Consider the following 57017-nt stretch of genomic DNA (forward strand, 5'->3'; position numbering starts at 1 on the left):
ATCTTGGCCGCGGCAACGCTCTTGGCGGCGCCGAGCGAATCTGGCGAAACAAGCATTCCAATTGACAATGAAGCTCCGCCGATGAGGACGGAACGCCGTGTAAAGGAACAGGTCATGATCGTTTCTCCGTGTGCTTTGACGTCGCTTTGGTGAGATAGCCGGTCACCGAGCGCTTCTTGTCGAGCCATTTGCGCGAGGCCTCGAGTACCTGCTCCGCCCGTACGGCGCGGATGCTGTCCGACCAGCCTCGGACGTCGTCGATGCTCAATCCGGTCGTCAGTCCGCCGCCATACCAGGTCGCGAGCTCTTCCAAGTTGTCGTGGGCATAGATTGCTTGCGCGATCAGCTGTGTCTTGACCCGCTCGAAATCCTCTGCCTGCGGGGAATTGTGCGCAATATCGGCGACCGTCTCGTCAATGGCGCAGTCGAGCTGCCCGAGCTCGACGCCCGGTTTCGGCGTGGCAGAAATCTCGAATTGCGAGAGATCGATCGCAGTAGCGCTGTAGCGCGTCCAGGCGCTGATCGCGAGCCGCCTGTCGATTACCAGCGCGCGATAGAGATATGAGTTGATGCCACCACCCATCAATTTGCAGAGCACCTCAAGCGCTGGACTCTCCCCGGCGGTCGCGGTGCGAGCCGAGGGTACGAGATAGAGACGGCGCAAGGCTGGCTGCTCGACGCGGGGATCTGCCAACGTCACGGTGCGCGGCGCGGCCGGCGTTGGCTCCTGCGGTCGCAGGCGTTCCGCAGGAATCGATGGCTGCGGGGGAATGCCGCCAAAATTCCTTTCCACCATCGGGCGGACCTCGCTGACCTTGACGTCACCCGCGATGATCAGGATGGCGTTGTTCGGCGCGTAGAAACGCTTGTAGAAAGCGAGCGCGTCTTCGCGGTCGAGATTTTCGATCTCCTGCCGCCAGCCGATCACAGGGTGACCGTAGGGATGGTTGAGGTAGAGCGCCGCCATCATCTGCTCGACAAGCCGCGCATCCGGCCTGTTGGCGACGCGCATATTATATTCCTCCAGCACGACGTCGCGCTCTGACAATACGTCCCGGTCCTTGAGAATAAGACCGGTCATGCGGTCGGCTTCAAATTCCATCATCTTGCCGAGCTGTTCGCGCGGCACGTGCTGGAAATAACTGGTATAGTCCCTTCCCGTGAAGGCGTTCTGATTGCCGCCGACGCGCAGCACGGTCTGGGAGAATTCGTCCGCCTGATGTTTGGTTGTGCCCTTGAACATCAGGTGTTCAAGGAAATGCGCTAGCCCCGATTTGCCCGCCGGCTCATCGGCGGAGCCAACCTTATACCAGATCATCTGAGTCACAACGGGTGCGCGATGATCCGGAATCATCACCACTTGCAGGCCGTTTGGAAGCATGAGGGTAGCCGGTCGATCCGATCTGGCCTTGTCCTCAGCAAAGATGCTCTCCTCCGCAGAAGAGTATAGGTTACGATTGGTGCTATCAGCCGTCCTGTGCTCGACCGCCGGGGAGGTGGGTGTCACTGAATCGATAGCGCCAGTAGCGATGCTCGACGCCATGGCGTTGACGGTACTCCGGTTCTTCATGGCCTTGCCTTCGCTCCATAGAGATCCATGTTTTGTGGCAGATAGACCGACAAAACAGGAGGCTGTACACGGTTTGGCAAGGAGCAAAGGTCGGGCCAAATGCCCGATGTGCGGCACGGGCCGCACGGCGCGCCAACCGGACGCAAGACCGATCCGGCGCGCGTGTTCTGGTCAAAGGTCAACGGCCGGCAGGTCGTGAACACGACATTGCGCAAGAAAGCACACGACAATCTGGCGCAAACCGTAGAATGGCAGCGGGGATAGACAAATTGAACCGCGATATGACTCCGGATCAAATCCCTGTCGCCTGTTACTGTCTCGTTCTACGCCGGGAGTGGCTTGGCGATGTTTCTCATGGTGGCGAGGCGAGAGTTGGCGAGAAGCTCCTTGGAGTACGCTGTGCCGAAGTAGTCGAGGACGAAGGTGCCAGAATAGCGTAGATTATCGCACGCGCGGATGAGGCTATCGAGTATTGCGCCGACTTGCCCAATGCGGTCGCGATAGCGCGCGCGAATGACATTAACAGCGTTCATCGAATGAACCGCCTCGTCGGCAATTATCTCTCGCAGCCAATGATGAAACGTGTTGTTCCCAAGAGCGTCGTAAAACGGCTTTTCTGCCGCGTAGGCGCGGCAAGTGCACATTTCGTCAAACGCAATCATAACTAACAAGGAGAATTCGTCCTTCAGGTAGTCGGTAATCGGACCAAAATCACGCGATCGAGCGCCCAACCTCTCGCGAAGATGCTTTTCGGATCCGTTCGCGACAAGTTCAATGATCCGGATGAAGCCATTGGTGTGGCGCTCTTCATCAATCGCCCAGGCGCTGAGAAATGCTGCAGCTTCATCGGTCGCGATGAGATTTCTGGCGGCAAGTTCTTGTTTCAAATGCCGGGCGTCATATTCCGTGTATAAATCAGGCCACAATTTATCCCAACGTGCGCGTATGGCTGATGGTTCGGCGCTGAACATCGCAGGTGTAAGAGCGCTGAACAATTCGCTTGGATTCCAGTCCCGTCGAACCGGCGTGATCATCCCTGTCCCCTAGCCGCGAGCGCTTAAGCGAACGTTTTTGTCTTTCCGAACCCTGGCAAATATTAGCTGCATACGAAACGGTCGTCGCCTCTCAGTTTTGGTGGGGCAAGTCCGGGTCGTACTGTTCTCGGCCCATCCAAGGTTGCGGTCAATGGCCAGCGAAAGTTCATCGCGGTGAGAAGCAAGCCAAGAAGAAGTGGAATACGCGCGTTTACCAGCCGACTGGTTTCGTCGTACTGATCGACACGCATAGCATCGTCAGTCTACCATCGGCCGGTTGCTCGGACTGCACGACGCCTTTGCCGTCACTATATGCTGGCGCGGAGTTCGAGCGATGGGACATGCACCAAGCAACGGTCTGTGCGAGAATGCGCGCTGAGCAGGCTCGGAGCATTGAAGCGTTGGCAATGCTCCCCGATCCACCTTCGTCGCTGTTTAGTACGAACTGCCATTGCCCTTATTCCTGTCGCACTCTGCCCTGTCCGGTGTGATACTTATTATGTCCAGAGTCCGACGCTGCGGATCAGGGCTGCGGGAGCGCTGTATCAAGTACATGTTTTTCCTGTTCGTGGACGGCAAGCCCTCACGATCGTTTGTGGCACGTCGCTTGCTCGGTCGAGAAGTGACAATAGTGGCCTCACAATCATGAGATGGTGTGTGGGCGCGTCAATTAGTGATCATGGGAGACATGCGGGAGCGCTGCTCAGGCGTCGTCTCGTCCATATACAACCATACAGGAGATGGCGATGACGAAAGAAACCGGGATCAACGATGACATCGGCATTGCAGCCGGCGCATTTCAGGACTTCACGAAGCGAGCCATCGGAGCGCAAAGCGAGTTTGTGAAAAAGTACTCAGAGGCCTATTGGCACTGGCAGGAGCGCATTCAAATCGAAGCGACGCAGTTGACAGAGTTCTTCAAGCGTGTCTCCTCGACGTCTTCAGCGCCCGACCAGATCGGCATTCTTCAGGGGTGGATGAAAGGCGCCAAGCAGCGGTTCACGGAGGATGTTGTCTATTCTATCGAAGCCGCGAAAGCTCTCACGAATGTCGGACTGCAGGCTTAATTTGGTCTCTGCCGGCGCAAGGTGGCGGTGTCATATGCAAGGTAAGTAACGGATGAATTGCAATGTTACTACACGTGGCGATACAATTATCGATCGCATCTCTAATTACTTTTGAGGTTTTGCGGCGGCGTATAGTGCGGCCGATTAAGGGGAGCCTAGTTATCGGCAAGCCGGCCACTCAAGCGTCAAGCTTTTGCACGCTATTGTTCGCTGCGCGCCAAGGCGTCATCCATCCGCGGTTGTGACCCGGCATCCTCGGTCTCCGTCTTACTTTCTAGCGCAAGCGACAGTTTGAGATTGTTGTGCAACATCGCATTTGAGGGTTCTCTTTCGAGAGCTTTGCGGTATAGCCCTTGCGCCTCTTGATGGCGGCCCTTCTGATCGAGGACAACGCCCTTGGCGTTCAGTGTGCGCAGATCGCCGGGAGCCGCCAAGAGGACATTATCGAGAACCTCAAGGGCTTGATCGGGCGATTTGCGGGCCAGCAGGACCCGCGCAAGAGAGATCGCCGCATCGACATTGTTTGGTTGTTGCTTCAACGTATCGCGCAGAGTTTGCTCATCAGCATCCCGACCGAGGCTGTATGGAATTCGTTCGCGCACGCCAGGATCGATCGCCTTGGCGTCAGCTAGGTCTGACGAGGGCGTCTGCCGCGATGAAAGGGCCGACCTATCCGGGTTAGCGCAGCCTGCGAGCAGAACGATAGCGAGCGAGCTTGAGCACAAGGCTGAGCGAAGGAAGCATGCGCGTCGCCAGAGGCTTATCTCATAGGAATTCATAGGCTATCTCACGACGAGCTGCTGTGCTCTGTTAACTTGCGGCTGGAAGCAGCCCGCCACGCTCCGAGGAAGGAACCCTTTCCTTGGTAGCCGGAAGTTTCACGGACCCAATCGGCTGGACTGTGAACTCCGAGGCGAGATCCTGATAAGACAGAACGGGCAGATCGAGCCCGTTGCGGGTGAGAAAGCCGCGTACGAAGCGCCGGATATCCATCGAGCCGAGAATGACGGGCTGGCTTTGGCTTTGTGCGATGGTCGAATGGATCTGACGGAATTGTGAAAGCAGCTTCTCGCTCTGCCAATCGTCCAGAACGAGATATGGTCCGACAGCGGTTTCGCGCACCGAAACGCGCACTATCTCTTCAGTCTCACGCTCGATGATAAAGGCGGCCACAACGCGGTGGGCATTGGCATAGCGAAAGCAGATCTGCCGCTTCAGCGCGGCACGAACATATTCAGTGAGCAGGACGGCGTTCTGCTCGCGTTCACTCCATTCTGCAAGGGCCTCCAGGAGGAGGCGAGTGTTGCGAATGGGTATCCCCTCGTCGAGCAGACGGCGCAGGACCTCTGCGATCCGAGGAATGGTCGCCGTACGAAGCACTTCCTTCACCAGATCGGCGTACTCCTGCTCCATTCGGGCAAGCAGTTGACGTGTCTCTTGAATGCCTACCAGGCGCTGTGCGTAGCGTGTCAATGTGGAATGGAGACGTAAAGCAAGAATTTCGACCGGACGGTGGTGTCCGATCCCGGCGGCTTTGAGCGCAGCTGCATGGCGTTCTTCGATCCATACGCGAGCCGTCTCCGGATCTTGCCGAAATGGGATGCCGCTTAGTTCAATGTTCGCAATATCATCGTTGAGAACGAGTTGCGTCGGATCGATCACATCCCGTTCAACCGGCACGCTATCGACATCTATCCTGAACTGCGACTTGGACAGGTTCTGGTCAATCCGGGCCGGGATACGCGGAACCGTGATTCCAAGGTCTGCCGATACCGACGTGGAAACGCGCGCGATGCTTTGTTCCAACTCGTCTTTGTCGATTGAATGTGTCAGGTTCGGCGCAAGGAATAACGCAATCGGAAGTGCTTCCGCATGAGCGGCTTGCTTCTGTGCCTGTGCCTGTGCTGGAGCCGGTGCCGAAGCAGTGACGTTTGCGCCTGTCTTCGCGGCAGGCTCGTCGCCTTTCGCGCCGACCTTGACATAGCTTGCGGCAGCGAAGAGCACGGCCAAGATGACGAACGGGGGCAAGGGGAAGCCAGGAACGAATCCCATTAACAATAAGACGCAGGCCGCCAGCCGAAGCGCTTGTGTGCTCGCCGTAAGTTGGCTGACAATATCGGCCCCAAGCTTGAGCTTGGAAGGCCCGTTGACCCGTGTGACGATGGTCGCGGCCGTAATCGACAGCAACAGTGCGGGAATCTGTGAAATGAGCGCATCACCTATCGTCAGCAGCGTATAGTGATGCATCGCGGCATCGAGCGACATATCCTTGGAGAGCAGGCCGATGCTGATTCCGCCCAGCATATTGATGCAGATGACGATCAACCCGGCGATCGCGTCGCCTTTCACGAATTTCATGGCGCCATCCATTGCACCATGAAGTTGGCTTTCTTGCTCAAGTGCCGCGCGCCGGCGACGTGCTTCGTGTTGATCGATATGGTTGTTGCGCAGCTCCGCATCGATCGCCATCTGCTTGCCCGGAAGTGCATCGAGCGTGAATCGCGCTGACACCTCTGCGACGCGCTCGGCGCCTTTGGCAAGGACCATGAACTGCACCATGGTCACGATCAGGAATATGACGATTCCGACAGCGATATTCCCCGAAATGACGAAGTCGCCAAAGGTGTGGATGATGCTGCCGGCGTCGCCCTCCGCAAGAATCAGGCGTGTTGTTGCGATGGTCAGCGCCAGACGAAAAACCGTCGAAATCAGAATGACGCCCGGCAGCGACGAAAAATCAAGCGGCGTGCTGAGATAGAGGGCAACCATCAGCAGCAATATGGCAAAGCCGAGGTTGAAGCCGATAAGCATGTCAATCACGATGATCGGGATCGGCATGATCATCATGCCGATCGCCAGAAGCAGCATCAGTGCGACCATGATATCCGGATGGGCCGGTGCGCGGGCGACGAGATTTCGTAGGTGACTGGCCATGCAAAGCCTTATTGTTTGACCGGAGCCGGGTTGCCCCGCAAGGAAACATAGCGCTTGAAGGTGGCCTGCGCCTCGGCCATGCGGCCAGCCTGACGCAGAGCATGGCTGCGCAGCAGCAGCAATGGCAGACGCGACGATGGCTGATCATCAAGCATGTCCAGCCTGTCCAATACCGATAGCGCTTCCTCGCCGAGGCGCTCCGAGATGAGGGCATAGGCGAGGATGCGAAGCAGCTCGACGTCTTGAGAATGTTCGTGAACGACGAGCCGCAAGAGCGCCAGACTGTGTGCGCTCTGCCCGCACGCAAGGTGGACATAGGAAAGCGTGCAGAGCAAATCGCGCTCGGGCCCAGAGATCGGAACTGCCCGATCGGCTTTGGAAACATTCGACGACCGGGTAGGTGTGAAGTGCTGCACTTCGTGCGGATCTGGCATTGCTAGCCTTGGATCAAGCTGTTGTGATTCTGCCGGAGCAGGATTAAACGCCGCAGCTCCAGCCGCAGAAGCGCAGCCCCTTCGCCTGCCACCGAGCCCTCTGGCGCGGCTGACAGCGCATCGGCCAGACGCTCGAGGAGAAGGCCGTGTTGCTCCGGACGTACTACATGCGAATGACGCAGGCGGGGCGTGACGAAGGAGAGCAGGCTATGCGCGAGATTGGGGCCCTTCAGGCAGGCAAGTTCCGAACTCGTTTCGATCTTACCTGCGTGCTCGGTGGCATCGGTGGGATTGATCCGCGAGATTGGATCGATTGACTTGAGTTCGAGCGCGTTATCGATCGTGCTGGCAGCCAACCGCTCCTGCGCTTCGCGCTGTTGGACAACTGACGTGTGACCCTTGCCGTTTCCATGGACCTTGTCGATGCCGACGCTCCTGGCCTGAGGTGTGGCCGGGGCGATAACAGGTGCATGATGCTCGTTGTTAATTCCCTGAAAGGCGATGCCAGGCTCTACGGACCGCTGCGGCAGCCTAGTCATGAAACGTTCCTTCGTTGGCCGCGGGCTAAAACTCTAATAAGACAAAGCAGCAAGCTGGCCATTGCGTGTCAGCAGCACACGTCCGTCCTCGATCTCCTTTACGGTCCATCCATTGCTCAGGAGTGCACCCGCGAAGTACTTTTGACCAGCAATGACCAGATAAGGGGCGCTTCCGCGCCAAACTGCCTGGACGGCAATTGCGGGGGGCGCCTTCTCCTCCTTGATGGCGACCGCACTGACGAGCGTATAAGCACCATTGCTTTGGACATCGAACCGCTGCTGGACTTCCCGCCATTTAGCGAGCGAGGCAGGCGTAATAGTGCCATCGGCGGTCACAACGCCCGGCCCGGAACTGACTTTGATGCCGAGCAGGCCCGCCGCGTCAACTTCCCCTTGCAGCCGTTGAGCCGCTGCGTCGGTGGCCGGAACATCAGGGGTCGCGAGCGCGATTTTGGGGGCAATGTCCGTGGAGGAGGACGAGGTGCTCAGCGCTGCGGCGCTGTCGAACTGGACAAATCTCGTTGAAAGGGTGCCAACTGCGGCAGAGCTGATGAGGACCAAGGCAAGCGGGATAATCGGTACATGCCAGCGCCCGGTAGAGCCGGCTTGCTGAGTGCCTTCGGTCGAGCAGCGAATGGACATCGCGCCCATATGGATGACGGCAGGAAGAGGGACAACAACGGTCTCATTTGGCGAAATAGGGCCGCGACCCTCGATCGCGACGTCCGCGGCAAGGGCCTCGATCTCGATCGAGCTGATATGCCAGCTGACGCGAAGATGGTGCGGTTCGAGGCCTTGCTCGATGAAGACCAAATCAGCATCGAGGCTGCTGCCAATCAAGCAGGAGCCGCTCCCCGCTTTGCCGGTCAACCCGGAATAACACCCCGACAACACTTCGAATAGCGGGGAAGCTGGTTCATTCACGATCGTCTCCTGAATGAAGAACGAGACCGTACGGCAAAGCCGTACGGTCTGTTGCGACTTCACAGATCATGCGGCCGGCAAAAGCGGGAGGATATAATTTCGTCCCGCTTCATCCGTTACTGCACCCGCTCGTCGGCCACTTTCTTGACGGTCGAGAGTTCTGTCGAGACGACGCGAAGTTCTACATCCCTTTCAGCAGCCTTCGTGCTGCTGGCAGTCAGGGCGGCGAGCTGCCTGTTGAATGCCGCTTCTCCCGCAGCTTCAGCTGCGGCGGAACCCGCGGCTGCAGTAGCAGTACCAGCTGCGCCACCCGCCGTCGAGGAATGAGAAGCACCAACCTTATCAGCCATATTGTCTCTCCTGTTTATTTGAAGATTGCCGCGCCTTGCGGCTCCGATTTTCCTGACGCCGCAACATGCGAGGTCAGGAATCCTCCTCTGTCTCGGCCATGGCGTCGTCGAAACGACCCATTGCACTACTTACAAACTGCATAGCGACGGCGCCGAGAGCGACGTTGAACGCTTGCTGCATAGCAGCGGCTTGCGAGTCAGCGTCTGGACCAGACGCGCCGCCATTTAAGGGAGCGCCTGCACCATGCGATTGGCCATGATCATCGTGCTCGCCAGGCGCCCGAGATCCTTTTTTGCCGCCGCCAGTCGCGTGGAGGTCGGAATCAAGGTGCCCAGCGGCGCTAGAGCTGGAAATGCGCATCGGGTTCTCCTACTTCAAAACTTCGTTCGTGCGGAGGGAGCGGTCGCCGTCACGGCTACTATGGAAGCATTAGCTTTCGACAAGCTGACGAGCCTCAGAAATTCTGTGAGCCGATCTCTTTGATGTTGCCTCTGGACAGGCCGCCTCATATTTCGGCAGTGTGTCGGCGTAAGCTGCAGGTCACAGGGTTGGTACAAGACCTCGCCTATGTGGCACTTGATCAGGCAAGCCGTTGTTCATCAAAGCGCAGCGTTGACAAGCGGAATGTAAGCGCCGGACGGATAAAACGGGCTTAAGCTTTGACGTGGCCCATCTCGGGACTCGCCCGGCTTTGGACCCCTCGCAGCTCGTTCGGCAGTTTAGGTACCTCGAACCACGCAGCGATTTGTCTAGATCCTGTCCCGGGCTGCTGCGCCAGGATAAAGTTGCTCATGCGAGTCAGCGATGAAGAGCGATCTTCCATTCCCGCTCGGAGCAGGCCCATAAAAATGGATCACTTTCGTGGACAGCGATCAGGAGGCGCTGGAGACAAGGACCTTGAGCGTCACCTCCATTAATGTGCTCTCGATCCGACGACGTAAACCGGTCAGGCACGCCACTCCACCGGTTCCGTCGCGGCGTGAAGGCATCAACAAGTTTACCGTCCGCGATGGGTGGCGCAATCGGCCCGGCGAAATCTTCGCGGTGGCGCACGCGATGTGAGAACGCCCGTCGGGTGCTCGAGTGCAGCCGACAAATGCGCCGGTTTAGCTAGCGACAAGCACGCTCGTCGGTGTAAGCATCGAATATGCTTGCGCGACCTGCGCGGCGGGGACGACCCTACCGCGCAGGCCGCGCAAGCTGGCCTTTCGTTAGCGCCGCTACGACTAGGCGTAGGCACCTGCAGCTTGCGTGCGCTCGGATTCAATCCGTGCCTTGAGGTTATTCAGATAGTCCTCCGCGTAGGACTGGGCCATCGACACCGGCAGATTGATGCCGGCCGTCGCCGCTTCTTGAATTGCCTGCTTCACCAAGCCTTCTCGAATCGCTATCTTGACCTCGGGGCCGGCGATGCAGCCCACGGCCTGCGCCGCAAGACTCAGCCCGGCTTCCTCCAGCGCCTTCTTCATGTTGCCGCCGCTGATCGCGGTGTGCAGAAGATTTGCAGCTTGCGCTTCGGCCTCGATCACCATTGAAGCAAGATCGGCCAGTTCGCCCAGCCCTGGAATGAAGCCGAGTACACCAACGGCCGTCGCTGTCCAGTCGAGTACCTTCGAGCCTACCTTGAGCACGTCATTAATTGCGTGCATGAGGGCGCCACCGTTCTTCTTGGGAGACTTGATGTCGGGCTGATCTGCCGCGCCAATCATCATGTCTGCGGTAGCCTCCTGTTCGGCCGGCGTTTGAGCGGCATGCGTTTTCAATTGCGGAGCGGCGCGGTTCGCACCAGACATGTTGTTGAAGAACTGGTTGAAATCGTTTCTGCTGATGTTTCCGGAATCGACCGTATGGCCGCCGCCGAAGTCGAAAAACTTGTGGTGGGTTTTGTAACCAGTAATCGCGTTGTTCATCAATCCGAACAGCACAGGATCCGAGAGCAGCTGGGAAGCCGCGCTTCGCACCTCAGGGGAAAGGCTCTTGTCGTCCACCATACTCACGAGCTTTTCCCGGGTCAGATCGCCATTTCCAAAGAAAGCGTCCTGGTTCTTGTTGATCGTGTTTAGTGTGCTCAGCTCGGGTCGAGTGAGACTCATCGATGACGAAGCGACCTGCAGGAAGTCCTCCTTGTGGACCTTATCTATCGAGCCGCCGTACAACTGCTTCCATTGATCCGGGTGGTCGAGAAAATATTGAGCCGCGGCGAGGACCTGTGGGGGGCATTTGCCAATGTCGGCGTTGCCGTCCACGATGCGCCTGAAATCCGCAAGGCTCAAGTTCTTGGGCAGGTTATCGGAATAGCGGTAGAGTTCGCGCAAGGCATCGGTCAGTGTCATGACCGATGGCTCACCGTTCCCGGTACCGTCGGATGGCATGTAGTTCTGCTCGTAGATCCGCGCCCGCTGCTCCTGGAACGCGGCAACTTGAGGGTGATGGTCGGAAAAGCCGCTGAGATCGCCCGCTTTGATCTTGCCGCCACAGCGGCCGTCGCCTTGCGAACCGATCGCATAGAAGAGCTCCGGGTCCTGTTGCAGTGCCTCGATCGCCGCCTTTAGATCCGGCGGTGTCGAGGGATCGTTGGCCAAATCTCCCAGAGACTTCCAATCAAGCGGGCATTTGTCCTTGTGGCGGTTCAGCACAGAGACAATCTGCAGTTCCGCATTAGTCAGCGTGCCACCGTTCCAGGTGATCCTTGAGCTTTGTACGGGCGCTTCCGCAATGATTGGGCTGCCGGCAGCACAGGACGGCTGTGGGTCATCCTGATATGCATCCAATGCTGCCCTTATCTCTGGTGGCAGGATACTCCGCGCCTCCTGCGTGAGTTCCTCAGTCAGTTGCTTGGTTGATTCTGTGGAGGCCGTCACTTGCGATGCTGAATGATCGTTGGTCGTGTCTTTCGAGGAGAGGCTGGCCAGCATCGCCTGAAAGCTGGAAAAGTCCTGCGCCGACGAGGGAGGGGCGGGCATTCCGGAGAAAGCCACAGTTGAGTTGGCGGTTGGCGATAGGTCGACTGACATTACACGTCCTCCGATGTAAGTGTGCACCACAAGACGGTCACCGGCGCGGCCCGAGATCGCGACGAACAGGGAGTGTTGATCGGCAGAGTTCAACAGGTCCTACCACTTGCATCCTGTTGCTCAGTGCGCCTTCAGCGCTCAGTTTCGCGACTATCCATGGGAACGCCGCCGTCTAAATATTCGCCCGTATGGTAAAACGGACAACCTTTCGAGAAGCTGACGGCGCTCAGACGATTTCAGGGTGATTGATGAAGTAGTCTTGCCCGCAAGGGACCTGGACGTATTTCAATGCCGGTGCCAGCTTCGCTTAGTTGCGTTCGCCTGGCCTGGTGCCATGTCAGCGAGTTAAAGCTTTACGTCTGCCTATCGGGAGCATTCGTTGATTTGGTCCAACAATCTCGCAAGAGCTCCGGAACACCTTAAGGTGGGCGCTGATTTCGCAGTAGCCACCCCCGCGCCTGCGCCAGAAAAAGTGCTCGCTCTTCTGAGCTGCTGGCTCTTCTGAGCTGCGCATCCAGCATGGTCGGCTCAGATACCGGTCGTCGACCAAGTCCTCGAAAAACTCCATCGTCAGACGCGTTGAGCGGACCCAACTTGCACTGACAAACATCAAAGCTCGGACGCCCGGCCTAAGTCCTTTTGTTCGTCCTTGGCCGCTGCGCTCTTCGACCCTGCATCGAATCCACGTCGCGGGCTCAATACGAGATAACAGTTGGGTCACGCGGTTACGAAGGGCGGACGCAAACTAGCCGCAAGAGCAGGTTTAACGACTTGGGAGACGAATAAGTTTTCTCCTCGCGGTTCGGCCATGTGCGGCACACCCGCGATGGCGAAAGTTGTTGTCCGCGGGTGCCTGCCTGACATCACATTGCAGTTTCTCAGCATGTCGATCTAAGGAATGTGGCGGCTTGGCGAGTGAAGACCAGTGGTGGCGGCACGTCCGCCGTCGAATGATGGCTCGGCGCGTGACGGCGCGGCTCCAAGCTTCGGCCAAATCCGATGCTAGTTAGTTAGATTCGTCCGCTTCATGCGGTCCCGTCAGTTTCTGCTCAAAGCTCCTTGGATTGACCGCGCATGTCTGCTTATTGCCGGTTGAGGCCCGTGTTACTCCTCACAGCGGGAACGTCTCTCATCCTTAAACGTCGAATTTCATCCGTATGACGAGTCTTTTAGAGCAGTTCAAAGGTTCGCATCAAAAAAAATCGCAAGCTGCGATGTAGGATGCCGCTACCTCCTAGCTCGGACAGCTGTTGCTCGAAGCCTGTGGCGTCGTTGCGATACGCGACGGCTTTGCCGTCTCTGAATGCATCAAAGCTGATCGGATTCAAGATCAGTAGTCGGCTTTGCGCCTTGTGCGCGTCGGATACGTAAAGCACCCGCCCATCGTAGTACCATTGAAAATTATAGAGCTTGATCAAGCGGTCGAGAAATTCTCGCGGTGGGAGTTCCGGTAGCCGCCCGCGAATCCGCCCCTTCACCCCAGTACTTACATTGACCCGGATATTCCGATTGTGACCGAATTCCTGTAGTGCGGTCGCGAGGTCCTGATCCAGAACATGTAACTGTAAGGCGTCGATGGCAGCGTCAGCGGCGCGCCGAGCGTCCTGGCGACGTCAGGCAGGTGAAAACAGGAACACATAGCACTTTCTTCAAGATGCAGCCTCCGAGATCGGATGAGTATACCTGCTATTTTCACGACAGGATCGACACCAAAATTCGTCCCAAGTTGGAGGCCGATGCTTCTTCCTAAATGGAAACCTGCCGCGGTCATCGGGTAACGAACGCTCGTCAGCTTTCGGTCAGCTCGCTTCTCTAAGGTGCTGGCCGATTCGCGCTCACGAATGCTGCCAATCTTATCACGCGACAGAAACGGTTCTTCTCATGTTGCCTGCCGTTGCCTCGACCCGCTCTCAACTCGGCCGAATGTATCTCCAGCGGCTGTTCATCGGTGCGGGACCAGTTTCATGAAAATCTTACGCAGGCGGATGCTCTTGTCCGCTTGCCGCTTCTGCTGTCGCATCGGCGGGTGTAAGACCGACCTGTATACCAAAGTGCGGGCGAGTACGAAGGCACTGTCGTCGACTCGCTTGCAAATGAGATGGGAGGAACTGTGTTGCGGATGGATTTTTCGCGTATTAATCGGTCTAAAGCTATATTCCATAATATTTATGCTTCTGATGATCCGAGGGCATATTTCTCGATCCTCGGAGACCTAGATTATATGATTCCGGACGTGGCTGAGCCGGTTGTGCGCCAAATCCTGGCAGCGAAAGCTTCGGCAACCGGCCTTAAGCCCGTCGTGCTCGACGTTGGATGTTCATACGGCATCAACGCAGCAGTGCATCGCTTTCCGCTGACCTTCGGGGGCTTGCGTCACCGCTACGCCCGGCGTGAGATGAGGGCGATCAGTTCTGAAACACTGGTGAGTCTCGATCGCAATTTTTATGCAGCCTGGCCTGATGTCGGGTTGGCGCGCTTTATCGGCCTCGACGTGTCGGTACAGGCGATCAGCTATGCAAAGAGTGTTGGCCTCTTGGAGCAGGGCATCGTCGCTGACCTTGAAAAGGAGGCGCTATCGACGGATAGCGCGCGCATTCTCCGCTCCGTGGATGTTATCATGTCAACCGGATGCATCGGCTACGTTACCGAGAAGACGTTCAGCGAGATTCTCGATGCGACAGAGAAGCAACCATGGATCATCTCCTTTGTGCTACGAATGTTCCCATTTGAATCGTTGGCCGAAGCGTTTGCAAAGCGTGGTCTTGTGACAGAACGTCTTACCGGCGCGACGTTTATCCAGCGTCGCTTTCGCGATGCTGAAGAGTTTGAAAGTTGTTTGGCCAGCTTGGCGGCCCTTGGCGTGGATGCGACCGGCCTCGAATCAGAAGGGCTGTTGCATGCGGATCTGATCTTGTCTCGCCCAGAGGCGGATGCGCGGGCCACGCCTCTGGAAGACGTTGTCACCGTCGCCAGCGGCAGGGGACGGCCGATTGGACCCCGTTACGTTCATGTTGAAAGCAACGAGGGCTTGCACGTTGCGCTGGAGCCCTGACAGTTAAGGACCACTGTGCAGCGCGCGAGTCTCTTCGGCGCTGGATCAAGACGTCGAAAAACAAGGCCATTCTGGTCGAAGGCGCGCCAGGGCCAATGTTGTTCGCCGACGATGGATAACGATTCGTCCAGATGCCATTTGTCGCGGCGAGCGCTGCGATTCAGATCGGAGAGCGCCTTGCCGAATTCCCTCTCAGCTGACGCGCGGTTTCATAGATCGCATCAATGCGACACGTGGGTCAGAATTTCCTCGACTATGCGCAAGCTTAACGGAAACTGGAAAGGCAGCCCAAGGCATCTCTGCAGCAAGAAGTGACAGCGGCGATAGAGTGGTCCGGGCGGTCGGTATGTTTTTGCCTTCTAAATCTTGATCTCTCCAATTGACGAATCCCGGCGCGTAGACCTATCTATAGTCAGTCACGGTCTTCCGTTCCCCACACCTTGTAGGGTGGAAGCTAAGAGGGAACCCGGTGCGCCAAAACGGCAACTCCGGGGCTGCCCCCGCAACTGTAAGCGGCGAGCGGTTGTCATCATGGTCACTGGCGCGACACAGCGCCGGGAAGGCCGATGGCCGCAGTGACCCGCGAGCCAGGAGACCTGCCGCGACCGAATGAAAGTCCTCGGGCGGGGTGCCCCGGTGGGTCGCTTGCAGCCGGGGACATTTGCCCGGATTCCTCGCAAGTCGTCCGCGCCGGCCCGCGCCCAACATCGCGGGGTTGCCGATGTCGCCGTCTTACAATTTCGATCAGCAGGGTCATCTCATTGAGCCGCCGCATGTGCAGCCGCGCCCAGCGCAGGCAAGGCCTACCCCGCCTGAGTCGGGTCTTGTCTTGCCATCGCCGGCTCCGCTGCCGCGCCCCCTTGCTCCATCGCCAAGGCGGGCCGATCTCAAGCTCGATCGGACGCGCGACGACCTGTTGACGCCGTTCGGCAAGCTGACGGTGACCGACCGTTACCTGCTCGCCGGCGAATTGCTCCAGGACATGTTCGCGCGGGTGTCTTGCGCCTTCGCGGATGATGTTGCGCATGCCCAACGTCTCTATGATGCGATGTCTCGGCTGTGGTTCATGCCGGCCACACCGGTGCTGTCCAACGGCGGCACCACGCGCGGTCTGCCGATCTCATGCTTCCTTAACTCGGTGTCGGACTCGCTCGAAGGCATCGTCGGCACCTGGAACGAGAATGTCTGGCTTGCCTCTAACGGCGGCGGCATCGGCACCTACTGGGGCAACGTTCGCTCGATCGGCGAGAAGGTGAAGGGCGGCGTTACCTCGGGTATCATCCCGTTCATCCACGTCATGGACGGCCTGACATTGGCGATCAGCCAGGGCTCGTTGCGGCGCGGCTCTGCGGCGGTCTATCTCGATATCCACCATCCCGAGATCGAGGAGTTCCTCGAGATTCGCAAGGCGTCCGGCGACTTCAACCGCAAGAGTCTCAACCTGCACCACGGGATCAACGTTACCGACGCGTTCATGCGTGCCGTGGGCGCCGGCACCGCGTTCGCTCTGCGCAGCCCGAGGACCAACGATGTCATCCGCGAGATCGACGCCCGCCAACTGTGGCAACGCATCCTGGAGAACCGGCTGCAGACCGGCGAGCCTTACTTGTTGTTTATTGACACCGTGAACCGGTCGCTCCCCAAGCACCAGCGCGAGCTCGGCCTCAAGGTCTCTACCTCCAACCTGTGCAGCGAAATTACCCTGCCGACCGGCATCGATCATCGCGGCGAGGAGCGCACCGCGGTGTGCTGCCTGTCGTCGCTCAACCTCGAGACCTGGGATCAGTGGAATGAGAAGCCAGGCTTCATCGAGGACGTCATGCGCTTCCTCGACAACGTGCTGACCCACTTCATCACGGTGGCGCCGGACGGCATGAAGCGTGCCCGCTACGCCGCCTTGCGTGAGCGCTCCGTCGGCCTCGGCGTCATGGGCTTCCATTCGTTCCTGCAGGCCAAGGGCATTCCGATGGAAAGTGTCGTGGCCAAGTCGTTCAATCTGAACATGTTCCGGAAAATCCGTCGCGATGCCGACGCGGCATCCGTGACGCTCGCGCGCGAGCGTGGGCCGTGCCCGGATGCACTGGAACGCGGTGTGATGGCGCGCTTCAGCCATAAGATCGCGATCGCGCCAACCGCCTCGATCAGCATCATCTGCGGCGGGACTAGCGCTTGCGTCGAGCCGATCCCGGCCAACATCTACACCCATAAGACCTTGTCCGGTGCCATCTCGGTGCGTAATCCGCATCTCGCCAAGCTGCTGGCCGCCAAGGGCGCAGATACTTCGGCGACCTGGCAGTCGATCATCGCGCACGAGGGTTCAGTCGCCCATCTCGACACCCTGTCGGAACACGAAAAAGCGGTCTTTCGCACCGCCTTCGAAATCGACCAGCGCTGGATCGTCGAGCTTGCCGCCGACCGCGCCGCGTTCATTTGCCAGAGCCAGTCGATTAACCTCTATCTGCCGGCCGACGTCGATAAGTGGGACCTTCACATGCTGCATTGGACGGCATGGAAGCGCGGGGTGAAGAGCCTCTACTACTGCCGTTCAAAATCGATCTCGCGCGCGGCGTTCGCCGGCAACATCGCTGACGGCGACAACGCGGCGCCGCCGCAGCCGCAGCGGCACACTGACTATGAGGAGTGCCTCGCATGTCAGTGATCGATCTCTCATCCGTCGATCCGCGCACACTGATCGGCAAACGGTGCGTCGGCCTCCTCGACTCGACCGGCAGCTATGACGTCGATCGCTACGCCTGGGCTTACGAGTTCTGGAAGCGCCAGCAGCAGACCCATTGGATGGGCGAGGAGGTGCCGCTTGGTGCCGACCTCAAGGATTGGGCATCGGACCGCGTTACCGACAGTGAGCGCGCGCTGCTCACTCAGATCTTCCGTTTCTTCACCCAATCGGACATCGAAGTCGGCGATAACTATCTTAAGCGCTACATCCCGATCTTCCAGCCGCTCACCGTCCAGATGATGATGGCGGCCTTCACTAATATGGAGACGGTCCACATCGACGCCTATGCGCTGCTGCTCAAAACGCTCGGCATGCCCAAGACCGAGTTCGAGGCATTTCGCGGCTATTCCGAGATGCGTGCCAAGGCGGACTACATGCACGAGTTCGGCGTCGACACAGTAGCCGATGTCGCCAGGACCTTGGCGATGTTCGGCGCCTTCACCGAAGGCATGGCGTTGTTCGCGAGCTTCGCGATGCTGCTCAATTTCCCCCGCCACAACAAGATGAACGGCATGGGACAGATCGTAAGCTGGTCGGTTCGCGACGAGAGCCTGCATTGTGAGGGCATTATCAAGCTGTTTCACGAATGGAACCGAGAAACCGGCGCGGTGACGCGCTCCGTCCGTGACGATATCGTCGACGTCGCCAAAACCATGGTGAAGCTGGAGGAGAATTTCGTCGACCTCGCCTTCGGCCTCGGCAAGATCGAGGGCATGAGGCCTGAGCAGATCCACACTTACGTCCGCTATGTCGCCGACTGGCGACTGACCCAGTTGCGGATTGCCCCGGTCTTCGGCTTCTTCGAAGCCAAGGAGGGCGGGTTCACCCAGCTCAAGGCGCATCCGCTGCCTTGGCTCGTCGAGATTCTCAATGGCGTCGAGCACGCTAATTTCTTCGAGCAGCGCGCCACCGAGTACTCCAAGGCGGCGAGCCGCGGCAGCTGGGACGGCGAAGACGGGGTGTGGGCAGCTTTCGGCCGGACGTAGCCAGACGGAACGGCGCTTTGGAGCGCCCCCGCATTTTCGGACGTTTGCGAAAGTCGGCTCTGCCGCTGCTTGCGGGGCCGCAGCGGACCTCAAGTGACATGATCTATGCCGCTCGAAATCATGGTCGCGGGCCTTTGGGATGGACGTGCCAAAGTGGAGGTGTTGAGCACACCTAAGGTGTCCGCCAGTATCGAAGTTCATCAAAAACGCTCCGGCTGGGATGAGCAGAGGCAGCGCGGTATCGGGCAACCGATCGAAGAAAACTGCGCCCGTTGATGTGCCGATGCGCAAATGAACTCAATCCCGGTTTCACGAGGCGCGCGACGTAACCGATGTCCACGCGGTTTGCGCTAAGGCCGCCTGCAATGCGGCTTAAGAAGAATTGGTTGCACGCTAGCCGTCCTTTTGGGAAGGGCGGACGGAAACTGTTTTACGCACCTTAGCCAAAGGGACGCGGAAAAACCTGACTTGAATGCTGCGGGCCGGCGGCTGTGTACGTGACAATCACGCGTGATGGTCAAGGTGGCCGACTCCGCGGCGTCGGTTCATGTAAAGTGCAGGGCGGAGAAGGCAAAAGTGAGAAGAGGGCGCACTGGTGATCGTTTGTCTCTCGCCGTGCATCTATCTTGACGTGACCAGGTCTCTGCACTGATCGATTGGGCCTTAAAGTGGGAGCTTGGCAATTTTTCGCCGGCCGGGGGCCGTCACCGACTGCCGTTGCCGTCCGCAATTTCAATCTGTCGGCGCCAGAGACATGGCCCTGCCGAGGCGCGAGCCATGGTTGCTAGTGGGGAGGCCGATCTTCCCCAGAGTCCGCAGGCCAATCTTCAGCCGGCTTCGGGCCAAGGGATCGAGTCCAGCGATGGCGTGAGACGAATGAAGCCCTCTGCTCTGCGTTCGGCTGTGTGGGCACCCCGAGAAGAGTGAAAACCTTTGTGGCGGTCCTTGCTCGGTCTCACTCCGCTGCACTCCAGCATATCGATCTGAGCGCCTGTGGCTGTTTGGCCAATGAAAACCCAGTAATCCTTGGCGAGACGTCCGTCCAACATATGGAACTCGGACAGTTCTGGTGGTGCGGCTTCGGAAGGACCTGGCTGAGACGGTCCGGCTGCAAGGGTCGAGCGTGGGGTCCGGCCTGCAATGGCCCTGCAAGCGATAGCCCGGCGTGCGACGGCTAGGCATGCCACGGTCCAGCGAAGGGCCGGCATCCTCATCCTGGCATATCAGATCCTGATCGACACCAGGATGAGCCTCGACCGCCTGCTGGAGAGATACTGCAGGGGACGCGCCGCGTCAGGACAGCATCGTGCGCAAGTCTGCGCCAAGCAGAGATGAATTGAAAATGCGAAGCAGCTTGTGGCGGAGGTCAATGCCTTCTCCATTGGCTCATTGCGAATCCTCTTGACGCTCGTCAGCTTCTCGAAAGCTAACTCTCTTAGCATGAGAGAGCGGATGTCTAGAGGGCGATGCCGCCTATCCATCTTAATGGAGATGCACATCGAACACCCGATGCTCTGCCGGCGGCTCGGAGGGTGCACTCCACACGAGCCTTCGAAACAGTTCTCTGGAGGTCGCAATGCAAATGGCCTTCGTCGAACTATGGCTCGAGCCAAACTTTCAAAGGAGGAGCAGGATGGATTTCAACTCAATCAGCCCAACGAACACAAGCCCGCAGCCCGATTCACCATCAGCGCCCGCGGGTCCAGCGGGCTTTGAGCACCAGCTGCGCGAGGTCGAAGATAGTGCTCTGCCACCTGCTGCGGGATCTCCCGTGCAGCAGGGCAAAGCCTACTCGCCATATCTGGACGCCCGGCATCCCTATTCGCAATATTTGGAGTCGGGGCATCCCTATTCATCACTGTTGGATCGGGAGGATGATCTATATGCGCCGGCTGCGCCCTCCCCCGGGCCATTGGTGGCCGCCAGAGAAAGCTCTCCACAGCCAGGCTCGCAGCAGCCGATTGCTCAAGCCATCGCGGAACTCCCAGAGTTTGATCCTGATCTAATTTGGCAGAATGTGGAAGCCGGGCCATCGCAGGCTGGACCGTCTCAGGCTGGACCGTCTCAGGCCGGACCTTCGCAAGCCGGGCCATCCTCGTCCGCCGGGGCTGCGCTGTCGGAGCTCACATATTTCATTCCCGAGAACGAGCGTTTCATAGCCGACCACTGGGTCTTCTGTCCCCATACGGCCTCGGATGCCCAGATCAACATACTAAGGAGGGCCGGCCTCTTGCCTAGCAATAACTCCCGGACCACAACTTTCACCATGCTGGGTATGCCCCACACAGCCGAATTTCGACAAGAGGGGTTCGTTCGTATCAAACCGTCGATGGACGCGGGCCTCTGATCTGGACAATTACACGGCGAGCGCCCACCGGGTAAGCATTCCATAGCAGCCCGCGGAGCGCGGACATACTCCGCCGCCAGCAGACCTTCGCGACGTCGCCAACGGCAGGAGCACCTGGCAACGTCCTTTCTGGCGGGCTGTCGACTATCTTGGCCATCTTGGCCTCCCGCCAAGATGAATATACTAATCATTAGTTACGCGTCCTTTCAGAAAATTGGTCAGGCATTGGCGGCTCAACGAAATACCAAGAGTCCACACGGCCTGGCATGCGCGCCACTGAGCCGCTGCTGAAAGCCGATCGCGTCCGTAGGCGGTTCTGGTGAGTCGGGCTCTCGGCTCGTATTCATGCCTGCGGCTCCGACGCAGTTGGTTCGGAAGCTCGTGTCGAACTTTAAGCCCTCGAGCCCCCGTCAAAACTGGCGCTTACCAACTTCCGCTCGCGCCTAGCGTGGCTGGTTGCCCACGTCCGTTGCGGTCGGGAGCAGGCGCCGCCGTCCAGACATCCGCACGCTCATGCTGGGCGCATTAGCGTTCGAAAAGCTGACGATCGGACGGATTTGAGCCAATACAGATCGGATCGACTTCGGCTGAAGGTGTCTCGCATCGGTTAGTCACTTCTGGCCCGTGCCGGCCTCCCGCACGGTGCCGTCCTGATGCGGCGCGGCGGGCGAATAATGCCTTTCCGGGCGTCCGTCCCGAATAACCACGCTCGAGGAGCCGCGAAACAACATCAAAACCGAATCCCGCGGCGGCCCTTCGGCGGCGGCAGGATTGCGCCGCGCCTGCGCCTCCGCCACAAGGCCCTTCAACGTCTGGTCCACCAGCGCGATGAAGCGTGGCGGGCCCGAAGCCAGGACGAGGCCATCGCCGGGGGCCGGTTTCACGATATAGCGTTCATCGGAGATGTTGAGCGCATCGAGCGCGGTCTTGAACGCATCGAAGCTGATCGGGCTCAACACCATCAGTCGGCTTTGCGCCTCGTGGGCCGCGGATATGTAAAGAACGAGGCCGTCGTAATACCATTGAAGATTGTAAAGGTTGGTCAAACGCTCGAGGAATTCGCGCGGTGGCAGGTCCGGCATTCGTCCGCGAATCCGGCCCTTCACTTCAGTGCTGACATTGACCCTGATATTGAGATTGTTGCCAAACTCCTGCAGCGCGGCAGAAAGGTCCTGGTCCAGAACCGTGTAGCTATAAGGGGCCGACGGCAGCGAGAGGGGGGCGCCAAGCGCGCTGACCATTCCAAGACAGATGAAACCTCCGGCGTAAAGAATTCTCTTCAATACCATCGTGGATCGGACAAACATTCCTGAAGGCCTTCTGAGAATTAAACTTGGAATTTCGGTCCAGCCTGGACGCCAAACGTGATCTTTAGATGACGCAAGGCGGCGCATCCTCGTCAGGTTTTCGTCAGCTCACCGTACTACGATCTTGATCCGTTCAGTGTCAGACAACGCCTGGTTTCATCAACGAGCGCAATGACTCCTTATATGATGTTAGGCGCAACGCCGATCTCACCCAATTCAGCCGACTGTCTTGCCAATGCCTGCTCGCCGGCAGCCGCCGGCGAGCAGGCGCACTTTGAGCAGTCTCTTGCGCAAGCGGCCTCCGACCAGAGTGCCACCTCATCGGTCGCAGATAGAGCCGCAGTCGTTCCGCCGGTATCGGAAGTGCAGCGCACGAACACGCTAGCGAATCCGCCGGGCGATCGCATCCTTCAAGCGCTTTCTACCATGTACCACAGTCATGTCGGTGCTCCGGCGGTCGGTAGTGTGTCGTCTGCGCCGAGCGTCATCCAGCCCGGACCTGCCGCGCAGCCGCTATTGCAGCCGCTCGACATCGGCGCGCATGCGACAGTTAAACCGGTAGCGGCAGATTTCGATTCGATGGTGGCGAATCTGCGGGATGTCTACCGGGACGTCGTTCAGGTGTCCCTTGTCTCTAAGAGCACCAGCGCCGTGAGTTCGTCGCTGAACAAGCTGCTTTCGGCGGGCTGAATGAAGCTGATGCCTGGTGTGATGTGCAGTGCGGGTAGCGGCAGCCGTCAATCGTGGCGACGGCTTCGCGTTTGCCTTGCTCTGCCCCTTCTTGTTCCGTTGCTCGGCTGCAAAGCTGATCTCTACAGTAAGATTCAGGAGCGTGAAGCCAATGAGATGCTAGCGCTTCTTCTTGGCAAGGGTGTCGATGCAGCTCGTGTTGTCGCCAAGGATGGGACCAGCACGATCCAGGTCGAGGAAAGGCAGCTCGCCTATTCGATTGACTTGCTGAATGTTGAGGGGCTGCCGCGCCAATCTTTCAAGAATCTTGGCGAGGTGTTCAAGGGATCGGGCCTCGTTGCTTCCCCGATCGAGGAGCGGGCCCGTTACGTTTATGCCCTCAGCGAAGAATTGTCGCGCACCATTAGCGATATCGATGGCGTCCTTTCCGCCCGGGTCCACGTGGTCCTTCCTAAAAACGATCTGTTGCGGCAAGATGCGACCCCCTCCTCAGCGTCGGTTTTCATCCGGCATGGCTCCAACGCAAAGCTCTCGGCGCTGTTGCCTCAGATCAAGATGCTCGTAGCCAACAGCATCGAAGGGCTGTCCTACGACAAGGTGGCTGTGGTCTTCGTGCCGGTTGAGCGAACTCCGCTTGAGCAGCCAGCGTCGCCGGCAGCCGCTTCAGCTCAACCCGCAAAATCTGCTTCAACGCCGTGGCTTGCGCTTGGAGTTGGAGGCGCAGGCGCCGTATTCGTCATTGCATTTTATGTGTTGCTCGGTGCGCGTCTTCGTCAGTTCGGGCAATCATCGCGCAAACTGACCATGTTCAGCAGGCGTTCGAATGTGCCCGCCGTTCAGGCTGCTGGTAAAAAGATCATGTCTGATGCGACATAGCCAGGATGCTCATGTCGGTATCAATGTCTCCCATCGAACCCAATCGTTCGTTCACGCTGGCTTCCGATCGATTGCGTGAGCTTGTTGCCTCGATCCATCCGAGCCGTTCTGCTGCCTGTCTTGATCCGCTACTGTCGCCGGCCACGTTGCTCCGACTACAGCAGAGTTTTAGGCTGCAGCCAAGACTGGCCGCACTGCTGGTCGGCCACGAAGTCGATGTGGGCGGAGCTGGCTGGAGCGAGGATCCTTTGCTCGGGCATGATCCGCGGCGGGCGGCCATGTTCGCCGGCAGTATCTGGCATGCACGCTCCGTCCTGAAGCTGGTTTCAAAGCACGATCTGTCAATTTTGGTCGAAATGATCGGTGCTGAAGCGCATGCTTTCGCCATCCGGCATTTATCCAGTGCGGTCGCAACAACGCCTATTGCCGATCCGGAACGCCTGTCGCGACAGATCGAACACGATGGGCATGCCTGTCTTGGCGCCTGGCTCGACAAGGCTCCAGCGATCGACCGTATCCGCGTGCTTCTACGCCTGCCCGTTGGGACCGCCGCGGACAATCCGGCGGCTGAGCACCGTTGTGCCGCAGGCCCGCTGCTCTCCTTGGTTATGACCCATTTGCGGGCGGAGGCTACCACGATATGACAGTCGACGTCCCAGCATTGCCTGTGACCCCGCAGTTCCGCCCGCTTGAACCCCTGATCCCGGCAGCCGAGCTCAAGATCTGGCATGACGCCGTAGACGCTCGGGCTGCTGCCGAACGGCACCTGCAGCGTGTTCGCAGCTGGGGACGCAAAGCTTATGAGCGGGAACGGGGGCGCGGCCATGCCGAGGGCGTCAAGGCGGGCGCAGAGGAAATGACGCAACTGATTGCGCAGGCTGCGTGTGAATTCGCGCAGCGAAAAGCCGTTCTGGAGCAGCAGTTGCCCGAACTGGTCATTGAGATCGTGCGCGATTTGCTTGGCTCCTTTGATCCGGGAGAGATGCTGGTACGCAGTATTCGTCACGCGATCGAGCAAAAGTACAAGAACACGGAAGTTTGCCTTCACGTATCGCCCTTAAAGGCCGATCTGCTTGCCAGCGAATTCGCAGCCTACAACGGACAGGATGGCCGGCCCAAGGTCAGGATCGAGCTGGATCCGGCGCTCGCGGCGGACCAATGCGTTTTGTGGAGCGAGTTTGGCAATGTCGACCTCGGACTTGCCGCGCAGCTCCGCGCGCTTCGTTTGGGGTTTGGCTTGCCTTCGCACGAAGGTGAGCCATGACCACGCAACGACCGACGCATAATGCTGCGGCTGAAGAAGGGGCAGTCCACGCCGCACTGTCATCCTTGAGATCTTCCGCTAAGCATATCGACACGCGTGCCGTCCGCGGTCGGGTCACGCGGGCGATCGGTACACTGCTCCATGCCGTCCTGCCGGAGGCCAGGGTTGGGGAACTATGCCTCTTGCAGGATCCCCGCAGCGGATGGTCGCTCGAGGCCGAGGTGATCGGTTTGTTGCCGGACGGGGTGTTACTTACGCCGATCGGTGACATGGTCGGCTTGTCCAACCGTGCGGAAGTCGTCACGACCGGGCGAATGCAGGAAGTGCCGGTCGGCCCCGATTTGCTCGGCCGCGTGATCGACAGTTTCGGTCGTCCGCTCGATGGTAAGGGCCCCATAAAGGCTGGCGAAGCGCGTCCGCTGCGTGGTAAGGCGCCTAACCCGATGAAACGGCGCGGTATCGAACAGTCTTTTCCGCTCGGCGTTCGTGTCCTGGATGGGCTCCTGACATGTGGAGAAGGCCAGCGGATCGGAATCTATGGAGACGCCGGTTGCGGCAAGTCGACACTGATGTCGCAGATCGTCAAGGGTGCAGCCGCCGACGTCACGATTGTCTCGTTGATCGGTGAACGCGGCCGAGAGGTGCGTGAATTCATCGAGCGCCATCTTGGCGAAGCGCTCCGCCGCTCGGTTGTCGTTGTGGAGACCTCCGACCGTTCGGCCATGGAGCGGGCGCAGTGCGCCCATATGGCGACGGCGCTGGCCGAATATTTTCGTGATCAGGGGCTGCGCGTCGTTCTGATGATGGATTCCTTGACACGCTTTAGCCGCGCGATGCGCGAAATCGGCCTTGCCGCAGGAGAGCCTCCGACCCGGCGCGGATTTCCGCCCTCCGTCTTTGCGCTGCTGCCGGGCTTGTTGGAGCGGGCCGGCATGGGCGAGCATGGCTCCATCACGGCCTTCTATACCGTGCTTGTCGAAGGTGACGGCATGGGCGACCCAATCGCCGAAGAATCACGCGGCATTCTTGACGGGCACATCATTCTCTCGCGCGCGTTAGCCTCGCGAGAGCATTTTCCGGCAATCGATGTGCTGTCGAGCCGAAGCCGCGTCATGGATGCCATCGTGTCTGTTCAGCATCGCAAGGCCGCTTCCTTGTTCCGTGATCTGCTCTCGCGCTACGCTGAGGCCGAGTTCTTGATCAAGGTCGGCGAATACAAGCAAGGCTCCGATCCGCTGACCGACCGGGCGATCGCCTCGATCGAGGAGTTGCGCACGTTCCTGCGTCAGGGCCAGGACGAAGCATGCAATTTTGAGGAGACGGTGGCATGGATGTCGCGTCTGACCGCATGAACTGTGTTCATGCCTCGAAATTGCGGCTGGTGAAGGACATGCGGGAGCGGAGTGCCCTTCGTGAGCTGTCTAACATGGAAGCCAAGCGCCGCATCGCAGATGAAGCTGTCGCACAGGCTTGCGAGCAGCTTGCAAATGCCGAAAGACACCGCGCAAGTATTGAAGCCGAGCTCTATCGGCAGATGTTATCGGACGATGCGATATCCGTCAGCGAACTCGAGCGCCGCCATCATCTTATCATCGGCCGACTCACAGAGGACATCGCGGCAGCCCAGCAGGTTCTTGACGAGGCGCGCTCCGCTCAAGATCAGGCCGAGACTGCAGTCCTTGAGGCGCGGACGCTTTGGGCCAAACGTTCGGCGGCGTGCCACAAATGGCAAGAGATCGAGCGTGACGTTGAGCGAAGCACCAATGCTCGTGTTGAAGCCGCGACGGAAATCGAAGCCGATGATGAGGTGTTGCTTCGCTACCGCAGAGGCGCGTCCGTCCAAAGGGGAGACGAGCCGAGCTGATGGCCGATACTTCTACATTAGCGCCAGCATGCCGTGAGGGACAGGCGTCGCCTGCGACCCAGAGGTCGGACAGATCGGTGCCATTCAGAGCGCAGCTGACCCTCTCGCATGCTGTAGTCTCGTGGCTCAATGACATCGCGGTTTTCCGCGGACCTCTGCAAAGCCGTCTCGGCGACAAGTCGCTATCGCTGCGTATAAATCGGCTTGTCTGGCAGGTCGCGCCGGCTGAGACATCGATGCTTGATTGCGTCTTTGACGCGGGCGGCGAAATGCTCGTCCTGTCCTTGCCCGTCCCGCTTGCTGAAGCGCTGGTTGCGACCGTACAGAACGGCCTGAGCTTACCTTCCGAGCCGACGCGTTCGCTAGTCCTTGAACTGGCGCTAGAGCCGTTGCTCGCTCCACTGGAGCGACTGATGCAGCGGCATTTGCAGCTTCTCCGCACCGATGAAGCGGCGAAATCAGGCCCATACCTGGAATTCGACGTCGCCTATGGTCAGCTCGCGAGCAAGGCTCGCCTGCTTTTATTCTCGCCTCTTGACGCTCTGGTTCCACCAGCGTTCAGCGTCCTGGGCGAACTGCTTGGCCGATTGCCGCGACAGACGCCCAAGGTTCGTTCTGAACTGCCTGTCATTGTCGCAGGCCAGGTTGGCTCGCTCCGCATCACGATCGGCCTTGTTCGTCAGGCACAGCAGGGCGATGCGCTGCTGCCGGACGCTATTCCGCTTGCTCGAGGCCAGGTCATCCTCACTGCGAGCGCATTGTGGGCTCCTGCCGAGATCGCCGGCGAAAGGCTGGTCCTGCGGGGGCCATTCCGCTCGCAATCCCACCCCCTGAAAAGTGGACACATGACGACACAACCCCAACCGCAACAGCTCCCCTCCGAGGCCGATATCGACAGTCTCGAGATCACGCTCGTATTCGAATGTGGCCGCTGGCCGATGTCGATTGGAACCTTGCGGAGCATCAACGAAGGCCATGTGTTCGAACTCGGCCGGTCGCTTGACGGCCCCGTTGATATTCTTGCCAACGGGCAGCGCATCGGCCGCGGCGATATCGTGCGGATCGGCGAGGAACTTGCCGTCAGGTTACGCGGCAGGTTGGCGGTCAATGACTGAGATTCAACCCAGCATCCTGGCGCTTCTTGCGATCACGGTCGGCCTCGGCCTGCTCGCCTTCGCAGTCGTTACCACGACCGCTTTCATAAAGGTCTCCGTTGTGCTTTTCCTGGTGCGCAACGCGCTCGGAACCCAATCGATACCGCCCAACATTGTCCTGTATGGGGCGGCACTGATCCTGACGGTCTTCATCAGCGCGCCGGTGTTTGAGCAGACCTACAACCGCCTGACGGATCCGCAACTCCGTTACCAAACGTTCGATGACTGGGTGACGGCCGCCAAGGAGGGGCAGGAGCCGCTGCGCGCCCATCTGAAGAAGTTCACCACTGAAGAGCAGCGCCGGTTCTTCCTATCGTCGACCGAACATGTCTGGTCGGAGGAGATGCGCGGCAGTGCCACGGCTGATGATTTTGTGATTCTTGTGCCGTCGTTCCTGATCTCGGAGCTCAAGCGCGGCTTCGAAATCGGCTTTCTTCTCTATCTTCCCTTTATCACCATCGATCTGATTGTCACGACGATTTTGATGGCCATGGGGATGTCGATGGTATCGCCGACAGTAATATCTGTTCCCTTCAAGCTCTTTCTGTTCGTCACCATCGACGGCTGGTCACGTCTCATGCACGGGCTGGTACTAAGCTACACGACGCCCGGAGGTTGACAATGAACGAAGCCAGCATCCTCATGCACCTGAGCCAATCGCTCGTGCTTTTCATGATCTGGGTTCTGCCGCCGCTCCTCGCAGCTCTGATTTCGGGATTGATCATTGGCCTCATCCAGGCGGCAACCCAGCTCCAGGATCAAACCTTGCCCCTAACGGTGAAGCTTCTGGTCGTCGTCGCCGTACTCGCCGGCTTCTCTCCTGTGCTCAGTGCACCGCTCATTGAGCAGGCCGAGCGCATTTTCAGCGAGTTTCCTGCACTCACCGCAAGATACTAGCGGGACCTGGATGGCTGGCCTGTCACCCACCGATGCGCACGCGCTCGTCCAGAGCGGCATCGAAGTTGTCGCGGCAACCGGTCTAAGCGCGGCCCGCGCCTTAGGCATCATGCTTGTGCTCCCCGTCTTTACGCGGCCGCGTATCAGCGGCCTGATTCGCGGCAGCCTGACGATTGCGATCGGACTACCGTGTCTGGCGCAGATCAAGCTAGGCCTCCAAGCGCTGGACCCGAACACGCGTCTGATCAGCGTCACCATGCTCGGCCTGAAGGAGGTGTTCGTCGGCTTTATGCTCGGCGTTCTGCTCAGCATTCCCCTATGGAGTATCCAGGCAGTCGGCGACATCATCGATACCCAGCGAGGAATCTCGAGCCAGGTTGCGGCGGAAGATCCTGCAACGCACAGCCAGGCGTCGGGAACCGGGCTTTTTCTCGGTGTCACCGCGGTCACAATCTTCGTTCTGGTCGGCGGCCTCCGGACCACGGTGAGCAGCCTTTATGGCAGCTATCTGATCTGGCCCGTGTATCAGTTCCTGCCTGCGGTCACGGCACAAGGGGCAATGGAATGCCTCAGCCTTCTCGATCATATCATGCTGACGACGCTATTGGTCGCCGGGCCGGTGCTGGCCCTGCTGCTGTTGATCGACGTGTCGGTCATGATGCTCGGCCGCTTTGCATCGCAGCTCAAGCTGAACGATCTTTCGCCTACGATCAAGAATGTCGCCTTCGGCGTCATCATGGTCAGCTACACCGTCTATCTCCTCGAATATGCGGGAGCTGAAATCCTGACGTCGAACAACGTGCTCGAGCATTTCAAGAAGCTCTTGAAATGAGCGGCACGAGCGAGGAGAAAAAGCTTCCTCCGACGCCCAAGAAGCTGCGCGATGCACGCAAGAAAGGGCAGAGCGCGCGCAGTTCGGATTTGGTGAGCGGGGTCAGCGCCTGCGCCGGTCTTTCCTGTCTATGGTGGAGAGCGGGAGCGATCGAAGACAAGTGGCATGAAACGGTCCGGCTGATCGACAAACTGCAGGAGCAGCCTTTCACGAGCGCCGTTCCGCAGGCGCTCCGCGGCCTATTGGAACTCTCGATTGCAGCGGTCGGGCCTTTACTCGCGGCTGCCGTGGCAGCTGCCCTTCTGGCAAATGTTCTGGCCAATGGCGGCTTCATGATTGCTTTGGAGCCACTCAAACCGAAGCTTGAGAAACTGGATCCCATCAAGGGCTTGACGCGGATCGCATCGAAACGATCGGCCATCGAGCTTGGCAAGACCTTGGTTAAGGCGGTGCTCCTCGGGACGTGCTTTTTCTTCACCGTGACCGCTAGCTGGAAAGCGCTGGTGTACTTGCCGGTCTGTGGCATGGGCTGTCTCGGACTAGTCTTCACCGAGGTCAAGCTGCTGGCCGGGATTGCTGGCGGGGCGTTTCTCGTCGGCGGATTGACTGATCTTCTGATCCAGCGCTGGTTGTTCCTGCAGGAGATGCGCATGACCGAAACCGAGGCCAAGCGCGAGAACAAGGAACAGCAAGGCAACCCGCAGGTGAAGCGTGAACACCGGCGTCTGCGCCAGGAGTCCGCGAACGAGGCTCCGCTTGGCGTCCATCGCGCCAACCTGATCCTAAGGGGATCCACAACCCTGGTTGGGTTGAGGTATGTTCGCGGCGAAACCGGTGTGCCTGTCCTGGTCTGCCGTGGCGAGGGCGAAACTGCTTCCAAACTGCTTGGCGAGGCGCGCGCGCTGGTCCTCAAGATTGTGGATGACGACGTCCTGGCGCGACAGCTGCTCGGCACAGCAAAGCTCGGCAACCCGGTTCCTTCGCAATATTTCGAGGCGGTCGCAAAAGCGCTTCACGCTGGCGGGCTGGTCTAGAGTGCTTGCGGGCGAAGCGGGTCCCGATTCGCGTGAAGAAACGCGCCAGACCGAAAATTTAGAGCCCCGTTCCGCAATCAATCGGGACGGAAAAAACGCTGGATCATCTTGACGGTGGCGCTAGGTGGCAGCCCCTCATCGAGGGGGCTGTACGTCACTCGTCGCCGCCGCGGGGGCTTCCGTTGCCCTGTTGCTCGCTCCATCTTCCCCTTTGCTCTTGTTGGGCGGGGCAAAGCTGCCGTGGCTGGCAACAGGAATGGCGGCGCGATCGCCACTACTTATTATGACAGATCGATTGTCCAGCAAGTCGAGCGGATCGTTGACCATGACTGCCAGATTGTTTCTGGTCGAGCAGCCAAGGGTCGGATCGAATGAATTATCGTTTACTGCAGGCCCGACGATGGAAAGCGATGGACAGATAGGAGGATGGGCTTCAAAGGTGATGGCCTCGATCCGCACCCCGAACCGGGCGGGCAGATCGAGCGGGGAGGCAGCAAGGCGGATGTTATAGGGGGCAATGCCCATGGCACGGGCCTCGTGGGCCACTTGTGCAATGAGCCGGGGAGAGCCGGTGACATCGACATGGAGTGCATCCCGCCGGCCGCCACTGGCACTCGCAATGAAGCTCCGCAGCCGATGCCTTTCGGAGCCACGAAGGCTCTGCAGGAACAAGACGCTGCTCTTCTGCTCCACCTGGATCGCTTGCTCAGCCGGCTCGGAACGGACCGAAGCGCTATTTGCGCATCCACCTAATGTTGCCGCCATAACGATCAAATGGCACAGACGTCGCAAGGTCATTTGACGATCCTCATTCGATGATAAAGCCGGCGCTGCCGGTCAATCCTGGTGCGCTGGTGCGGGGCGCATCGCGGTCTTTTGGCGGTCGCGCCAGCGTATTCGTCAAAATGCGGCCCGCGTCCGACGGCGGTGCGATGCGATCGTTCGGCGCACTCATCCGGCTCGGGTTCGATCCGGGCCGCACGATGTAAGGCGTGACAATAATGACAAGCTCGGTTTCGCGCTTTTGAAACGATGAGGAGCGAAACAGCGCGCCGAGGATCGGCACGTCGCCGAGCCAGGGAAATTCGCCGATGTCGTTGTTGAAGTTGCGCCTGATCAGGCCGCCGATTGCAAAGCTCTGACCGCTGGCGAGCTCGACCACGGTGCTGGCCCGCCGCGTCGAGAGGGCAGGGACTTCCATGCCATTGATCTTGACTTGGCCCTCGCTCGACAGCTCGCTGACTTCGGGCTTCACACGGACATTGATCTGATTATTGTTGAGAACCGTCGGAACGAATTCGAGGCTCACGCCGAACTGGCGGAATTGGACCGAAACCTGCCGATTATCCTGCATCACAGGAATGGGGAATTCGCCGCCGGCCAGGAAGCTTGCGGACTCGCCGGACATCGCCGTCAGATTCGGCTCAGCCAGGATCGAGGCGAGGTGTTCGCTGGCGAGCGCGTCGAGAACAGCGCTGAGATTGGTATTGCCGGCGCTGAACCCGATACCGATCGTGCCGCCGCCGCCGGCGGCGCCAGACCCGCCATCTTTGCCGCTGATCAGAAAAGCGCCGTTCGGGCTGGATGCGGTGAAATGGATATTGAGATCCTTGACGGCGCTGCGGGAGACTTCTGCGACCCGTACGCTGAGATTCACCTGCAACGACCCGGCGACCTGGATCTTGTTGACGACCAGTGACCCGGCCCCAAGAAACTGCTCGGTAACTTTCTTGGCGGTCTCGACGACTTCGGCATTGGGCGCCGTACCGCTTAGGATAGCGCCGCGTGGGGTATAGCTCACGTGGATCGGATAGTCGCCAACCTCGGCTCGAAGCGTTGCTCGCAGGTCCTCGATCGGCTGTGTAACGACCACGCGCAGCTCGGCGAGAGCCTCGCCGTTTTCGTTCAGGGCAAAGAGGCTGGTCCGTCCGGATTTCTTGCCAAACACGAAGATCGTCGTGTTCGACGGTGCCTGATAATCCGCAATCGTCGGGTCAGCAACAAAGATGCTGGTCGCCGCAGCGGTCAGATGAACTGTCTTGCCCTGTGAAGAAGTCAGGTTCAGCGTGCCGGAGGTGCCGCCCGGCGCCGCGCGTGGCGGTTCTCCTTTGCCATCCCGCTTGATCTCGGCTGCCGCAGCAGATGAAAACAGCATAGCAAATCCGCACAGGACGTAGCAGAGGCGAGATAAACCGGCAGAGCGCGACGCGCTGGCGACCATCGACGGCTCATCGGTGCCGGCAGCATTGTAAATGACCTTCAAGGGATTGTTGCTTTCGAGTTCGATTTAATCAGGCAGCCGAGGCTGCCTCAATGAGTTCAAGGGTGTAACCGACGCCGCGCGCGGTCTTGATCCTGAGCGTCGCACCCGACTGGCTCAAATGCGTGCGCAGGCGATAGATCCCGACTTCCAGCGCATTGGTCGAGACCTCATCGTCGAACGCGTACAGGCTGTCCTCCAGTGATGCGCGCGGCACGGTGCGGCCGGCACGGTTGAGCAAATGTTCAAGAATGCACACTTCGCGGCGGGCAATCTTCAGTATCCGACCACCGACCGCGACTTGCCTCGCAATGGGGTCGAAGTGCAGATTGCCGAATGTCACGAGCGGCGCCGTCATTTGCGTCGACCGCCGCAGAATGGCCCGCATGCGTGCGATGAGTTCCTCGGTCGATACGGGTTTGGGGAGGAAATCGTCCGCGCCCGCATTGAAGATCGCAATCCGCCGGCCGAGATCGTTGAGACTGCTCATCATAATGGCCGGCATCGAGCGTCCCTCGCGCCGCAGCTGCTTCAGCCAATCCAAGCCGTCTCCATCGGGCAGAACCAATTCGAGCAAAAGAATGTGATAGTTGGCGCAATCCAGCGCGGCCGCCGCCTCATCCAGCGTGCGTGTCACGTCAACTGCGAACCCGCAATAGGGGAGCGCTTCCTTCACAGCACGGGCAAAGTCCGCATGATGATCAACCAGGAGAATTCGCATTTCATCGCCTCTCGTCCATACACGCCAAGACCTTAAGCGCGTCACGGTTGACCAAGAGGTTCGACGAAACTGACAGACGTCCGCCTTGGCGTGAGCGCCAAAGTGCGGCAGCGACGAAGCGGAGCGTGGTGGCGGGCGATCAATCCCGGTGACATACTTATCATGAGATTGAAAAATGCGATGACCCGACGGTGACTGCATACGTCGCCGGCGATGCCGAGCGGGCCCTTTATGCCGGGAAGAGATGCAAAATCATTCACGAGGCCGCAAGCGGTTGCAGCAGATTGGCGGATCTGAGCATTGATCGCAGAGATGTCTGCACGCACTGAGTAGCCGTCTTCGATCGTGATGGCGTTAGAGCGCGCAATCGAAGCCAATACCCAGGAGCGAGCCGATGGATTTGTGGCTGAACAGCCTGGCGAAACCGACATTGTTGGAACTCCCCACCACTTCCACCTTGCCCCGGCCCCGCGGTCAATCTTGCTATGCTGTCGAGCCTGTGGCGTCGCCAAGTCCCGATGAGGCAAGGTGTTCCGCGTGAATGACAATTTCAGGCCACGCATCTGGACGATGCCTCCGGCGCAGCGATGTACGACGAACAGATCGATGTGCCTTCCGACTACTGAGAAAACCGCTCCCTAGCCGGTGATAGACATGCAGGGCGCCAACGATCCCGATGTTTTGCCGCGTCCAATGCTGCGCCCCATCGACAAGTCGTGAATGAGGGGCAGATAGGGGCGCTGCTTGTCGGGGTTAGGACGCCTCTGATCGAGGTCATTGCGCCAGCTGCATCTCATCTTGGATGAGCGGCGGCGGAATGATCGAAGCTCGAGTTTTTGGTTGCGTGGTGCACGGACAGTGCGAGGTAAACAGAGCCTGCTTTCGGCCCGAATGCTAGATCCTGATCCGGCTGCAACAGGGGTCGCACTGATTCCTTCGCGCTGCACGTAAGCGGTGTTGAGAACACGCCGTCGACAGGAGTGATCGATCCGTGTGACCGAGCGAAGTGGTGTGGCGTTGAGTTTGAGAGACGTTCGCAATTCTTGCTACCTGTCGGGAAGTGTTCGCGCGAGCGCGGTTGTGTGTCGCGAGGTTGTCGGAAATCCTACAATCTGACGTTGGGTGAGATTCAAGTGTCTTTAACAATTGGTTACAACGTACCCTCAAACTTGTGCGCGTCTTGAGGCGACAGCGAGGCAGTCTGGACACGGTCACAGCTTTGAGGATCTCTGTCGGTCTTACTTTCTCCAACGTCGTGAGCATCTCGTCTCTCCAAATTCTATGACGCGCAGTCTGACCTGCAACGATGGCATGAGGCAGCCATACTTGCTGCGCGTTAAGGGCGAAGCCGTTGCGCGCGTAAGCGTGCGATTGCCGGATCGCCTCACACGTGGCGATTGGCAGGCTGACTTTGGCTGGCCGCAAGAAGCGTTGATCTGGCGCGTGATCTTCTGGATGCAGACGCGCGATTGCCGAAGTGGAATTGACCGGCAAGGGATTGGACAGAGAATCGATTGTCACACCACATTCCTGAATGCTGCCTCCAAAGATCGCAACCGACTATGGGGGCTTCATGCAGGATCGGCAAAATCAATTGTTTTGATGGAACGCATTCAAAAGGCGGATAGGCGTAGAGCGGCTGCGCGGCTTGCCGTGTTTGATGCGGCGTTTACTGCGCTTGACGGTCTTCAAAACGCGCGTCCCGTATTTCGCCGAAGGCGTTCTCCGGCTCACGACACGGGTTCGGTCTCGGGCACGAACGCGGCGACCGGATCGATGTCAGGCAATAGCCGAAGCCCGCCCGAATGAGTGACGTCAAAGATCAATTTGGAAGGGCAGGTCGAAATGGGCACCACGCGTCGGACCTCAAGTCATCTAGCTGCTGCTCAAAGCTTGCTTGATGCTAGGACCTGTGTGCCGGCGCGTCGGTGTGTGCGCTCAGCTCGTCTGGCTGCCGGTCCACGCGGTGCGGCTGCTTCAGGACGCCGTGAGCCTCAAAGGGAGTATCTGCGGGATTCCGTGGATCAACATTCATTCTTCTTCCATCTCCCCTCGAGTGCCGGCCGTTGGCATGGAGTTTTGCAGGTGCAGCTTTCGAGAAGCTGACGGACCAGGAAGGAAGCCAGTATCCGTTTGAGGGGTGCCGGATGAATTCAGTTCAGTGAGGTGAGCGGTCAGCCAGACAGAAGCCACGCAAAGCGATATATTTGAAGTCGACACTGCTTTGTGCCATCTGGCGTTCCTGTTTTCGACGAGGGCGAGATCGGGTGTCTTGACTGAGCTTGTTCGCCCAGCCACCCATTGTCGGCCATCCCCGCGGGCAGAGAGTCCTACCAGGTCTCAACGTGGACAAGCTGGCAGATGCGGTTGGTCGAAGTCTTCTTTCGGAAATCGCCCGCTTAGGCGCATTTGGGGCCGCTCGGTCATATCGGCCTCCGTTGGATTGGCGCGACCGGTTGCCGTTTGTAGTTCTAGGCGGCCGGCGGTCGATCGAATCGTTCCAGCGATGTCGTACGAGCTCAGGCCACTTTAGTAAACCTGACCTACGAGGTTGTGACGTCGGAATGGCCGTCACAACCACTTGTGCTTGGTCGCGACAGGTTGTTTTTGTCGCAGGGCGCGGCGTGCTTGATGTCTGGAATCCGCCAAACGGCTTGCGAGGACGACGTCTTGCAGCGTGCGATCTTTGGTACTTATCGAGGGAGATGAGCATATGAAGTGTACTGGCAAAGGGCTGACGATCCTGTTGTCCCTGCTTTCGGCCGCAAGCATGAGCACGATGGCGAGAGCCGACGAGCCTTCGCCAAAATACACGGAGGTGCTCAATGCCCTGCAGACCGGAAAGAACGTGAAGCTCATCCTGGACATGAGCCGCTGTGCCAACGCGGAGGGTAGCAAGCCTGCGTCGGCGACGCAGGCCGGTCTGGTCATCAATGCCTTCAGGGTGACGCCCCAGAACGGCATCAGCTTCGCCAATGCGCACCAAACGGTGGACAGCGCGGGACATGCCGTCACCGAGTACATCCGCCATAGCCTCAGCCGCGAAGGCAAGCTCACGGTGCGGGCCTCGAAGCTTGTCGTCGGGACCACCGAACTTGTGCACCAGGGCGAATTCATCTGCGACCTGCCTGATGGCGCGAAGTTCATCTGGTAAGAAGAGCACGGCGCAGGACCCCACTTCGAAGCTGTTTCCTTAACCGCGTGGATGCTTCACCGAGCATGGCACGATAATATAGATCGTGAAGACGGCCGGATTGTCTCTGACCGTCTTTCGTCTGGGCGTCCGAGTTGCACGAAGGTGCGCCAGTTCGCTCAAAGGCGCCATATGAGGGCTGACGATCCTCATCGGATCTTTGTGATCGGAGGATCGCCAGTGCCGGCTATGCTGGTATGATCAGGAGCCAAGGGCCCTCATCAAACCAAAAACCGGGTCGCCAAAGTACGTTCGCATCCTTGTCCGCGACCCTAGTGAGACATTCTTTCCAATCCGAATGGTCCACCGGCCGGTGATGATTCACGTTTGATCGTCGGCCAAGCCATGGTCTTGTAGCGCGTTCGCATCTTGTATCCCGATGGTTCTCGGGTCTGCTCGGCTGAAAGTGCCGTCGCTGCCGAATGCGACGACAACGTGATAGATACATCGCCGACGAGCCCCTTGTTTAGCCAAATAGCGGCCGATGGAAGAGAAGAACGCGGCCTCCAGGTAGGCTTTCGGCTGTGTACGGTTTGGCGCCAGCGCCGAAGGGGCGTCCTCGCGCCATTCGAAAGGTGCGGGTGCATCAAACCCTGGCGCAGGACCGACGTCGATACCCGGGGAAGCCCTCCCCACCGCACGCGTCGCTTCGCCCAGCAAAGCGGGCCGAGGGTGGTGAATGAGTTGAACGTCGTTGGGTCCTCCCGGTCCCAACATGGCCGTGTAGCGTTCGCCGCCGATCTCGTAGTTCATGACCGGATATTCCGCAACAGGCAAGAAGTCCCACTTGCCCAACGTGGATAGCATCATGTCAGGAGCCAGCTGGGTGCGATGCGAGAAGTCCTTGGGAACGGCAAACGACACATCGAACGTATCGCCGACAGCGGGAGACCGCAGATGGATGAGCTGAACATCATTGGGCCCTCGCGGTCCCAACACGCCCGTATAGCCTTCACCGCGAATATCGTAGGTCTTTACCCACTGTGCTGCATCGGGCAACAGACCCCATCGACCCAGCTTGGAGCGCATCATATCCGGCGCAGGCTGGGTGCCGTGGGAGAAGTCCTCGGGAACGGCCAAAGAAGCATCAAAGCTGTCGCTGGCTGGAAAGGACGTCCGCTCAAGTGGTCTGGGCCGCAGCGCCTTGGTCCATCATCCGTCCAAAATAGTTTTCAGGGACGAAATTCGGCCGCGGGCTGGGTCGCCAGGTCACGGCATCGAAAAGCTCTTCCTGGAGGAAACTTTGCACGGGCGATGAAGTCGCCGAGTGCATTCGTTGCCAACCGGTCACGGCATCGAAAAGTTCTTCCTGAGTGAAACTTGGCGCGGGCGATGAAGTCGCTGAACGCATTTGCTGCGAAAGCAATGGTGCATCGAAGCCAGGAGCTGAAAGCTCGCTGCTCTGCTCCGCGGTATCGAAAAGCTCATCCTGGGCCACACTATGTATCGGAGAATGAGGGGCTAAACTTGGCTCGTGCCAAACCTGCAGAGTATTGAAACCATCAGCCGGTAGTGAGGCGTCGCGATCCGCAGCGCTCCCCAAGCGCTGTTCATCGACCGGCCGCATGGGCAAAGGAGAGGGCGGTTGAATGACCTGCCGCGAACTGCCTCCTTCTGCGCCCAAATTACCCCGCCCGACGATCGCGCGATAGTCGCGGAGAGCGTTCAAGGCGGCGATGAGCGTCTTGTCATTTCGAAACAAACGGACTGCGTGGCCGAGCAGTTTGTCATCGCTGAGCTTGGCAATGGACGACGGGCGGAGCGCTACCGCCAACTTCCGCAGCCCGCTCGCATAGCCCCCGGCCTTTTTCTCGCCGATCTGTCGACCAAAACGTGCCTCGGCAGCCTCCCTGATGAGACGCTCATCTTCCCTGGAAGGACGATAATGTGTTCTGAGGGGGAGAGCGTCTGCGTCAGGCTCGCGGTACCGACTGACCATTGACAATGCGGGGCGATCACCTTGTCGTTCGGCAGCAGCTTTCTAGCGTGTCCGAGCAACGCATTGTCATCGAGGCCAGAAATTGATTTGCCATCCTGCTTCAGCGCTTCAGCCAATTTGCGAAGCCGACGATCATAAATACTGACGGTGGTAGGCCTCGGCGGTAAATCTCGCTTGAGAGCAGCGCCGGATGCCGCCTGGATGAGGCGATCGTCCTCCTCGGTGACATCATAAAGCTCTCTATGGGAATATATGGGGTCGGCCCCTGGCGCGTCCAGCAGGTGCTGCTCGAACTCCGCTTGCGGCTGTTGCGGTTGTTCCGCGGCCGCATTGGATGCAGCCGAATCATGATCAGCTTGGTTGATAGTGCTCAATCGGTCCATGATCTCGTCCGCCAGCATAGCTCTGTGGTTCCTCGCTACTGATGTTAACTTTCCAAAACCTGACGTGACTTCCCGTCAGGTAGAGTGAACGAGGTCCGGAAAGTGTCTGCTCCGAGGCGCTGCAGCGCGGATCGCAGACACAAAGAGGGGATTGTGATAAAAGTGGGCGCGGGTTGAGGAGTTGAGCTGCAACAAGGGTATGCCGCTCCATTGATGATCGCCTCCTTATCTCGATTCAGGCGATCGGCGCTATGATGGCGAAGGCCGGTATGGCGTCGGCGAGTTTTCGATCGTCGGAGGCAAGCGCAGGGTGAAATATCGCTTTTTCTTAAATCAGCTAGATAGCCATTGGGGCGGCATCAAATCGTGAATTGTGCGAAATCTTGTCTATTCCTGACGAGCTCTCGTCGAAGTTTCCAGGTCGCAACTTCTGATTTCCGGTCAACCTGCCGTGAGAATAGCTGCGAGAATAGCCGCAACACGAAGCCATTCGTACGCCAACTTGGTCATACGTGTTCGGAGTCCGACACCGCCGGAGACAATCGTCGGGGCGGCAGAACATCAGAGCTGCCGGCAGTCGTTCTCCAAGGAAAATCAGAAGCCGAGCGCTTTGAATTCCGATGGCACGGCCGTTGCTTATTGAGAGGCAATGACAGTCGGCGAAGGCGCAAAGCGCATTCAGACACGTTGGGACAAACCTGCCCGAAACTCTTTAAACCGGTAGGCCCTGTACAGTGCAACAGCAGGCGCACTTGCTCAATAGGGCGTTCCATCGATTGGATGGCAGGACGATGAGGCAAAGCGCGCGCCAGGGAACTGGAGATTTGAATGACTGCCCCCAAAGCCATATCGGCGCGGCGCCAAACGACCGATGTAGACGCTATGATCGCGGATCTGCGGTCATGCGAACACCCGCACGACGTGGAAGTGTGCGGTATGCTCTTGCACATTCTCCCCGGCGTTCTGTCGCCACGCCTAAGTCACGCTCCCGACGCCTTGATATCGAAGTGGCACATCCAATCTGGAGCAACAGTATTGGATTTGGGATGCGGATCAGGCGTCCTGGGGCTGGCGGCACTTCGCGCTGGGGCAGAACACCTGGTGGCTCTCGATATCAATCCGCAAGCCGTTCTCACCACAAAGTTAAACATCGAGCGGTTAGGTCATTCCAAGCAGGCAGAAGCGCGCCTCAGTGACATCTATTCTGCGCTGCAGCCTGAAGAAAAGTTCGACCGTATTTTGTTTGCCGCCCCGTACTGGAACCGAAAAGCAAGGGACGATTTGGAGCGCTCCTGCTTTGACGAAGATCACAGCGCCATGGCCTCAGCTCTCGGCGGAGCGCATAATTGGCTCAACGCCAACGGCCTGATGTATGTCGTCTTTTCTGATCAGGGAGATATTGGGCGCGTCTTGAACTTGATCGATAATAGTAACCTGCGTGTTAGAAATATGCATATTTTCCGACCATCGATTCATGGCGGGCATATCCGGATCATCTGGGAGCTCACGATTCGATGAAGCCTCTTCGGCTCCTGGATCCCGCCAAGCGCTGCTGCTGGTCAAACTGCTAAAGTACCGGTTCACGACTCGTTCGGATCGGTAGTTCGATAGCGAAGACCGCCGGCCGAGTTTGATGCGTTGCAGAACGAGTTCGTCGGATGCAAGGCAATCGCAAGTCGCACGGCTTATGGGAGCTCACGGCGCCGGCGCCGCCGTATACCGGTCCTCTCGTGGGTGATTTGCAAGCCGATGTCGTTGTGATTGGCGGTGGATATACTGGACTCTCTGCGGCTATCCGCCTCGCGGAGGGCGGCGTGCGCGTCATTCTGCTGGAGGCATCCGAAATTGGATTCGGTGGTTCCGGGCGCAACGTCGGGCTCGTCAATGCGGGTATGTGGGTCATGCCCGACACGCTCTCAGACACGCTCGGCTCCCCGTTTGGAGAGCGGCTCATCGAATTACTGGGTGGAGGACCGCAGGAGGTTTTTGCACTGATCGAGAGATATGGGATCGACTGTGAAGTTGAGCGCGCGGGGACCCTGCATTGCGCGGTCGGCCGCAGGGGCTTGGAGGAAATCCAGATTCGTGCCGAACAGTGGCAGAAACGCGGCGCTCCGGTCGCGGTGCTTGATGCGAAGGAGACGCGCAGAAAGATTGGCGGTGGCAACTATACCGGCGCGCTGCTCGATACGCGCGCCGGTACAATACAGCCACTGGCCTATGCGCGCGGCCTGGCGCGCGTTGCGCTTGCGGCGGGCGCGAGGATATTCGCGCAGACTGAAGTCCTCACAGTCCACGAAATGGGGTTGCGCTGGAGGGTCGGCACGGCAATGGGATCTGTGTGTGCTGAGTGGGTAATCGTCGCTACCGACGCCTACGGCAAAAGACCTTGGTTGCGGATTCAGCGAGAGCAGATCCGTCTACCTTACTTCAATTTGGCAACGCGGCCCTTACCAGATCGTCTCAGGACCTCAATCTTGCCCGAACGACAAGGGGCATGGGACACCCACGAGGTCCTTTCCTCGTTTCGCTTCGATCAGTCCGGCCGTCTGGTGTTCGGCAGCGTTGGCGCTCTAGAGGGTATCGGCACCTTGGTTCACCGAGCCTGGGCGGTCAGGTCGCTACGTAGGCTGTTTCCGCAGCTCGGCGACGTCGAGTTCGAAGCCGGCTGGTTCGGGATGATCGGGATGACTTCCGACCACCTGCCGCGCTTTCACAAGCTCGACCGTAACCTCGTGTCCTTCGGCGGTTACAACGGGCGCGGGATTGCACCTGGGACCGTCCTCGGCCGGGTGTTGGCGTCCTACGTTCTCGGCCGCCTTGCGGAAGAGGACCTACCACTTCCAGCTGCGCCGGTTGAATATCGGCGGTTTCGTGCCGCCCGTGAGGCCCTCTACAGCGCAGGCTCTCAACTGGTTCACCTCACTGAGGCGCGGCTCTGATCCGCCTCGTGTCAATCGCATATCCGATCCGGCGGTTTCCATCGGTTTGGCCGTTCCCGGCACGTGGCGAGCGAATTGGCATCGGTCGCGTTCTTCAGAGAGAATCTTGACATCCACACTCGTGCAGGCCGGCCGTCACGTCTGTTGGTCGGCATCCATATAACATCCCGACGTCTGCGGGTGAGCAAACTCGCACATCCTGCAGAGCAGAAAACCATCCATTCCGTTCATGCGATCGGCGATTTCGTGAAAAATTGGGCTTTCGAAGAGATATGCGTATTCGTCGCGCAAAAGATTGCCCAGGACATGACGCCGCTCAAAATCCATCCCGCACAGAGTAACGTCGCCGTTTGGTAGAAGGACATTCCGATGTTGTTGTTTGCCAATACACGTCAAGGGTCCGACGACGGGCTGTCGCGGTTTGATGATATTCGACTCTAGACGTCCTCGGCTGTTACTCAGCGGACGCAAGCGCTGCAGCGCTTTTGCGGGAATGGTGTCGGCGAGGTCCGGATGGACTTTGCCCAGGACAACGAATCGAATCGAGGGAATGTTCGCCTCGACGAGTCGGCGCATGACATTGAGATAGGACTTTCCGACGAGCCGGCTGTTCATATAAGTGCCGTCATCAGGAACGTGGACGATGAAAGCCCTGAACTGCAGCATTTGCAAGCGCCGAATGTCACTCCCGTTCATTCCGACGAGAGTCGTGAAAATTCGGATCTGATGCCCACGTGCGTAAGCATGCTCAACCATCCTGGTGCATTTCGGATGGAGCCAAGGCTCCGAGTAGCCGGCAAAACTGATCTCGGTAGTCCTCGGCACGCGTGCAAGACACCGCTCGAAATCCTGAAGACCTAGGTACTTCGCTTGAGACACGGGTCTTTGCCGATCAGCGAACTTGTCTTGGTGGCAATAAGTACACCGGACGATGCATCCTGCGGTCGTCGTTATCTCCAATACCCGGCGACCAGGATTGGCAGCGCGTAAGTTTTGTAACACCATGGGATATGCCGTCATCTGTCTGGTCCTTTCAGGCGCCGGAGCAAGAAATTGCGAGAGGGAGCGCAGCGTTCGATGAGCAGCCGCTTGCTTTGCTCCTCACGGATTGCAAATACAGGATATGCAGGTTGGCGAAATGACCTAGACCAAGCTCCTATCTCGTCGCTAACAATGCTCCGAGCTCGGCCACGCCTACCGAAGCTTGGATAGGCCTGGTGTGCCAACTCGGCTCTCTATGCGTTGACCGTCGCGTAGCACCGCTGGCTATTACTTACATCTTCGTTCCGAGTCAGCGCCACGCCAGATGCTGGGCTCGGTGTTCTCGCTAGAATGGTCTGCGGAGATGCTTCCGCAGCCGTAGCGATGCGGAACCGGCGCCGGATCCGCCCAAACGGCACATCCTAAGGCTTTCCGATGGCAGCGCAGGTTCTGAAACATCTTTCTATTTGTCGCGCAAGCGATTGCGCTCGCGAACTGTTTGGGCGCCATCAATGCGATGGACAAGCGGTCGAGCATCGCAAGCTCTTGGCGGCGATAGTTCCTATTCCCGTTAGATGGCAAGTTGCTGGTCAGGATGATGAATGAAGCACGGTTGTTGCCATGTTGAGAACCAAATTGGCCTTTCTCGGCGGAGCGGTGCTAACTGATTTCGTCGACGACGATCAGCGTGGGTCGTGGTCACCGCACGATCCCGCGGCCAATATGCGGCCGCGGGGAGCCGAAAACGTCGTATCTGGCACCTAAAGAAGCTGGAAGGTGGCTCACATTGCGCTGTTCGGTGGCGCGAGCAGCGATCTAGCTGGCATTGGGCGACGCCTGTGTAGCGAGGATTGTTCTCATCAATCCACTGGGGCAAATCGCGTTAGAAAGTCAACGCCATCCTTACCTGCCGGAACTGGTAGGGGTGACTGCCCGCGCTTTAGGATACTCTGTTGGGGCGACGATCCGCTCGCAACAAAACGTCACGGCAGCTCGAAACGATGGATCGCGACCTGTGGATCCGCAAGCTCTCAAGAGAGCAAAATCTGCGGAGGCGATCGTGATAACGCAATTGGTAGACTACAGAACCGACGGCGCGTTTAAGATCCCGCTGAGCAATCTGGACGTAAGCGAAGCCAAGCGCTTTCAAGATGATAGCATATGGGGTTATTTCGAGCGGCTGCGAAGGGAAGATCCCGTTCACTACTGCCAGGATAGCCCCTATGGTCCATATTGGTCCATAACGAAATACCGCGATATCGTAGAGGTAGATACTAATCACAAGATATTCTCGTCGGAGCAAGGCGTCACTATTGTCGACGTGCCTGACAGGCACTGGACGCAGAGTTTCATCAAGATGGGTCCGCCTAAGCATCGCGAGCAGCGTGATACTGTAAGTCCGATAGTCGCGCCGGAAAACTTGACGAAACTCGAGAGCTTGATCCGTCGTCGCGTCAGGACGATTCTGGACGGCTTGCCGCGCAACGATGACTTCAATTGGGTGGATAGGGTCTCCATCGAATTGACGACGCAGATGCTTGCCACGCTATTCGACTTTCCATTTGAGGATCGGCGTCTGCTGACCTATTGGTCGGACGTAGCTGTTGCAATGCCCAGAACTGGCCAGCCGATCGATAGCTGGGACAAGCGAAGTGCGATCTTGTCCGAGTGCCTGGATTATTTCACAGGCCTTTGGAACGAGCGCATCAATGCCGAGCCACGGATGGACCTGATTTCCATGATGGCGCACTCGCCTGCAACTCGACACGTGGAGCCGAGTGAGTTTCTTGGAAATCTGATTCTGCTGATCGTCGGTGGGAATGACACCACGCGCAATTCGATTACCGGCGGCCTCCTGTTCATGAACCAGCACCCCTCCGAGCTGCGAAAGCTACGCGATAATCCGAAACTTGTCTCGAGCGCCGTGTCCGAGATTATTCGTTATCAAACGCCCATCGCACATATGCGCCGCAACGCCGCGGCCGATACCATCGTCGGTGGGAAACAAGTCAGGAAGGGCGACAAGGTCGTCATGTGGTACATCTCAGGAAACCGCGACGATGAAGTCATCGAGAATGCCGAGCGCTTCGTCATCGACCGCAGGAACGTGCGGCAACATCTTTCGTTCGGATTTGGGATCCATCGCTGCGTTGGTCGACATCTTGCGGAGCTGCAGCTGAAAATCCTCTGGGAGGAGATTTTGAAGGCACGACTGGAAGTCGAGGTTGTCGGCGAACCCGAGCGAATTGCGTCGAACTTTGTGCACGGTTATTCCGCTCTTCCTGTGCGGATTGCAGCCTAGGCTTCGATCCCTCGAATCTGGCGACCGGCCCCGGGGTGCGGCTTGGTCGGCGCGAAACAATCGCTGCATGTTGAGATCCGGTCTGCAATTGGGCAGGCTTTGAGACGCCTGCGAGCAGCGATAAGTAGCGACGCATAATCCACTGGCACCTCCAAGAGGCAAGATCACCGATACCTCCGAGTGTTCATCTGCGGCGCTGACTTGGATAGTTGGAATCAAGGGCCGATGAGCTTGACAGTGAAGATTGTAGCAGTGGCCGCGATTTTCGTTGGAGAAGCGCTTTCGATAATCGCGGAGTTGATTGCCTCAAGGCAGTTTGGCAAGGCCGGCGGGGATGTCACAATGCTCCTGCCGATGTTTGTGCTGATATCCGTCGGTGGCGTCCTGCTCGTCTTCGGATACGCGCTGGGCTACATGCATCTCAAGAATATCTGGATCATCGTCGCGATTTCAGTCGGAGCTATTCTGGTCGTGGAGCCAGTTCTCGCCTTTATACTTTTTCGTGATGTGCCGACGGCCGGTTCGCTGGTCGGGTTGACGCTCGGTGCGCTTGGCACGGTCGTTGCCATTTTTTTATGAGCGTTGCTCAGCGGGCTCGGATGAGCGGGAGCTGCGAGGTAGTCCCTCAATATGGGTTCTGCTCGATCCGAAGGTGAATACAGATAATGCGATTTTGATCGAAGATTTAGACCTATTTAAATTGTGTGCGACCGTGGGTGTGCAGGTTCTTGGATTTAAGACTCGTATCTCCTCCTCGATGATGGGACGTACGGCGGCCGAAGGTCTCTCCCCCTCGACAAAGTCGGGGGATGCACCTCGCCGCAATGATCAAGCCGTTTCAAGATGCTGGCATTCTCGTGGCGGCTCTCCGCTATTCGAGATAGCCCGCCAAGTCCGTGCAGACGAACGCGACGCTGGATAGTGTCTTGCCCCGTCGCATCTGCCGCGGCTTGTCAGTATGGATCTTGGCGGGATCACGCCGAAGCAACGTTACGGTGCGGTCATGCACTGCAGCGGATGATCCCCGATTTGATGCGCTCATCCGCTGCATCGCTGCCTGTTGCAGCACTGGCAGCCTCGATGAACCGGAGCCCACGGTGATCCGGCCGTTTTCTGTGTAGCCCGGAAAGAGCTGTTCGTCAGCTGCCCGTCAGCCAAGCTGTCTAATCAGACAGGCTGCGCATTCTCGATTCGATTGGAGATTGGATATGACGGGCATTGGCCGAGCTGGCAAATCGCACGTTGAGCCTGCAGAAGCTGATAGCATGTGGGGATCGGGCGGGGAGCCTGGACCGGTCTCCGGAGAAGCCAGGCAATCGTTCGATTCCGTCGTGGAGCGGATGCGCTCCAGGTCTCAAGACGGAATGGCGCCGCTCGTCGGCGAGCCGCCGGCTTCGGATGTGGCTGTCCCGACGAGAGACGAGGTCAGAGCAGCGCAGAAAAAAATGCGCGGCCTACTTGTGGCCTTTGTTGGTGCTTCTAAAACGGCGGCCGGCCAAGCGCGGAACCGGTCGGAGGCGCAGGACCTGATTGATCAAGTCGTCAAGGCGGGCTCGGAAGTTCTGGACTATTATGCGAGCTTCCCTCCCGACGTGGCACGCAGCCTTCTTTCCGACGATCAGGCTTGCGGAGTCAGAGTCGAGACTCTTGCTGCGGGGGACCAATGCAACGCCGTGGCTACCTCGATTGTCTACGACCTGGAGGCGGGTAGAGAGAAAGCCGCAGCCGTGCTCGAGCAGCTGCGCGAAGCCAACGCTGCGCCCGCCCAGCTAAGCCGAGCGGTGTCGACCGTGGCGAAGCACTACATGGCCTGCATGGAGTGGTGGGGAAAGAAGGCATTGCGCTCGGAACGGATGCAGTCCGTCTGCGCGGCCACCGCCGGCTTGCCGGGGTCCACGCCCGAGATGCTACGCCTGCATACCGGCTGGGCACTTTTTACGAAGTGCACGTATCTTTAATCGCGGATCGCTCTCGCGCGGCTCCTGATCGAATCGCGGGCGAGCACGTTCGAACCAGCGCTGAGTAACGCCCTCATCGGTGAGGACGGGCGGATGCGTCTGCTCGGGACCTTCATCAACGATGTTGTTCCGGCATTCGCGTCGACGGGCGAAGCCGTTCTGTACAACCGCGGAGCGGCGCTCGACGCGGAGCACAGCACCGTTTTGGAAGGGGTCATGGAACGGCTTTCTGAATTTGCGTCGGGGGTGCACGGCATCGTCGCTGGGCTGAGGGATGCTGGAATGGGGGCGGACACTCCATTGGACCTGTTGGACCAGATCGAGGAAGCTGCCTGGGTCACCGCAAACGACGTCACGCGGTTTTTGGCGGTGCAGCCAAAGACACCCGCCGTGATCGAGCCGCCCGCCAACTGGATACCGGAAAATACCGGCGCAGTGTCTGAGGGCCAGGCTGCGCGCAAGAAGGGGAAAAGCAAGCGCACACCGGCGGCAGGTGAGGGGAGTTCGGCGGCCGGTCGACGCGAGGCGCAGGTCGCCAGGCCCGACGCTGCTTCGGCTCCGACAGGTAAGGTCATCGTTCTCTCGGATCTGGGCACCAAGAAGCTTGCGACCCCGGAAGAGGCGGCACGCGCAAAGGAATCATCGTCAACGGCCGGCCAGGAAATGTGGCGTGCTCCGCCCTCCAGGAAAGCGCTGAACGGATTGCTCAATAGATTGGACGAGCTGCTGCAGTTCGATCTTCCAGCGCAGCAAAGCGCCGTCTCGCAAACGCGCCAAATGAAGCCCGAGGATGCCGGCCACATCGTGGATCTCGTCGTTAAGCGCCTGCAGACGCAAGCCGCCGAGATCAAGGCCTGTGTAGCGGCGCTAAAGGAACCTCGCCGACGTGGCCTGCTTACGCCTGCGCAGGTGCCTGAAGTGCACGACAAAATAGTCCGGCTCAAGGCGATGTGGTCCGAGGTGCAGGGACAGGCAAATTCTTTGAACGCGCGGAAGGCTGCGATCACGATGGATTGCATGAAGACCTACGCCTTTCCGTCGCAGAAGTACCTTGAATACCTGCGGGCGGCCGATGAGTTGACGTCTGCCGATCCGCCGCGTGCGTTGAAGGGGGAGCCAGGCACGCTGTTCGAGATCAAGCTGCAGCCCAGGGCACTGAGCAATGGTGCGATGCCGGATCCGGTGTGGGTGCACATCCATACGAAGAGGCCGGTATATGTCTCGCAATTGGCGACGCTGGATGGCGCCGAGTTCGCTGCTTGCCACGTGAAGTCCAATGAACAGCGCGGCTACAATCGGCTCTGGCAGAATGCTCGAGCTGCAATGGGACACGAAGACGTGTTGATCCACCGCGGCAGGCTTGCGCCGGCGTTCTGCAAGTCCTTGTTCAGCAGAGGTGGCGGCCAGCCATGGTATCCCCGTCTTGAGGCGGAGTTCGGCTCGATGCAACTCGCTCGACACGGGATGTAGTGCGCGTATCTGGCGAGGAAGTGCCGCTTGGGCTGCGCTGAGTAGTGGTTCGGCTGGCTGAAGCCGGTGAATCTCAAGCGATTTCCGAGTGATCGGCGTTCCGCGAGAACGCACCCCGTGGGCCGGTTTGACGAATCGAATTGACGATGCACAATAAGGTGGGCCTGTCCGTTTGCTACCCCCGGATGTGGCCACGACGGTCCCAGCATCGGCCTCCTGGCCCCCAGAAGGTGCTGGGACCTGTTCGTTCTGCACTCTCGATCGGGTGAATAGTTCGTTTCTCGCTTGCCGGATTCTCACGTAGGCCGCGCTCTCGTTTGTTCTTTGTCGCGCTGGCCGGGCTATCCCGCTCATTCTGGTTGGTAACCCGTCGAAGTTGAGGCAGAACGACGGATCGCGCGCAGAGATTGACATGCAGATCTGCGCTGCAAGATCTGTACTCGGCGTCTGCCGCATCGCCTGGACCCGCTCCCCAAAGATTTTCCCACGGTTCGCAAATCGCACCTGATTCAATGGTCGAACGGCTGTTCCATCGTGGTCTCTTGCCGGATTCGGACCAGCCGACGATGACCTATGAATCCAAGGTCACCGCTACACGGCCGGTTTGGATGGTTCCAATTGCGTTCGTCTTGTTCATAACCCTGCGGAGGACCAAGTGGTTGGGGCAGGCCGGGCGGGACTTCGGAGCCTTATTCACGGAGAACCGGCGCTTCGGAACGCCGCTACCACAGCAATGGGCGACACCTGCTCTCATGGATAAGTTGCGCGAAGAAGGTTTCATGCCGACCGCAAACACCCCCAAAACAATCCAGCTTAACGGAAGAACCTACCAAGCCAAGTTGGCCGAAGGAGGGTTCGTTAAACTTACGCGGGTATGAGACGCAACCCGACTGTGACCGATCGCGCGCTGGGCTAGAACCCTGCGATCGCTTCGGTTGTTGTTGCCGACATAGGCAATTCATCGCTCTGCAGCGAGTTGCTCGCGCCGCCAGTGGGTACGCATCGTCGGACCCCTGGCAGGCAGCGAGACGCCGATCGAGGCGATTGCGGTAAGCTGCGTCGTTGCGCAAGGCCGGCGTCGAGCATCCCTCGACAATGCTTCAACATTGCTCTCAGCTGACGGCAAGACAGTCGCAACCGCGTCGCTCCCTAGGCGATGTGTGAATGACCAGCGCTATCGCCGAGCGAGCGGAATGCAGCACCAGCCTTGCCGATGCGCTCGATCAAGCTCATTTAGCGGACGCGTGCTGCGGCCGAGCCGGTCCAGCCTCGTCACCAGCACCACGTCGCCGGGGTGGAGGCGCTACCATCAACGTGGTGAGTTGTGGCCGATCGGCGCGGCACCGCTGATCATCTCGCGGTAGACCACGGTCGCCGGCTGCCTTTAGGAGTTGAACTAGCGGATGAGATGTCGATCCTGGATGCTAACGCGGCATATCCGAGAATGGTCATTTGGTGCTTCTACGTCTGCAGAAGCTATCGCCTTGGTGATAATTCGTTTGGGCCATGATTCTTCTCGTTGGCAGTGAGTACCGTGTGGATTTTGTAAGGGCAGCCGCGATCGGGACCTTCGAGCAAGTCTGAGGTGATGGTTGCAGTCAGTGCCGCCGTCGCTGCGCGACGAAGTCGGCCGCGCGCTCAGCAACAATATCGCCCTCGGTGGCAAGTTCTGGTCAGGAATGCAGTCTCGCTGAATTAGCAGTATGCCGCCGTACTTGAACGGGCCGAAGCCATGCGGTGTAGCCTGTAGCGTAGCCGAACAAACGAATGGAATTTCAGCGATCGCGCAGTCGTCGCATCCGTCATAATGAGTTCGCTTGTGCACTCATCAGGAATGTGACTCACCGCCTCGGGCAGCACGCGTCCAGTCTCCAAGCCGTGCAAGTCATTGGGCCGAGACGATGCAGTTACCGCGTTGTCCGATTGCTCAGATCAATGCGGACCGCTTAGAGGCCGGCGAGAAGCCGACCATAAACGGCTCATAACCGAGCCCGCAAAGATGTCCGAACTCATCCATCCCGTAGATAGGCCTGATCAAGAAAATCAATTTTACCACTTGTGGCAACGTCATATATCCATGAGGACGGCTTGGGGCCGATCTTAAGGGAGCGACTCTGGAATGAAAAAATTGCTGTTTGTGACTGCGAGCGCCGCCGCGCTTGCAACGGCGGCAGTGCCGGCCTGTGTTGCTGAAGCCGCCGCTCAACCCGTCGCTGCCAAGGTGCAGGTCGCCGACACGTCATATCCTCAATGCGCGGACGACCCGTTGAATGGTATCTGCGATCTGTTTTTTTGTTTGACCGACCCGGCGTGCGTACAGCACTAACCACGGGATACAAACTAAGCAGAAAATGAGGATCGAGGCCTCGCGGCGCGGCCGCTCGTGGGAACAGCGGCCGCGTCCTCTTGCGTAAAGAAATTTGCGCGCCGCCTCTGAAGCCGTTCCGGTTCCGCCGCTGGAGCATGATCGCAAGGAACGGATGAGGATGTTCCAGCACAGAGTGGCCATCAATGATCATTTAGATAGGAGCTGAAGCAGATCGGATCGCTGCGATTGCGTTTCGGCGGGATGTTGGCCCACGACCCCTTTTTCATGGCAAGCGCTCTTATCCAGTCGGCGTCATAGCCACGGTCGGCAAGCAACATTGACCCGGGCTTCAGACGAGAGAGCAGTTGTCCTGCAAGTCGAACGTCGTGGGCCTCGCCGGGGCTCAACGTCAACCGTACCGGCAAACCATTGCTATCGACCACCGCGTGGATTTTGCTCGTCAAGCCGCCGCGCGACCTTCCCATCGATTGGCGCTCGTTCCTTGTGATGCAGGCCCCATGTTGATGCCGCGGACAATCGAGTTGTCGATCATTTGGACAGCGGCATCATGGGCAGCCGCAAGTGCGTCCATGATGCGGCTCCAGACGCCAGCTCGCCGCCACCTAACGAAGCGGTTGTAGCAAGTGGTGTAAGGACCGAACGCAGCCGGCAAATCGCGCCAAGGTGCTCCGGAACGCAAGACCCAGAAGATGCCATTGAGGACACGACGGTCGTTAACCCGAGGAACGCCGCGCGGCTTGTTCGGCAGCATCGGCTTGATGGCAATCCATTCATGATCGGCGAGTTCGTAGCGCATGATTCGAGCCCCCAGTTTGGGAGTTTGAATCACAGGGGTCTGGCCTGACGCGACGCTTCCGGGCAGGCCCCGGTTGGACGCTTACGGGGAAGCGGACGTCAGCCAGCCGACTATCTCCGCAGAAACCGTCGAAAATGACCCTGGCTGTGTGAAAACATAGTGCCGCTGTTATGATTCTCCCGTGATTCTGAGGGGGAATCGATGAGGCGCTTCGTTGAGGGGGCGGATCGTGGGCAACGGACGCTGCTGCCTGAATGCCTCGATGATTTCATTGACGAGAACAACCCTGTTCGCGCGATCGACGAGTTTGTCGATGCGCTTGATCTGGCCGAGATGTGCTTCGGTGGAGTTACGCCGGCAGCGACTGGCCGGCCGTCGTATCACCCCTCGGTTCTCCTGAAGCTTTACATCTACGGCTATCTGAACCGGGTGCAGTCAAGCCGGCGGCTGGAACGAGAGGCCGGACGCAACATCGAGGTGATGTGGCTGCTGGGTCGGCTTGCTCCCGATCACAAGACGATAGCGGACTTCCGCAAGGACAACAGCCTGGGGCTGGGTAAGGTCTGTGCGCGCTTTGTCGAGCTCTGCCGCGGGATGGGTCTTCTCACGGCGGCGAGCGTCGCCATCGATGGGAGCAAGTTCAAGGCCGTGAACAACCGGGACAGGAACTTCACGCGCGCGAAGGTGGAGCGGCGACGTGCTCAGTTGGAGGAGAGCGTCGCGCGCTATCTGAGCCAACTTGACACGGCCGATCGACAGGAGCCGAGCGAGGCGCTGGCGGCGAAGGTGACGAGGCTTACCGAGAAGCTGACGAAGCTGAAGGGGGAGATGGGCAAGCTTGCTGCCTACGAGAAGCAGATGCTTGCTTCGCCGGATCAGCAAATCTCCCTGACAGATCCGGATAGCCGTTCGATGGCAACCAGTGGCCGCGGATCCGGCGTTGTCGGCTACAATGTCCAAGTCGCAGTCGACACCGACCATCACCTGATCATCGCGCATGAGGTGACGAACAGCGGCTCAGATCGGGCACAACTTGCCAATATGGCCAGGCAGGCGAAGGCTGTTCTGAAGACTGAGACGCTCGAGGCCGTTGCCGATCGCGGCTACTTCAGCAGCCCGGAGATCCTCGCCTGCCACGAGGCCGGCATCACGGTAACTCTGCCCAAGCCGATGACTTCGGGCGCCAAGTCGGACGGACGCTTCGGTAAGCAGGACTTTGTCTATTTACCGGAGGAAGACGCCTATCGTTGTCCGGCCGGGGAGCGATTGCCGTATCGCTATACAAACGAAGAAGCCGACAAGACGCTGCGGCGCTACTGGACCAACGCCTGCAAGAATTGTTTGATCAAACCCCAGTGCACGCCCGGGTCAGAGCGACGGATCACGCGATGGGAGCACGAGGATCTGCTCGACGCTGTGCAGCAGCGGCTCGATGCGAACCCGCTTGCTATGCGCCTTCGTCGCGAGACTGTCGAGCATCCGTTCGGCACGATGAAGGCACGCATGGGAGCGACGCACTTCCTGACCAAAACTCTCCCAAAGGTAGCCGCCGAGATGGCCCTCTCGGTCCTGGCCTATAATCTGACCCGAGCAATGAATATCCTCGGGATCAGGCCGCTGATCGCCGCGATCGCGGCCTGACGCTGGCCCAGTTTTGGCTTCAAGATTGCCTGCCCTGCAAGGCCGTTTTTACACGGCCAAGACCCATTGCAGAAGTCGCTGAACCAATCATTGCCCGCAACCGTCCATCGGCACTTCACGCGCATGTGTCCCCAGCAGGTCGCCATCCCGATTGAATTACGATCGTAATTTAATATTATGACCGTAATGGCATCGAGCTGGACCACCGTTAGGTGGCGGCCGGGTGCCGCCAAACAGCTCCTGGCGAGGATTTCGTGGACGACAAGACAACTGCCTCATCGCGACAAACCGCAGATGTCAGCTCGTTTGGGCTCGCAACCGCTGCAGCAGCGGTTCGCAACGGCGACATCACCTCCGAGGCCTACACGGCGGCTCTTTTACAGCGCGCCCGAGCGCTTGCCGAACTGAACGCCTTCATCACCATCGATGAGGCGGAGGTGCTGGCGGCCGCGAGGGCCGCAGACAAGTTGCGTGCGGCCGGATCGGCGGCCCCGCTCCTTGGCATGCCGCTTGGGGTGAAGGACAGTTATTTGACGAAAGGGCTACCCACCAGTCTGGGAATCGAAGGTCTGGCTCATTTTGTGCCGCGCGAAGATGCCGACGCTGTCCGGGCAATTAAGGAGGCGGGCGCGTTGATTTTCGGCAAGAACAACCTTGTCGAGATGTCTTACGGCTTGACCGGTCACAACGCACGTTATGGTCAGGTGAAGAATCCGCACGCGCGGGATCACATGTCAGGCGGCTCCTCAAGCGGCTCCGCCGCATCCGTGGCTGCTGGACTGGTTCCCGCGTCCTTGGGCGGTGATACCGTCGGGTCCATCCGGGTACCCGCATCGTTCTGTGGAGTCGTGGGCTTCAAGCCAACCACCGGGCGTTGGCCGCGCAACGGCGTTGCTCCGATCTCCCATACACTCGACACGACGGGCGTGTTTGCCCGAAGCGTTGAGGACTGCATTCTGGTTGACCACGTCGTGACTGGCGAACAGGCTGCGGAGTCCTCCGACGGCGACTACGGCTTAAAGGGAGCCCGGCTCGCCTTCGCCCCGCGACAGTTCCTGGATCTGGTTGACCCCGAAGTCGAGTCCCGATTCCGTGCGGTGGTGCGGCAACTGCAGGACGCCGGCGCCGACGTCGTGGAAATGGACCTTGGCCGCGACTTCAATTCCCTCGTCCAAACGGCAACATGGGGCATCTTCGCTCATGAGACGATGGGCGCGATTTCGGAGTTTCTTCGGCGCCACGCGATTCCGACCACGTTTGAGGCCATTTACGAAAGCCTTAAGCCTCAGCTTCGGCAGGCGTGGGAGCACATCGTATTGCCAGGTGGTGCAGGTGCTACCTCGGCAGAGGCCTATCAGATGGCGCTCAACGTGAGTCGGCCGGAAATTCAGCGTCGCCTCAACACGGCGTTCGTCGCTCATGGGGCGTGGGTCATTCTGCAACCGACCACGCCCTGCACGGCGCCTTCGATCGGGGAGCAGGCGACCGTCCACATCGCGGGGCAGGACGTCAGCTACCTCGCTCTGGCGAACCACACGGTGTCGGCAAGCAGCGTGGGACTGCCCGGTATCAGCCTTCCTGTCGGCCTGTCTCGCGCGGGGTTGCCGATCGGGCTCGAACTGGATGGCCCTCTAGGAAGTGATCAGCGGCTTCTAAACCTTGCCCGCGGTATCGAAGGCATCTTGGGTGCCAAGTCCGTTTCAACCTAGTGTCGTGGTTGCTTCGCGTCGCGAAGGGGGCCTGCAGACAGCGACAAAAGATTAGAGGATCACCAGATGTCCAATGCACTGCACTCAACGCGTGCCATTCCGGTCGAGCACGTTACCATCCGCTCAACACAGCCCTTCGAGGACGTTCGAGCCAAGCTCGCGACCTTGGCGCGGCGCATCGATGACGGGATATTCAATACGGCGAAAGTGAGCGCGCCCTTCGAGAGTTGGAGGCATCTTCGCCGCTCACCATTTTCGGGCAGGGTGACCACGGCGCGCTCCTAGCTGTTGCTCAGCTGACACGACGATCCATCCAGTTTGATATCGGAAATCCGCTCACCGCGTCCAAGATGACCCGCCATCGATTGTCGGCGGGGCTGTACGCGCCCATCCGCGTCCTTCTGCGCGAGGATGAAGATGGCGGTGTCGCGTGTGGATATGATCGTCCGGCATCCCTGTTCAGTCAGTTTGGCAGCGAACATGTGAATGCAGTTGCCCAGCAACGTGATCGCGACCTCCAGGCCCTATTGGAAGCGGCCGCAGCTTAACGGATATCGAAGGAGTGGAGAGAATATGCGTTTCGAGAAAGGACACAAGGCCGCGACGCGACGACACATCATCGGTGTAGCCTCGAAGTGCATACGCCAAGACGGTATCTCCGCCGCCGGGATCGCCGGGATCATGGGCCAGGCCGGTCTGACTAAGGGCGCATTCTCTCCGCACTTCGGGTCCAAAAACGCACTCGTTCGCGAGGCGCTGGCGAGCGCGCTTAGCGACCAACAACATCGCCTCGATGAGGAACAGCGGACGGGCCTGTCCCTCGAGGGGGCGATCCGGAGATACCTCAACCGCGCTCACCTCGAAGACCCGGCGGACGGGTGCCCTTCGGCGGCGTTGCTCCCGGAAATCGCACGCCAGCCCCTGTCCACTCGGCAGGACTACGAGAAAGCGCTGCGAAGCTACGTTTCGTCGCTGGCTGCACTACTTCCGGGTGTCGACTCTGCAGCGAGCCGCCGCCGTGCGACCGCCATCTTCGGTCTCATGGTGGGAACTCTCCAGTTCGCGCGGGCCGTCCCCGACACCATCCAGGCAGAGCAGATCCTGGAAGGCGGCGTTGAGGCCGCGCTCCAGTTGGCGAGAGTTTGATCTTGCTAAGTTAGGAACAATGGAGCGGTGTGGGAAGATTTGTCACACAGCCGGAACGAGCCAACACTCCGGACGCCCACTAGTCTGACCGCCGGCAATGTCTCCTTCTGGCCATCGCGACATATTGTGCTGCCGCACGAACTTGGTCGCTATTGGAGCAAAGCGGACGTAGTCACCAGTCACATGAGCCGCCAAGTTTTATAGGTACACGGCCTAGCACTACTTTGGCAGAATGCGTTTACGCCACTGTTTTTCAAGGATTTGCTTTCGGCAACATGGGCACTGCTGGGACGGCGGCCGAAGGATGAGATCGACGATGGCGTGACGTACGGCGGGCATG

General features: G+C 58.9%; 51 protein-coding genes, 2 pseudogenes and 1 riboswitch (1 of these 54 cut by a window edge). Of the genes and pseudogenes, 32 read left to right on the forward strand and 21 right to left on the reverse strand.

The window, feature by feature from the left end:
• Nucleotides 1–56, reverse strand: the 5' end (the start) of a protein-coding gene (locus I6F38_RS17920) for a pitrilysin family protein (RefSeq protein WP_016847909.1). 1330 nt of this gene lie to the left of the window's left edge; the window shows 56 of its 1386 coding nt (coding positions 1–56); the start codon lies at nt 54–56; the stop codon falls past the left edge of the window.
• A gap of 56 nt (nt 57–112) precedes the next feature.
• Nucleotides 113–1381, reverse strand: coding sequence for a pitrilysin family protein (locus tag I6F38_RS17925; protein ID WP_018269939.1), 1269 nt, complete (start codon nt 1379–1381; stop codon nt 113–115).
• Nucleotides 1382–1669: 288 nt separating this feature from the next.
• Between I6F38_RS17925 and I6F38_RS17930 the strand changes: the two genes are divergently transcribed.
• Entirely contained in the window at nt 1670–1834 is a 165-nt protein-coding gene (locus I6F38_RS17930) for a hypothetical protein (RefSeq protein ID WP_016847912.1), read from the forward strand.
• Nucleotides 1835–1893: 59 nt separating this feature from the next.
• On the opposite strand, the gene I6F38_RS17935 is transcribed toward I6F38_RS17930, so the two are convergent.
• Nucleotides 1894–2604: a hypothetical protein gene (locus I6F38_RS17935; protein WP_225161261.1), complete on the reverse strand. Its 711-nt coding sequence runs from the start codon at nt 2602–2604 to the stop codon at nt 1894–1896.
• Nucleotides 2605–3350: 746 nt separating this feature from the next.
• Between I6F38_RS17935 and I6F38_RS17940 the strand changes: the two genes are divergently transcribed.
• A complete protein-coding gene (locus tag I6F38_RS17940) occupies nt 3351–3671 on the forward strand; it encodes a hypothetical protein (RefSeq protein WP_225161262.1) in 321 nt (106 codons plus the stop codon).
• Nucleotides 3672–3871: 200 nt separating this feature from the next.
• Here I6F38_RS17940 and I6F38_RS17945 read toward each other — a convergent pair whose 3' ends face one another.
• The 6 genes from I6F38_RS17945 to I6F38_RS17970 form a co-directional block, all read right to left on the reverse strand.
• Nucleotides 3872–4273 (reverse strand): tetratricopeptide repeat protein, encoded by a 402-nt coding sequence (locus tag I6F38_RS17945; RefSeq protein ID WP_225161263.1) that lies wholly within the window; start codon nt 4271–4273, stop codon nt 3872–3874.
• 208 nt (nt 4274–4481) lie between these two features.
• A complete protein-coding gene (sctV, locus tag I6F38_RS17950; RefSeq protein WP_026192314.1) occupies nt 4482–6605 on the reverse strand; it encodes a type III secretion system export apparatus subunit SctV in 2124 nt (707 codons plus the stop codon).
• 8 nt (nt 6606–6613) lie between these two features.
• A complete protein-coding gene (locus tag I6F38_RS17955; protein ID WP_050994308.1) occupies nt 6614–7039 on the reverse strand; it encodes a hypothetical protein in 426 nt (141 codons plus the stop codon).
• A 2-nt stretch (nt 7040–7041) separates the two neighbouring features.
• Nucleotides 7042–7578, reverse strand: a complete 537-nt coding sequence (locus tag I6F38_RS17960) for a hypothetical protein (RefSeq protein ID WP_225161264.1) — start codon at nt 7576–7578, stop codon at nt 7042–7044.
• 33 nt (nt 7579–7611) lie between these two features.
• A complete protein-coding gene (locus I6F38_RS17965) occupies nt 7612–8502 on the reverse strand; it encodes an FHA domain-containing protein (protein ID WP_225161265.1) in 891 nt (296 codons plus the stop codon).
• Nucleotides 8503–8618: 116 nt separating this feature from the next.
• The gene (locus I6F38_RS17970) at nt 8619–8852 is read right to left on the reverse strand and encodes a hypothetical protein (protein WP_075968406.1); all 234 of its coding nucleotides are present in this window, start codon (nt 8850–8852) and stop codon (nt 8619–8621) included.
• Nucleotides 8853–9714: 862 nt separating this feature from the next.
• On the opposite strand from I6F38_RS17970, the gene I6F38_RS17975 reads away from it, so the two are divergent.
• Nucleotides 9715–9915, forward strand: a complete 201-nt coding sequence (locus I6F38_RS17975) for a hypothetical protein (protein WP_155258683.1) — start codon at nt 9715–9717, stop codon at nt 9913–9915.
• 164 nt (nt 9916–10079) lie between these two features.
• Here I6F38_RS17975 and I6F38_RS17980 read toward each other — a convergent pair whose 3' ends face one another.
• Both I6F38_RS17980 and I6F38_RS43995 read right to left on the reverse strand, forming a co-directional pair.
• Nucleotides 10080–11867, reverse strand: coding sequence for an HrpF/NolX family T3SS translocon protein (locus tag I6F38_RS17980; RefSeq protein WP_225161266.1), 1788 nt, complete (start codon nt 11865–11867; stop codon nt 10080–10082).
• Nucleotides 11868–13036: 1169 nt separating this feature from the next.
• Nucleotides 13037–13285: a hypothetical protein gene (locus tag I6F38_RS43995; RefSeq protein WP_016847924.1), complete on the reverse strand. Its 249-nt coding sequence runs from the start codon at nt 13283–13285 to the stop codon at nt 13037–13039.
• Nucleotides 13286–13986: 701 nt separating this feature from the next.
• On the opposite strand from I6F38_RS43995, the gene I6F38_RS17990 reads away from it, so the two are divergent.
• The 4 genes from I6F38_RS17990 (at nt 13987) to I6F38_RS18005 (ending at nt 18918) form a co-directional block, all read left to right on the forward strand.
• Nucleotides 13987–14919, forward strand: a complete 933-nt coding sequence (locus I6F38_RS17990) for a hypothetical protein (protein ID WP_026192318.1) — start codon at nt 13987–13989, stop codon at nt 14917–14919.
• Nucleotides 14920–15321: 402 nt separating this feature from the next.
• Nucleotides 15322–15538, forward strand: a riboswitch (cobalamin riboswitch).
• A gap of 210 nt (nt 15539–15748) precedes the next feature.
• Nucleotides 15749–17578: a ribonucleoside-diphosphate reductase subunit alpha gene (locus I6F38_RS17995; RefSeq protein WP_225161267.1), complete on the forward strand. Its 1830-nt coding sequence runs from the start codon at nt 15749–15751 to the stop codon at nt 17576–17578.
• Entirely contained in the window at nt 17569–18642 is a 1074-nt protein-coding gene (locus I6F38_RS18000; protein ID WP_162136766.1) for a ribonucleotide-diphosphate reductase subunit beta, read from the forward strand. The genes I6F38_RS17995 and I6F38_RS18000 overlap by 10 nt, the downstream gene beginning before the upstream one ends.
• 105 nt (nt 18643–18747) lie before the next feature.
• Nucleotides 18748–18918, forward strand: coding sequence for a hypothetical protein (locus I6F38_RS18005; RefSeq protein WP_225161268.1), 171 nt, complete (start codon nt 18748–18750; stop codon nt 18916–18918).
• A 2682-nt stretch (nt 18919–21600) separates the two neighbouring features.
• On the opposite strand, the gene I6F38_RS18010 is transcribed toward I6F38_RS18005, so the two are convergent.
• Nucleotides 21601–22296 carry a nodulation protein NolW gene (locus tag I6F38_RS18010; protein WP_225161269.1) on the reverse strand — a complete coding sequence of 232 codons (696 nt, stop codon included), beginning with the start codon at nt 22294–22296 and terminating at the stop codon, nt 21601–21603.
• A gap of 171 nt (nt 22297–22467) precedes the next feature.
• Between I6F38_RS18010 and I6F38_RS18015 the strand changes: the two genes are divergently transcribed.
• The 11 genes from I6F38_RS18015 to I6F38_RS18065 all read left to right on the forward strand — a co-directional run bounded on the left by I6F38_RS18015 (nt 22468) and on the right by I6F38_RS18065 (nt 30907).
• On the forward strand, nt 22468–22986 hold the full coding sequence (locus I6F38_RS18015) for a nodulation protein NolB (protein ID WP_225161270.1): 519 nt from the start codon (nt 22468–22470) through the stop codon (nt 22984–22986).
• Nucleotides 22987–23862: a type III secretion inner membrane ring lipoprotein SctJ gene (gene sctJ, locus I6F38_RS18020; protein ID WP_276573495.1), complete on the forward strand. Its 876-nt coding sequence runs from the start codon at nt 22987–22989 to the stop codon at nt 23860–23862.
• A gap of 11 nt (nt 23863–23873) precedes the next feature.
• Nucleotides 23874–24506, forward strand: coding sequence for a nodulation protein NolU (locus I6F38_RS18025; RefSeq protein WP_346657118.1), 633 nt, complete (start codon nt 23874–23876; stop codon nt 24504–24506).
• The gene (gene sctL / locus I6F38_RS18030; RefSeq protein ID WP_225161271.1) at nt 24503–25126 is read left to right on the forward strand and encodes a type III secretion system stator protein SctL; all 624 of its coding nucleotides are present in this window, start codon (nt 24503–24505) and stop codon (nt 25124–25126) included. Before I6F38_RS18025 ends, sctL begins: the two co-directional genes overlap by 4 nt.
• Complete coding sequence (gene sctN, locus I6F38_RS18035) at nt 25123–26478, forward strand: type III secretion system ATPase SctN (RefSeq protein ID WP_225161272.1); 1356 nt, start codon at nt 25123–25125, stop codon at nt 26476–26478. The genes sctL and sctN overlap by 4 nt, the downstream gene beginning before the upstream one ends.
• Nucleotides 26454–26990, forward strand: coding sequence for a hypothetical protein (locus I6F38_RS18040; RefSeq protein ID WP_028343884.1), 537 nt, complete (start codon nt 26454–26456; stop codon nt 26988–26990). Before sctN ends, I6F38_RS18040 begins: the two co-directional genes overlap by 25 nt.
• A 236-nt stretch (nt 26991–27226) precedes the next feature.
• The gene (sctQ, locus tag I6F38_RS18045; RefSeq protein ID WP_225161273.1) at nt 27227–28105 is read left to right on the forward strand and encodes a type III secretion system cytoplasmic ring protein SctQ; all 879 of its coding nucleotides are present in this window, start codon (nt 27227–27229) and stop codon (nt 28103–28105) included.
• On the forward strand, nt 28098–28763 hold the full coding sequence (gene sctR, locus I6F38_RS18050; protein ID WP_225161274.1) for a type III secretion system export apparatus subunit SctR: 666 nt from the start codon (nt 28098–28100) through the stop codon (nt 28761–28763). Before sctQ ends, sctR begins: the two co-directional genes overlap by 8 nt.
• 2 nt (nt 28764–28765) lie before the next feature.
• Nucleotides 28766–29041, forward strand: a complete 276-nt coding sequence (locus I6F38_RS18055; RefSeq protein ID WP_016844749.1) for a flagellar biosynthetic protein FliQ — start codon at nt 28766–28768, stop codon at nt 29039–29041.
• A gap of 10 nt (nt 29042–29051) precedes the next feature.
• Nucleotides 29052–29873 carry a type III secretion system export apparatus subunit SctT gene (gene sctT / locus I6F38_RS18060; RefSeq protein ID WP_225161275.1) on the forward strand — a complete coding sequence of 274 codons (822 nt, stop codon included), beginning with the start codon at nt 29052–29054 and terminating at the stop codon, nt 29871–29873.
• Nucleotides 29870–30907 carry an EscU/YscU/HrcU family type III secretion system export apparatus switch protein gene (locus I6F38_RS18065; protein WP_225161276.1) on the forward strand — a complete coding sequence of 346 codons (1038 nt, stop codon included), beginning with the start codon at nt 29870–29872 and terminating at the stop codon, nt 30905–30907. The genes sctT and I6F38_RS18065 overlap by 4 nt, the downstream gene beginning before the upstream one ends.
• A 135-nt stretch (nt 30908–31042) precedes the next feature.
• On the opposite strand, the gene I6F38_RS18070 is transcribed toward I6F38_RS18065, so the two are convergent.
• From I6F38_RS18070 to I6F38_RS18085, 4 genes are read right to left on the reverse strand one after another with little or no spacing between them, the layout of a single operon-like run.
• Nucleotides 31043–31705, reverse strand: coding sequence for a CpaD family pilus assembly lipoprotein (locus I6F38_RS18070; protein WP_080583568.1), 663 nt, complete (start codon nt 31703–31705; stop codon nt 31043–31045).
• Nucleotides 31706–31715: 10 nt separating this feature from the next.
• Complete coding sequence (locus tag I6F38_RS18075) at nt 31716–33170, reverse strand: type II and III secretion system protein family protein (RefSeq protein ID WP_028343877.1); 1455 nt, start codon at nt 33168–33170, stop codon at nt 31716–31718.
• Between the two features lie 28 nt (nt 33171–33198).
• Nucleotides 33199–33888 (reverse strand): response regulator transcription factor, encoded by a 690-nt coding sequence (locus I6F38_RS18080; protein ID WP_026192327.1) that lies wholly within the window; start codon nt 33886–33888, stop codon nt 33199–33201.
• 41 nt (nt 33889–33929) lie between these two features.
• Nucleotides 33930–34319 (reverse strand): hypothetical protein, encoded by a 390-nt coding sequence (locus I6F38_RS18085; RefSeq protein ID WP_125459152.1) that lies wholly within the window; start codon nt 34317–34319, stop codon nt 33930–33932.
• Between the two features lie 895 nt (nt 34320–35214).
• On the opposite strand from I6F38_RS18085, the gene I6F38_RS18090 reads away from it, so the two are divergent.
• A complete protein-coding gene (locus I6F38_RS18090) occupies nt 35215–35697 on the forward strand; it encodes a hypothetical protein (RefSeq protein WP_155258733.1) in 483 nt (160 codons plus the stop codon).
• A gap of 961 nt (nt 35698–36658) precedes the next feature.
• Nucleotides 36659–37042, forward strand: coding sequence for a VirK family protein (locus I6F38_RS18095; protein WP_225161277.1), 384 nt, complete (start codon nt 36659–36661; stop codon nt 37040–37042).
• Nucleotides 37043–37402: 360 nt separating this feature from the next.
• On the opposite strand, the gene I6F38_RS18100 is transcribed toward I6F38_RS18095, so the two are convergent.
• Genes I6F38_RS18100 through I6F38_RS18110 form a run of 3 tightly spaced genes read right to left on the reverse strand, consistent with a single transcriptional unit; the run spans nt 37403 to nt 39421 of the window.
• Nucleotides 37403–38161 (reverse strand): hypothetical protein, encoded by a 759-nt coding sequence (locus I6F38_RS18100; protein WP_016844741.1) that lies wholly within the window; start codon nt 38159–38161, stop codon nt 37403–37405.
• Between the two features lie 40 nt (nt 38162–38201).
• On the reverse strand, nt 38202–38855 hold the full coding sequence (locus I6F38_RS18105) for a hypothetical protein (RefSeq protein WP_016844740.1): 654 nt from the start codon (nt 38853–38855) through the stop codon (nt 38202–38204).
• On the reverse strand, nt 38846–39421 hold the full coding sequence (locus tag I6F38_RS18110) for a hypothetical protein (RefSeq protein WP_016844739.1): 576 nt from the start codon (nt 39419–39421) through the stop codon (nt 38846–38848). Before I6F38_RS18110 ends, I6F38_RS18105 begins: the two co-directional genes overlap by 10 nt.
• An 810-nt stretch (nt 39422–40231) precedes the next feature.
• Between I6F38_RS18110 and I6F38_RS18115 the strand changes: the two genes are divergently transcribed.
• Together I6F38_RS18115 and I6F38_RS18120 are read left to right on the forward strand one after the other, a co-directional pair.
• Nucleotides 40232–40921 (forward strand): methyltransferase, encoded by a 690-nt coding sequence (locus I6F38_RS18115; protein WP_225161278.1) that lies wholly within the window; start codon nt 40232–40234, stop codon nt 40919–40921.
• A gap of 140 nt (nt 40922–41061) precedes the next feature.
• Nucleotides 41062–42345: an FAD-binding oxidoreductase gene (locus tag I6F38_RS18120; RefSeq protein ID WP_016844737.1), complete on the forward strand. Its 1284-nt coding sequence runs from the start codon at nt 41062–41064 to the stop codon at nt 42343–42345.
• 135 nt (nt 42346–42480) lie between these two features.
• Here the strand turns inward: I6F38_RS18120 and I6F38_RS18125 are convergent, their stop codons facing one another.
• The gene (locus I6F38_RS18125) at nt 42481–43011 is read right to left on the reverse strand and encodes an SPASM domain-containing protein (protein ID WP_225161279.1); all 531 of its coding nucleotides are present in this window, start codon (nt 43009–43011) and stop codon (nt 42481–42483) included.
• Between the two features lie 1378 nt (nt 43012–44389).
• Between I6F38_RS18125 and I6F38_RS18130 the strand changes: the two genes are divergently transcribed.
• The 5 genes and pseudogenes from I6F38_RS18130 to I6F38_RS18150 all read left to right on the forward strand — a co-directional run bounded on the left by I6F38_RS18130 (nt 44390) and on the right by I6F38_RS18150 (nt 51382).
• The gene (locus tag I6F38_RS18130) at nt 44390–45628 is read left to right on the forward strand and encodes a cytochrome P450 (RefSeq protein WP_225161289.1); all 1239 of its coding nucleotides are present in this window, start codon (nt 44390–44392) and stop codon (nt 45626–45628) included.
• Between the two features lie 225 nt (nt 45629–45853).
• The gene (locus I6F38_RS18135) at nt 45854–46207 is read left to right on the forward strand and encodes a hypothetical protein (protein WP_016844734.1); all 354 of its coding nucleotides are present in this window, start codon (nt 45854–45856) and stop codon (nt 46205–46207) included.
• Nucleotides 46208–46836: 629 nt separating this feature from the next.
• Nucleotides 46837–49056 (forward strand): annotated as a pseudogene (locus tag I6F38_RS18140) (hypothetical protein).
• A 566-nt stretch (nt 49057–49622) separates the two neighbouring features.
• Entirely contained in the window at nt 49623–49934 is a 312-nt protein-coding gene (locus I6F38_RS18145; protein ID WP_225161280.1) for a hypothetical protein, read from the forward strand.
• Nucleotides 49935–51175: 1241 nt separating this feature from the next.
• On the forward strand, nt 51176–51382 hold the full coding sequence (locus tag I6F38_RS18150) for a hypothetical protein (RefSeq protein WP_018269959.1): 207 nt from the start codon (nt 51176–51178) through the stop codon (nt 51380–51382).
• Between the two features lie 194 nt (nt 51383–51576).
• Here the strand turns inward: I6F38_RS18150 and I6F38_RS18155 are convergent.
• Nucleotides 51577–52181 (reverse strand): annotated as a pseudogene (locus I6F38_RS18155) (IS5 family transposase); the annotation flags it as partial.
• 201 nt (nt 52182–52382) lie between these two features.
• Here I6F38_RS18155 and I6F38_RS18160 point away from each other — a divergent pair.
• The 5 genes from I6F38_RS18160 to I6F38_RS18180 all read left to right on the forward strand — a co-directional run bounded on the left by I6F38_RS18160 (nt 52383) and on the right by I6F38_RS18180 (nt 56677).
• Entirely contained in the window at nt 52383–53822 is a 1440-nt protein-coding gene (locus tag I6F38_RS18160; RefSeq protein ID WP_225161281.1) for an IS1182 family transposase, read from the forward strand.
• A gap of 254 nt (nt 53823–54076) precedes the next feature.
• A complete protein-coding gene (locus I6F38_RS18165; protein WP_225161282.1) occupies nt 54077–55531 on the forward strand; it encodes an amidase family protein in 1455 nt (484 codons plus the stop codon).
• 66 nt (nt 55532–55597) lie between these two features.
• Complete coding sequence (locus tag I6F38_RS18170) at nt 55598–55816, forward strand: hypothetical protein (protein WP_225161290.1); 219 nt, start codon at nt 55598–55600, stop codon at nt 55814–55816.
• Nucleotides 55759–56079 carry a DUF302 domain-containing protein gene (locus I6F38_RS44235; RefSeq protein ID WP_225161283.1) on the forward strand — a complete coding sequence of 107 codons (321 nt, stop codon included), beginning with the start codon at nt 55759–55761 and terminating at the stop codon, nt 56077–56079. The genes I6F38_RS18170 and I6F38_RS44235 overlap by 58 nt, the downstream gene beginning before the upstream one ends.
• 25 nt (nt 56080–56104) lie before the next feature.
• Nucleotides 56105–56677 (forward strand): TetR/AcrR family transcriptional regulator, encoded by a 573-nt coding sequence (locus tag I6F38_RS18180; protein ID WP_225161284.1) that lies wholly within the window; start codon nt 56105–56107, stop codon nt 56675–56677.
• Nucleotides 56678–57017 lie beyond the last annotated feature (340 nt).

Source organism: Bradyrhizobium sp. BRP56 (genome assembly GCF_020194035.1).
Taxonomy (GTDB): domain Bacteria; phylum Pseudomonadota; class Alphaproteobacteria; order Rhizobiales; family Xanthobacteraceae; genus Bradyrhizobium; species Bradyrhizobium australafricanum.

Coding starts and splice junctions, on each gene's coding strand:
- I6F38_RS17925 (WP_018269939.1), bottom strand. CDS start 1,381: ATGCTTCCAAACGGCCTGCAAGTGGTGATGATTCCGGATCATCGCGCA.
- I6F38_RS17930 (WP_016847912.1), top strand. CDS start 1,670: ATGCCCGATGTGCGGCACGGGCCGCACGGCGCGCCAACCGGACGCAAG.
- I6F38_RS17935 (WP_225161261.1), bottom strand. CDS start 2,604: ATGATCACGCCGGTTCGACGGGACTGGAATCCAAGCGAATTGTTCAGC.
- I6F38_RS17940 (WP_225161262.1), top strand. CDS start 3,351: ATGACGAAAGAAACCGGGATCAACGATGACATCGGCATTGCAGCCGGC.
- sctV (WP_026192314.1), bottom strand. CDS start 6,605: ATGGCCAGTCACCTACGAAATCTCGTCGCCCGCGCACCGGCCCATCCG.
- I6F38_RS17955 (WP_050994308.1), bottom strand. CDS start 7,039: ATGCCAGATCCGCACGAAGTGCAGCACTTCACACCTACCCGGTCGTCG.
- I6F38_RS17960 (WP_225161264.1), bottom strand. CDS start 7,578: ATGACTAGGCTGCCGCAGCGGTCCGTAGAGCCTGGCATCGCCTTTCAG.
- I6F38_RS17970 (WP_075968406.1), bottom strand. CDS start 8,852: ATGGCTGATAAGGTTGGTGCTTCTCATTCCTCGACGGCGGGTGGCGCA.
- I6F38_RS17980 (WP_225161266.1), bottom strand. CDS start 11,867: ATGTCAGTCGACCTATCGCCAACCGCCAACTCAACTGTGGCTTTCTCC.
- I6F38_RS17990 (WP_026192318.1), top strand. CDS start 13,987: ATGGATTTTTCGCGTATTAATCGGTCTAAAGCTATATTCCATAATATT.
- I6F38_RS18000 (WP_162136766.1), top strand. CDS start 17,569: ATGTCAGTGATCGATCTCTCATCCGTCGATCCGCGCACACTGATCGGC.
- I6F38_RS18005 (WP_225161268.1), top strand. CDS start 18,748: ATGCCGCTCGAAATCATGGTCGCGGGCCTTTGGGATGGACGTGCCAAA.
- I6F38_RS18010 (WP_225161269.1), bottom strand. CDS start 22,296: ATGTTTGTCCGATCCACGATGGTATTGAAGAGAATTCTTTACGCCGGA.
- I6F38_RS18015 (WP_225161270.1), top strand. CDS start 22,468: ATGACTCCTTATATGATGTTAGGCGCAACGCCGATCTCACCCAATTCA.
- sctJ (WP_276573495.1), top strand. CDS start 22,987: ATGAAGCTGATGCCTGGTGTGATGTGCAGTGCGGGTAGCGGCAGCCGT.
- I6F38_RS18025 (WP_346657118.1), top strand. CDS start 23,874: ATGTCGGTATCAATGTCTCCCATCGAACCCAATCGTTCGTTCACGCTG.
- sctL (WP_225161271.1), top strand. CDS start 24,503: ATGACAGTCGACGTCCCAGCATTGCCTGTGACCCCGCAGTTCCGCCCG.
- sctN (WP_225161272.1), top strand. CDS start 25,123: ATGACCACGCAACGACCGACGCATAATGCTGCGGCTGAAGAAGGGGCA.
- I6F38_RS18040 (WP_028343884.1), top strand. CDS start 26,454: ATGGATGTCGCGTCTGACCGCATGAACTGTGTTCATGCCTCGAAATTG.
- sctQ (WP_225161273.1), top strand. CDS start 27,227: ATGCTTGATTGCGTCTTTGACGCGGGCGGCGAAATGCTCGTCCTGTCC.
- sctR (WP_225161274.1), top strand. CDS start 28,098: ATGACTGAGATTCAACCCAGCATCCTGGCGCTTCTTGCGATCACGGTC.
- I6F38_RS18055 (WP_016844749.1), top strand. CDS start 28,766: ATGAACGAAGCCAGCATCCTCATGCACCTGAGCCAATCGCTCGTGCTT.
- sctT (WP_225161275.1), top strand. CDS start 29,052: ATGGCTGGCCTGTCACCCACCGATGCGCACGCGCTCGTCCAGAGCGGC.
- I6F38_RS18065 (WP_225161276.1), top strand. CDS start 29,870: ATGAGCGGCACGAGCGAGGAGAAAAAGCTTCCTCCGACGCCCAAGAAG.
- I6F38_RS18070 (WP_080583568.1), bottom strand. CDS start 31,705: ATGACCTTGCGACGTCTGTGCCATTTGATCGTTATGGCGGCAACATTA.
- I6F38_RS18080 (WP_026192327.1), bottom strand. CDS start 33,888: ATGCGAATTCTCCTGGTTGATCATCATGCGGACTTTGCCCGTGCTGTG.
- I6F38_RS18085 (WP_125459152.1), bottom strand. CDS start 34,319: ATGTCGGTTTCGCCAGGCTGTTCAGCCACAAATCCATCGGCTCGCTCC.
- I6F38_RS18095 (WP_225161277.1), top strand. CDS start 36,659: ATGAGCACGATGGCGAGAGCCGACGAGCCTTCGCCAAAATACACGGAG.
- I6F38_RS18110 (WP_016844739.1), bottom strand. CDS start 39,421: ATGCTGGCGGACGAGATCATGGACCGATTGAGCACTATCAACCAAGCT.
- I6F38_RS18115 (WP_225161278.1), top strand. CDS start 40,232: ATGACTGCCCCCAAAGCCATATCGGCGCGGCGCCAAACGACCGATGTA.
- I6F38_RS18120 (WP_016844737.1), top strand. CDS start 41,062: ATGCAAGGCAATCGCAAGTCGCACGGCTTATGGGAGCTCACGGCGCCG.
- I6F38_RS18125 (WP_225161279.1), bottom strand. CDS start 43,011: ATGCTGCAGTTCAGGGCTTTCATCGTCCACGTTCCTGATGACGGCACT.
- I6F38_RS18135 (WP_016844734.1), top strand. CDS start 45,854: ATGAGCTTGACAGTGAAGATTGTAGCAGTGGCCGCGATTTTCGTTGGA.
- I6F38_RS18145 (WP_225161280.1), top strand. CDS start 49,623: ATGACCTATGAATCCAAGGTCACCGCTACACGGCCGGTTTGGATGGTT.
- I6F38_RS18150 (WP_018269959.1), top strand. CDS start 51,176: ATGAAAAAATTGCTGTTTGTGACTGCGAGCGCCGCCGCGCTTGCAACG.
- I6F38_RS18160 (WP_225161281.1), top strand. CDS start 52,383: ATGAGGCGCTTCGTTGAGGGGGCGGATCGTGGGCAACGGACGCTGCTG.
- I6F38_RS18170 (WP_225161290.1), top strand. CDS start 55,598: ATGTCCAATGCACTGCACTCAACGCGTGCCATTCCGGTCGAGCACGTT.
- I6F38_RS18180 (WP_225161284.1), top strand. CDS start 56,105: ATGCGTTTCGAGAAAGGACACAAGGCCGCGACGCGACGACACATCATC.